The following is a 57,671-nucleotide window of genomic DNA, read 5'->3' on the forward strand; positions in this document are numbered from 1 at the left end:
TCCTTGTTGACCTGCACGCCCATGCTGTCGATCGACACGCGCCAGCCCTGCGCCTGTTCGGCCTCGGCGCGGGTGTCGAAATGGGAATTGGTGAACTCCATGATGTGGCGCAGCGGGCCTTCCAGCGCCAGTTCGTTCTGGCCCGACAGGCCGCTGGCGGTCAGCGCCACGCCGCCGATGTAGAAGGCGAAGGCCGACACATAGATCGCGCCCAGCAGGCTGGCGTAGACCAGCGCCGGAATCACCATGAACAGGTTGAAGATCGCCAGGCCGACGAAGGACACCAGCGCCCGCGCCAGGTTGAACGGCGTCTTTTTCTGCTCGAACGCGTTCAGATGGGCGTTGGCGCGCAAGGTCATGGCGATCTTGCGCGGCTCGTCCAGCCCCTGGTAGACCTCGGCCTCGCTCTGCCCGGCGACCAGGCCGTCGATGAAGCGCTGCTCGTAGTAAGCCAGGGTCTTGGCCACCGTTTCCGGCGGCAATCCCGTCATGGCTTGCCGGAGCGCGTCGAGGTATTGCTGTTTAGTCATGGTGTGTAAGCTTTTTTGCCGATGTTGCCACTGTACGCAGGCGGACGTCCACCCGCCAGCGGCATGTGACAGGCTGCAAAAATGGCGGACAGGCGACCAAAATCGGCTACTGGACGGTGCCGCGTTGTAACAGCTTGGCGGCCGCGACGCCGCTGCGCACCGCCGCCTCCAGCGTGGCTGGATAGTCGCCGGCGGTGTAGTCGCCTGCCAGCGCCAGGCCCGGCAGGCCGGTGGCGTTGCCCGGACGAAGCAGTCCCGGCGTGCAGGCGTAGGTGGCGCGTTTTTCCGTGATGACCTTGAACCATTCCGGCCGGCCCAGCTCGGGACGCTGGAAGTCGACCGCCAGCTGCACCGCCACCGCTTCCGCCAGCAGTTCCTGCGGCTGGGCGGCGACCGTGCCCGAGGCGCTGATGATGACCGCCAGCAAGCCGGCCTGGGTAGCGTCCAGCTGCCCGCGGTCGAAGACGAACTGGCCGTAGTGGTGGTCGAACGGTTCGTCGCGCAGCGCGTAGAACGGCAGGTCGAGTTGGACCGCGCGGTCGTATTGCAGGTAGACGGTGGTGATGGCTTCCGGCTCGAAGGCGGTCAGCTGGTCGCATACGGTCGTGGTGTCCTGCTCCGGGATGTCGTGCAGCAAGGTCGCCGCCTGGCTGGCGCCAGTGGCCAGCACCACGCCGCTGAAATAGGTGCTCCACGTGCCGCCGACGGCCGAGCCGCTGATATCGAGCTGCCACAGCCGGTTCTCGATCAGGCGCAGCGCCTGCACCTTGGCGCCGCTGCGCACGGCGCCGCCATGCGCCTCGACGTAGGCGGCTGCGGCCTGCGGGAACAGCGCGCTGAGGTCGGCACGCGGCAGCAGCATGTCGGAGGCGCGGCGGCGCTTGGCGCCGAGGCTGTCGCGCAGCACGTTGAGGAAAATCTGTGCCGAGGCGCGCTCCGGCGGCGTGTTCAGCGCTGCCAGGCACAGCGGACGCCACATCAGGCGGATCAGGCGCTCGGTCTGGCCGAAACGCTCCAGCAGTTCGCTGACGCTGCAATCGGTGTTCAGCTGCCAGCCCATCCAGCGGGCGGCGCTGGAGAAGCGGGCCAGGCTCAGTTTGTCCTCTTTCAGCAGGCCCTTGGCCTTGACCAGCGCCACCGCCAGATGCAGCGGCGCCGGCAGCGGCAACGAAGGCGCGACAAAATCCATGCCGTTGGTGTTGGCCGGGTAGCGCATTTGCAGCGGCAGGGTCAGCAGCGTTTTGTCGCGGTCCACGCCGGTCAGCGCCATCAGGCGCAGCGATTCGCTGTAGGCGCCCAGCATGATGTGCTGGCCATTGTCCAGGTGGGCGCGGTCGGTGTCGACCCGGCGCGCGCGGCCGCCCAATGTGCGTGCCGCCTCCAGCAGCGTTACCTTGTAGCCGGCGCGCGCCAGTTCGACGGCGGCGGCGCAGCCGGCCCAGCCGGCGCCGATGACGGCGATGGCGCGCGCGGTTGAGCCTGGTTCAGCGTGGCCACGCTTGTCGGCCGGCGTGCCGGCGAGGTCTTGCTCAGCCACGGATGTAGGTCTTCCATGCCAGCCACAGTTTGCGGATCGGCGTCAGCGAAATGCGGTGGGTCAGCACGTGGTAGCCGTCCGCCTCCACCTCGGTCAGCAGCGTGCGGTAGATGGCGGCCATCATCAGGCCGGGGCGCTGGGCGCGGCGGTCTTCCTTCGGCAGCAGGGCATAGGCCTCGTTGTAGGCCTGCTGGGCGCGGGCCACCTGGAAGGCCATCAGTTTTTCGAACTTGTCGGTGTGCTTGGCGTTCAGGATCTCGGCAGCGGTGACGTTGAACTGCTGCAATTCATTGATCGGCAGGTAGATGCGGCCTTTGCGCGCGTCCTCGCCCACGTCGCGGATAATGTTGGTCAGCTGGAAGGCGTGGCCGAGCTTTTCCGCGAATTGCAGGGTCTGCGGATTGCTCACGCCAAAGATGCTGGCCGACAGGATGCCGACCACGCTGGCAACGTGCCAGCAATATTTGCTCAACGCGGCGTAGTCGAGGTAACGGGTCTGGTTCAGGTCCATTTCCATGCCGTCGATGATGGCCTGCAAATGTTCTTCCTTCAGGTTGTAGGGCTGGATGTGCGGCGCCAGCGCCTGCGTCACCGGATGGGTCTGGGTGCCCGCATACATGTTGCTGATTTCCTTGCGCCACCAGGCCAGCTTGATGCGGGCGACCGATTCGTCGGTGCACTCATCGACGGTGTCGTCGACTTCGCGGCAAAAGGCATACAGGGCGGTGATGGCGCGGCGACGTTCCGGCGGCAGGAACAGAAAGCTGTAGTAAAAACTGGAGCCGCTTTGCGCGGTCTTTTGCTGGCAGTAGTCGTCGGGAGACATGTATAAATAGCAATGGGCTGTTCGAAGCCGCTATTCTATAGGAAGGGGCGTAGCGTGGTCTGCAAACTGTATCAAATGCGGATACAATATGTTACCCCCGACCGGACTCGCATGCATATGAATGTTCAGATTGTTGCCGCCATGATCTTCCTCCCTGTGCTTGCCGGGTGTGAAGGCTCGTCTGCGGGCGATACGGCGCCGATGAAAACTGCCACGTATTACACCCAGCATCTGGATGAGGCGAAGCTGGTTGCCGGTCGCTGCAAGGCGATGACCGAGCAGAAATTGCGCACGCTGAGCATGGGGGATTACCAGGAATGGCAGATTTCCAATGAGGGCGTGAATTGCCAGACGGCGCAGTCGGTAGCCGAGGCGGCGCTGGTGCGCGAGCTGGTGTTGAAGCAGTCCAAGCCGCCGGCGCCGATGGCCACGCCGAAAGTGCCGTCGCCGCCGTCATCGGCCGCGCCAGCCATGCGCGAGCGTAACGACAGCCAGAAGCTTAACACCGCCCAGACGCTCGCTCCTGTTTGATTTCTTCCATCATTTGGCGGTTTTCAGCCAGCATTTTCTGATTTTCCGCCAGCATTTTGCGATTCGCTTCATTTTGCACCGCCATATCGCGTCGCCACTCGCCGGCTTCCTTGCCTGAGTCGTAGGAGGCGCGCATATTGCTCAGCAGGGCGGCATTGAACGCGGCCACGCCCAGCCCGGTCGCCAGCGTGGCACTGATGCAGGTGATAATGACGGTTTTCTTCAGGTCGGCGATCATGATGCCGACGTCGTGTTTGAACTCGCGCATATCCTGATGGATGCGCGCCTCGAAGCGGTCCATGCGCGCGATCAGGGCGTTGACCGTTGCGCGAAATGCCTCCAGCTGCGCGGCGTTTGGCGCCTCGACGGTGGCAATCTTTGCGTCAACTAGCTCTGTGCTGATGTCGGCCATGGCGCGGCTCCTTGCTGGTTTCCCAGTATGGGCTTCCCGCCAGTGGCGTCAATTGAGATCGCTCAAGCGGTGCGGAGCGCGGCTTTCAGACGGCTTTTCATGCGGATCGACGACCAGACAATGCCGATCCAGTCGCGCTTGGCCAGCTTGGGGCGATGCAGGAAAATGTCGTACTCGACCGCCTCGATCGCATCCAGAATGCGCAGGCCGCCTTGCACCACCATGCGCAGCTCGAAGCCGATGCGGCCCGGCAGGCGCAGGGCCAGCGGCGCGCCGCTCAGCATCAGCTGGCGCGCGCGGTCTACTTCAAAGCGCATCAGTGCGCGCCAGCGCGGACGCGCGCTCGGATTGTCCAGCGCGGCAGGCGATACCGCGAAACGGTTCAAATCTTCCAGCGGAATATAAATACGTTCCTTGTGCAGGTCGATCGCCACATCCTGCAGGAAATTAATCAGTTGCAGCGCGGAGCAGATCGCATCGGAATCGCGCACATTTTCCTCGCTGGCCTCGCCGTACAGGTGCAACATCATGAAGCCGACCGGGTTGGCCGAACGCGCACAATAGTCCAGCAGCGCGTCGAAAGTCTGGTAGCGCGACACCACCACATCCTGCTTGAACGCCGACAAAAGGTCGTACAGCGGCCTGGCTGGCATATCATATTCGCGCATCACCTGGGCCAGCCGTTCGAACATCGGCGCATGGTCGGTGGCGCCTTGCTCGATGCGCGCCAGCGCCGCCTCGTAGGCGTTCAGCGCGGCCAGGCGCTCTTCCGGCGTCGCCTCGCCCTCATCGGCCAGGTCGTCGGCGCTACGGGCGAAGGCGTAGATGGCTTCGACCGCCGGGCGCAGGCGCTTGGGCAGCAGGATGGAGGCGACAGGGAAGTTTTCGTAATGATCTACCGGCATGGGCGCAGAGACGGCAATTGCCGGTTTGAGGTTTTTCCAGCGCGTAATAGTAGTGGCATCTTGAAACAAGAGCAAGGCTAAATAAATTAATGACGCAAAGGTCATTTGCAAAGATGGTTGTTCGGCTTATAATCAATAAATAACCCTTCAGTCATTAAAAGGATGCCGTCGTGTCTACTTTGAAGAACGTGCTGGTCGCCGCCTCGGCGCTGGCTCTGCTGGGCGCCTGTTCCAAGCAGGTCGAGAAAACCGAAGATATCCGCCCGGTGCGAGCGATCCAGCTTGCCGCCAGCGATGTCGATATCCATGCCGAGTTCTCCGGCGAAGTCCGGGCGCGCGTCGAGTCGCAGCTCGGCTTCCGCGTCGGCGGCAAGATTGTCAGCCGCAAGGTTGACGTGGGCACGCTGGTTAAAAAGGACAGCTGCTGATGCAGCTCGATCCGCAGGATTTGCAACTGTCGCAGGCGCAGGCGCTGGCCAGCTTGCGCGCGGCCGAAACCAACCGCGACCTAGCCAAGGCCGAACTGGCGCGCTATCAGGAATTGCGCAGCAAGAGCTTCGTCAGCCAGGCCGTGCTGGACTCCAAGGAATCGACCTACAAATCGGCGCAGGCGCAGGTGGACGCTGCGCAGGCCGCCTATCGCGGCCAGTCCAACCAGGCTGCTTACTCGTCGCTGGTGGCGGATGTGGACGGCGTGGTGACGGCGGTGAGCGCTGAAATCGGCCAGGTGGTGGCGGCCGGTACACCGGTGGTCACAGTGGCCAAGTCGGGCGAAAAAGAAATCGTCATCGGCATACCGGAAGACAAGGTGGATACGCTGCGCAAGGTCGAGGACGTGCAGGTGCGCCTGTGGGCCGACCCGAAGCGCAGCGCGCCCGGCAAGATCCGCGAAATGTCGCCGGTGGCCGATCCATCGACCCGCACTTACACCGCCAAGGTGTCGATTCCCGATTCGCTGTCCGAGGCCAAGCTGGGCATGACGGCCGTGGTGCAGTTTGCCTCGAAGACGCCGGCACCGCAGATCAAGGTGCCGCTGACGGCGCTGTTCTATGAGAAGAAAGCCAGCTCGGTGTGGCTGGTGGAGCAGGGCGCCGTCAAGCTGGTGCCGGTGACCATCGGCGGCGTGGCCGGCAACGAGATTGTGTTGTCCAGCGGCGTGAAGGCCGGCCAGACCGTGGTGACGGCCGGCGTCAACCTGCTGAAGCCGGGCCAGAAGGTCAAGATTCTCGGTAACGACCTGCCGGCGACCGCGCCAGCGCCGGTCGCCGCCGCCGGGGCCGCCAAATGAAGGAAGGATTCAACCTCTCGCGCTGGGCGCTGGAACATATTCCGCTGACGCGCTACCTGATCGCCGTGCTGCTGATCGGCGGCGCGCTTAGCTACATCAACCTGGGGCAGGACGAAGATCCGCCGTTTACGTTCCGCGCCATGGTGGTGCAGGCGCAATGGCCGGGCGCGACCGCGCTGCAAATGGCCGAGCAGGTCACCGACAAGCTGGAGAAAAACTCCAGGAAACGCCGGGCATCGACGAGATTTCCAGCTATTCCAAGCCGGGCGAGACGCTCATCATCCTCAAGCTGCGTGAATCGACGTCGCCGAAAAGCGTGCCGGACGCCTGGTACCAGGTGCGCAAGAAGATCGGCGACATCAAGCTGACGCTGCCCGCCGGCGTGCAGGGGCCGTTCTTCAACGATGAATTCGGCGACACCTACGGCTCGATCTTCGCGCTGTCCGGCGACGGCTTTACCTATGCCGAAATGAAGGACTACGCCGATTTCGCGCGCCAGCAACTGCTGGCCGTGCCGCTGGTGTCCAAGGTCGAACTGTTCGGCGTGCAGGACGAGAAGATCAATATCGAGTTCTCGCACAAGAAATTCGCCCAGCTCGGCATTCCGTTCGACGCGATCGTCAACCAGATCGCCACGCAGAACGCGGTCGAGTCGACCGGCGTGCTGGTGACGCCGACCGATAACCTGCAAGTGCGCGTGACCGGCGCGCTGAAGACCGTCAAGGACCTCGAGGAGCTGGAGCTGCGCGCCAACGGCACCACCTTCCGCCTCGGCGACTTCGCCACCGTCAAGCGCGAATACCAGGACCCGCCGGGCAACAAGATGCGTTTCAATGGCAAGGAAGTCATCGGCCTCGGCGTGTCGATGGAGAAGGGCGGCAACATCATCCAGCTTGGCCAGAACATGGAAAAGACCGTGGCCGCGATGAAGGCCAAGCTACCGGTCGGCATTGAACTGGAGCGCGTGTCCGACCAGCCGCAGGCGGTGAAAGCATCGGTGGGCGAGTTCGTGCACACGCTGATCGAGGCGGTGCTGATCGTGCTGGGCGTGAGCTTTGTCGCGCTGGGCCTGCACAGCAAGCCCCGGCTGCGGCTGGATGTGCGTCCGGGCCTGGTGGTGGCGCTGAGTATTCCGCTGGTGCTGTCGGTCACCTTCCTGTTCATGCGCATGCTGGACATCGACCTGCACAAGATTTCGCTGGGCGCGCTGATCATCGCGCTGGGCCTGCTGGTGGACGACGCCATCATCGCAGTTGAAATGATGGTGCGCAAGATGGAGGAGGGCATGTCGCGCTTTGACGCCGCCACCTTCGCCTACAAATCCACGGCGATTCCAATGCTGACCGGCACGCTGATCACGGTGGCCGGCTTCCTGCCGATCGGCCTGGCCAAGTCGACCGCCGGCGAGTACACCTTCTCGCTGTTCTCGGTCAACGCGCTGGCGCTGGTGATTTCGTGGGTGGTGGCGGTGACGTTCACGCCTTACCTCGGCTACGTGCTGCTGAAAGTGAAGCCGCACGCCGACGGCGGCAGCGAACATGAGCTGTTCGACACGCCCGGCTTCCGCCGCTTCCGCGCGCTGGTCAACTGGTGCGTCGAGTACCGCTGGATCACCATCGGCGCCACGCTGGCGGTGTTCGCGCTGGGCGTGTACGGTTTTAAATTCATCGAGAAGCAGTTCTTCCCGGATTCCAGCCGGCCCGAGCTGATGGTCGAGATGTGGACGCCGGAAGGCACGACCTTTGCGGCCAACGAGGCGCAGGTGAAGAAGTTCGAAGCCTTCATCCGCCAGCAGGAGGGCGTGCTGAGCGTGACCAGCTATGTCGGCACCGGCTCGCCGCGCTTCTACCTGCCGCTGGACCAGATTTTCCCGCAGACCAATGTGTCGCAAATTGTCGTGCTGCCGAAAGACTTGAAGGCGCGCGCGGCGCTGCGCGACAAGATCGTCGATGTCTTCAAGCATGACTTCCCGGAAGTGCGCGGCCGCGTCAAGCTGCTGCCGAACGGGCCGCCGGTGCCATATCCGGTGCAGTTCCGCGTCACCGGCACCGAGGTCGACAAGGTGCGCGCCATCGCCGACCAGGTCAAGGACATCATGCGCGCCAACCCGAACACCATCGGCGTCAACGACAACTGGAACGAGTCGATCAAGGTGCTGCGGCTGGACCTGGACCAGGACAAGATGCGCGCACTGGGCGTGACCTCGCAAACGGTGATGCGCACGGCCAATACCATTTTGTCCGGCACCACGGTCGGCCAGTTCCGCGAGGGCATCAAGCTGATCGATATCCGCATCCGCCAGCCGTTCGATGAGCGCGCCACGATCTCGGTGCTGAACAATACCAGCGTGCCGACCGCCAGCGGCAAGTACGTGCCGATCAGCCAGCTGGCGCGCGCGCACTTCGTCTGGGAGCCGGGCGTGGTGTGGCGCGAAGGGCGCGACTGGGCGATCACCGTGCAGTCCGACGTGGGCGACCACATCCAGGGACCGACGGTCTCCAGCCAGATCGAGCCGCAGTTGAAGGCGCTGCGCGACGCGCTGCCGGCCGGCTACGCCATCACGGTCAAGGGCGCGGCCTCGGACAGCGGCGCGGCGGAGGCCTCGATCGCGGCCAACCTGCCGCTGGCGATCTTCCTGATCTTCACGCTGCTGATGCTGCAGCTGCATGGCTTCTCGCGCGCGCTGCTGGTGTTCCTGACCGGGCCGCTGGGCGTGGCTGGCGCGGCGATGGCGCTGCTGTTGCTGGGCCGGCCGCTGGGCTTTGTCGCCAACCTCGGCATCATCGCGCTGTTCGGCATGATCATCCGTAACTCGGTGATCCTGGTCGACCAGATCGAGCAGGACATCCAGGCCGGCCACGATCCATGGACCGCCATCGTCGAATCGGCGGTGCGGCGCTGCCGGCCGATCATCCTGACCGCGGCCGCCGCCGCGCTGGCGATGATTCCGCTGTCGCGCTCGGTATTCTGGGGGCCGATGGCGGTGGCGATTATGGGTGGGCTTATCCTGGCGACGGCGCTGACTTTATTGTTCCTGCCGGCCCTGTATGCGGCGTGGTTCCGGGTGAAAAAGCCTACTAATTAAGCAAAATATTAGTTTTTTTAGCGGAATGTTGGCGACATAGTAAAAATCGTCACCATTCCGCGAAAAACCCGTTAGAATATCGCGTTGAAGTTGAAAGCTCCTGCATAAGAGCAGGAATAGGGCGACCGTTTTCACTTACGGGTCGCCCTTTGCTTTTGTGCAAACAAGCCGCGAGGATGGCGAAATTGGTAGACGCACCAGGTTTAGGTCCTGACGCCAGCAATGGTGTGGGGGTTCGAGTCCCCCTCCTCGCACCAACTGTACTTTTTATTTTTTGGACGATTTTTACATGGCAACTGCAGTCGAAACCTTGGGCAAACTCGAACGTCGTATCACGATCTCCTTCCCGCTGACCGAAGTCCGCGCTGAAGTTGAGAAGCGCCTGAAAGTGCAAGCCAAAACGGCTAAGGCACCAGGCTTCCGTCCGGGCAAAGTTCCTCTGAAAATGGTCGCAGCACAATACGGTTATCAGATCGAAACCGAAGTGCTGAATGATAAAGTTGGCCGCGCTTTCAACGACGCCGCAAACGAAAACCAGCTGCGCGTGGCTGGTTTCCCGAACATCGAACCTAAGCAAGAATCGCCAGCCGGCGTGCTGACCTTCGACGCCACCTTCGAAGTCTACCCGGAAGTCGAAATCGGCGACCTGACCAAGGTGGAAATCGAAACCGTCAAGGCCGAAGTCAGCGACGCTGAAATCGACAAGACCATCGAAATCCTGCGCAAGCAGCGCGTGCACTTCCACACCAAGGGCGAAGCCGGTGAACACGGCGACGGCGGCGCAGCCATCGCCGCCAACGGCGACCGCGTGACCGTCGACTTCGTCGGCTCGATCGACGGCGTGGAATTCCCGGGCGGTAAAGCCGAAGACTACCCGTTCGTGCTGGGCGAAGGCCGCATGCTGCCGGAATTCGAAGCCGCCACCGTCGGCCTGAAAGTGGGCGAGTCGAAGACCTTCCCGCTGGCCTTCCCGGAAGACTACCATGGCAAAGACGTGGCCGGCAAAACCGCCTCGTTCACCATCACCCTGAAAAAACTGGAATGGGCGCACCTGCCGGAAGTGGACGCCGAGTTCGCCAAATCGCTGGGCGTGGCCGACGGCGACGTCGCCAAAATGCGCGAAGACATCAAGGTCAACCTGGAGCGTGAAGTCGCCGGTCGCGTGAAAGCACGCAACAAGGAAGCCGTGATGGAAACCCTGGTCAAGACCGCGACCCTGGACGTGCCGAAATCGCTGATCGCCCAGGACACCGAGCGCCTGGCCGAAATGACCCGCCAGGACATGGCGCAGCGCGGCATGAACGTCAAGGACGTGCCATTCCCGCCAGAACTGTTCGCTGAAAAAGCCGAGCGCCGCGTGCGCCTGGGCCTGATCCTGTCGCAGCTGGTCGGCGAGAACAACCTGCAAGCGCAACCGGAACAAGTCAAGGCCCAGATCGAAGACTTCGCACAAAGCTACGAAGATCCGCGCGAAGTGCTGAAGTACTACTACAGCGATCGCCGCCGCCTGGCCGAAGTCGAAGCCCTTGTATTGGAAGAAAACGTCGTCAACTACGTGCTGGGCCTGTCGAAAACCTCGTCCAAGGTTATCGCCTTTGACGAACTGATGGGAAGCAACGCACAAGCGTAATTCAGTTAGGTTAGAATAAAGACAGCGCTGCCGCCGTCGTCCCCGTCCAGGCGGGGACCCATGCTGAGCAAGCGCTCCATGGATTCCCGCCTGCGCGGGAATGACGGTCGTAGTAATTTCTAACCTGACTGCTTCACAAGGAAATAGAATGACTGGTATGAACCGTAATCCGGCACTGGACACGCAAATGTTGGGTCTGGTCCCGATGGTGGTGGAACAAAGCGGTCGCGGCGAGCGCTCTTACGACATCTACTCGCGCCTGCTCAAGGAACGCATTATCTTCATGGTCGGTCCGGTCAACGACCAGATGGCCAACCTGGTGGTCGCCCAGCTGCTGTTCCTGGAAAGCGAAAACCCGGACAAGGACATCTCGCTGTACATCAACTCGCCTGGCGGTTCGGTCTCGGCCGGCCTGGCGATCTTCGATACGATGCAGTTCATCAAGCCTGACGTATCGACGCTGTGCACCGGCATCGCCGCCTCGATGGGCGCCTTCCTGCTGGCGGCCGGCGCCAAGGGCAAGCGCTTCTCGCTGCCGAACTCGCGCGTGATGATCCACCAGCCTTCGGGCGGCTCGCAGGGCATGGCGTCGGACATCGAGATCCAGGCCAAGGAAATCCTCTACCTGCGCCACCGCCTGAATTCGATCATGGCGGAACGCACCGGCCAAAGCATCGAGCAGGTCGCCAAAGACACCGACCGCGACCGCTTCATGTCGGCGGAAGAAGCGGTGGAGTACGGTCTGATCGACAAAGTGTTGACCAACCGGGCTTGATGCTTCCCCGCAGCATTGCTAAAAAGACGCCCGGACGATTAATCGTTCGGGCGTTTCGTTTTATTTCGGGTAGCATGTGATTGTAGGCGGATTTTTCCGGACTGCATTTCATGAATCACTTGCTTCCCGGCAACGGCTAAGCCATTCTGTAACCAAAGAAAACTGCCCATGTCAGACAAAAAATCCTCCAGCGGCGAAAAACTTCTGTACTGCTCGTTCTGCGGCAAAAGCCAGCACGAGGTGAAGAAACTCATCGCCGGCCCGTCGGTCTTCATTTGCGACGAATGCATCGATCTGTGCAATGACATCATCCGCGACGAGACCTCGGCCATCGAGTCGGTCTCGGGCGCCAAGTCGGACCTGCCGACCCCGCACGAAATCAAGGACTTGCTGGACCAGTACGTGATCGGCCAGCAAACGGCCAAACGCATCCTGTCGGTGGCGGTGTACAACCACTACAAGCGCCTCAAGCATCTGGGCAAGAAGGACGACATCGAGCTGGCCAAGTCCAACATCCTGCTGGTCGGCCCGACCGGCTCCGGTAAAACCCTGCTGGCGCAGACGCTGGCGCGCATGCTGAACGTGCCGTTCGTGATCGCCGACGCCACCACGCTGACCGAAGCCGGCTACGTCGGCGAGGATGTCGAGAACATCATTCAGAAGCTGTTGCAAAGCTGCAACTATGACGTGGACAAGGCGCAACGCGGCATCGTCTACATCGACGAGATCGACAAGATTTCGCGCAAGTCCGACAACCCGTCGATCACCCGCGACGTCTCGGGCGAGGGCGTGCAGCAGGCGCTGCTGAAGCTGATCGAGGGCACCATGGCCTCGGTGCCGCCACAAGGCGGCCGCAAGCACCCGAACCAGGACTTCGTGCAGATCGACACCACCAACATCATGTTCATCTGCGGCGGCGCTTTCGACGGCCTGGCCAAGGTGATCGAAAACCGTTCGGAGAAATCCGGCATCGGCTTCGGCGCCTCGGTCAAGAGCAAGTCCGAGCGCGCGGTCAGCGAAGTGCTGATGGAAGCGGAACCGGAAGACCTGATCAAGTTCGGCTTGATCCCCGAGCTGGTCGGCCGTCTGCCGGTGGTGGCCACGCTGAACGAACTGACCGAAGAGGCGTTGATCCAGATCCTGGTCGAGCCGAAGAACGCCCTGATCAAGCAGTACTCGAAGCTGCTGGAAATGGAGGGTGCCGAGCTGGAGATCCGTCCGGCCGCGCTGCACGCGATCGCCAAGAAGGCGCTGGCGCGCAAGACCGGCGCCCGCGGCCTGCGCTCGATCCTGGAACACGCGCTGCTCGATACCATGTACGAGCTGCCGAATGAATCCAATGTTACTAAGGTGGTTATTGATGAGAATACCATTACCAGTGGCGCAAAACCTTTGTTGATTTATCAGGAGCAGGCCAAGGCTTCTGGTGAGAATTAAATAACTTGTGCACACTTGCCCCACTCAGCAGCAAAATTCATTTCGCATCCGTGGGGCAAGGCGGTACAATAAAAATCAATAAAAGAATACAGGCTTCAGTCGGAAAGCCACTCGTGACGGCGGTCGCGCGTGGCTTTTTTATTTAGCTGTTCTTTTGGAGTCAAGAAAACATTCTTTAATATCAGAATTATTTCTTGCAGGTCGGTCTTGTGATTTGGCGAAACAGCGCCCACATCATAATCACGCTTTCACATAAGGTACGCCATGACAACTTCCAAATTAACTGAGCAAACTCAACTGCCGTTATTGCCGCTGCGGGACGTCGTCGTATTTCCGCATATGGTGATACCGCTGTTCGTAGGGCGCCCAAAATCGATCAAGGCGCTGGAAGCCGCTATGGAGCAGGGCAAGAGCATCATGCTTGCCGCGCAAAAAGCCGCTGCCAAGGACGAACCTTCTGCTTCCGATATCTATGAGATCGGCTGCGTGGCCAATATTCTGCAAATGCTGAAGCTGCCCGACGGCACGGTCAAGGTGCTGGTCGAAGGCGCGCAGCGCGCCCGCATCAATAAAATCACCGACGCGCCATCGCACTTCGTGGCCGATCTGACGCCGCTCGATTCCGAGCTGGGCGACGATTCGGAAATCGAGGCGATGCGCCGCGCCATCGTTCAGCAGTTCGACCAGTACGTCAAGCTGAACAAGAAAATTCCGCCGGAGATCCTGGCCTCGCTGTCGGGCATCGACGACGCCGGCCGCCTGGCCGACACCGTGGCAGCCCATCTGCCGCTGAAGCTGGAGCAGAAACAGGTGATCCTGGAAATCTTCAGCGTCGCCAAGCGCCTGGAGCATCTGCTGGGCCAGCTCGAAGGCGAGCTGGACATCCTGCAAGTCGAGAAGCGCATCCGTGGCCGCGTCAAGCGCCAGATGGAGAAGTCGCAGCGCGAGTACTACCTGAACGAACAGGTCAAGGCCATCCAGAAAGAACTGGGCGAGGGCGAGGACGGCGCCGACCTGGACGAGCTGGAGAAGAAAGTCGCGCTGGCCAAGATGCCGAAAGAGGCGCTGGACAAGGCCACCGCCGAGCTGAAAAACTCAAGCTGATGTCGCCGATGTCGGCCGAAGCCACCGTGGTGCGCAACTACATCGACACCCTGGTCAGCCTGCCATGGAAGAAGAAATCCAAGGTCAACAACGACCTGTCCAACGCTGAAAAAGTGCTGGAAGGCGAGCACTATGGCCTGGAAAAAGTCAAAGAACGCATTCTGGAATACCTCGCGGTGCAACAGCGCGTCGACAAGCTGAAGGCGCCGATCCTGTGCTTCGTCGGTCCGCCGGGCGTCGGTAAAACCTCGCTGGGCCAGTCGATCGCCCGCGCCACCAACCGCAAGTTCGTGCGCATGGCGCTGGGCGGCGTGCGCGACGAGGCCGAGATCCGCGGCCATCGTCGTACCTACATCGGCTCGATGCCGGGCAAGGTGCTGCAATCGCTGGCGAAAGTCGGCGTGCGCAACCCGCTGTTCCTGCTGGACGAGATCGACAAGATGGGCGCGGACTTCCGCGGCGATCCATCGTCGGCGCTGCTGGAGGTGCTCGATCCTGAACAGAACCACACTTTCGCCGACCACTACATCGAAGTCGACTTCGACCTGTCGGACGTGATGTTCGTGGCGACCTCGAACTCGTTCAACATTCCGCCGGCGCTGCTGGACCGGATGGAAGTGATCCGCCTGTCGGGCTACACCGAGGACGAGAAAACCAGCATCGCCCAGCGTTACCTGCTGCAAAAGCAGATCAAGAACAACGGCCTCAAAGAGGACGAGATCTCGGTCAGTGAAGCGGCCCTGCGCGACATCATCCGCTACTACACCCGCGAAGCCGGCGTGCGTTCGCTGGAACGCGAAGTGTCGAAGATCTGCCGCAAGGTAGTGAAGATGCTGCTGCTGAAAAAGTCGGAGAAGAAGGTGGTGGTTACGCCGAAAAACCTGGACAAGTTCCTGGGCGTGCGCCGCTACGACTTCGGCGTGGCCGAGAAAGAGAATCAGATCGGCCAGGTGGTCGGCCTGGCGTGGACCGAAGTGGGCGGCGACCTGCTGACCATCGAGTCGGTGTCGATGCCGGGCAAGGGCAATGTCATCCGCACCGGTACGCTGGGCGACGTGATGAAGGAATCGATCGAAGCCGCCCGCACCGTGGTGCGCAGCCGCGCGCAGCGCCTGGGCATCAAGAATGAGGTGTTCGAGAAGTCCGATATCCACATTCACGTGCCGGAAGGCGCGACGCCGAAGGACGGTCCGTCCGCCGGCATCGCCATGACCACCGCCATGGTGTCGGTCTTCACCGGCATCCCGGTCCGTGCGGACGTGGCCATGACGGGCGAGATCACGCTGCGCGGCGAGGTGCTGCCGATCGGCGGCCTGAAGGAAAAACTGCTGGCGGCGCAGCGCGGCGGCATCAAGACCGTGCTGATTCCTGAGCAGAACGTCAAGGATCTGGCCGAGATTCCGGACAATGTCAAAAACAAGCTGGAGATCGTGCCGGTGCGTTGGATCGACAAGGTGCTGGAAATTGCGCTGGAACGCCAGCCGCAGCCGCTGGTGGAAACCGCGCCGGTGGAGGCGGTGGCAGCAGCCGCCGCCAAGCCGGACGGCCAGGGCGAGGTGGTCAAGCACTAAGGTCGGGTAGTATCGACAGGACAGGTGTTGTATAGGTGTAATGTCGTTCAGTTAAGCTTCCCGTCATTCCCGCGTAGGCGGGAATCCATGCAGAGTTGCCCATCGGGCGCCCCATGGATTCCCGCCTGCGCGGGAATGACGGCTTAAATGAGCGGCATTGCGCTTATATAGCGCCTGTTTTTTTATTTTTACCTATTTTTCTATTGTGCAGCCTTGACACGGCGGTAGGCTGGCTTGTTTAATACGGCCTGAAATTTTATGCGTTGCCGTATTTTAAGCGGGAACAGATATAACCTTTGTGACGGGGAATTGCTTTGAATAAGACTGAATTGATCGACCATATCGCCACCACCGCTGATATTTCGAAAGCGGCTGCTGCGCGCGCTCTGGACGCAGTGATCGACGGTGTAACCACCAGCCTGCAAAAAAATGACAGCGTGACCCTGGTCGGCTTTGGTACCTTCTCCGTGAGCGAACGCGCTGCCCGCACCGGCCGCAACCCGCGCACCAAAGAAGAGATCACCATCGACGCAGCGAAAGTTCCTAAATTTAAAGCTGGTAAAGCTTTGAAAGATGCTGTAAACTAACGGACTTCAGTGAGCAGTAGCGGTAACAAAGCTGCTCGCTGCCGGCAAATGGGCGGTTAGCTCAGTTGGTAGAGCGGAGCCCTTACAAGGCTTAGGTCGGGAGTTCGAGCCTCTCACCGCCCACCAAAAACATTTGCCAGAAAATAAGTTTTACTGTAGTATGTAGCACCTTGATATTCAGCTGGAGCGGTAGTTCAGTTGGTTAGAATACCGGCCTGTCACGCCGGGGGTCGCGGGTTCGAGCCCCGTCCGCTCCGCCAACAAATATCGAGACATGTAGCACCCAACCAGGAGCGGTAGTTCAGTTGGTTAGAATACCGGCCTGTCACGCCGGGGGTCGCGGGTTCGAGCCCCGTCCGCTCCGCCAGAACAAGATACCCCGCAGCTTATATGAGCTGCGGGGTTTTTCTTTTTCGGAACCGTTAATTCAACATTGAATATCCGATATATTCCTTGTAAAATCCGGCAACCGGAATAGGCGAACGTGGGTTCGCCTTTTTTGTATGTGTCCTACTTAATCCGAATTGGCAGACCATGTTTGAATTTATTCGTACCCATCAACGCTTGATGCAAATCCTGCTGGCGATCGTGATCGTGCCGTCGTTCGCATTCGTCGGCATCGGCAGTTACCAGAGCTTTGGCGACGACGCCAACACCATCGCCAAGATCGACGGCAAGCCGCTGACGCAGCAGGAATTCGACACCGCCGTGCGCAATAAGCTCGATACTTATCGCCAGCGCCTGGGCGCGCAGTTCGACCAGAAACTGTTCGACACGCCGGAGTTCAAGCAGAGCGTGCTTGACGAACTGATCGCGCAGCGCGCCGTCGCAGCCGAAGTCATCCACAACAACCTGAGCGTGCCTGACGCCCAGCTGCAGCAGGTCATCATGGACCAGTTCGGCGGCGCAGCCAATTTCGACATGGACCGCTACAAGGCCATCCTGGCCCAGCAAGGCCTGCGCCCTGAAGAATACGACGCCCGCATGCGCCGCGACCTGGCGCTGCAACAGCTGGCCACGTCCGTGGAAGGCACCGGCTTCGCGCCGCGCAGCGTTGCCAAGAACCTGTCGGACATCATCTCGCAGGAGCGCGAAGTGCAGGAGCTGCTGCTGCCGGTGGCCGATTTCGTGCCGCAGGTTAAAGTGACCGACGAGATGGTCAAGGCCTTCTACGACAAGAACAGCAAGTTCTTTGAAGTGCCCGAGCAAGCCAAAATCGAATACGTGGTGCTGAGCAGCGACGCTGTCGCCAGCCAGGTCAATATCAGCGACGCCGAAGTGGCCGACTACTACGCCAAAAATTCGGCGCAGTTCACCACGGCGGAAGTGCGCCGCGCGGCCCACATCCTGATCGAAGTGAAGTCGGGCGCCAGCGCCGCCGATGTCGCTGCCGCTAAAGCCAAGGCCGACGCCATCGTTGCCGAGCTGCGCAAGAACCCCGGCGAGTTCGTCAAGGTTGCCGCCGCCAAGTCGGAAGACGCCGGTTCGAAAGACCAGGGCGGCGATCTGGGCGTGGTCGAGAAGGACTCGCTGCCGGCGCCGCTGTACGCTGTCGTTACCAAGCTGAAGCAGGGCGAGATCAGCGACGCGGTGAAGACCGACGCCGGTTTCCACATTGCCACCGTGACCGAGCTGAAGCCAGCCGTGGTCAAGCCGCTGGAGGTGGTAAAAGCCGACGTGGCCGAGCTGCTGAAGAAACAGCAAGCGGCCAAGAAATACTCGGAAATGGCTGAAACCTTCAATAACACGGTGTACGAGCAGGCTGACAGCCTGAAGCCGGTGGCCGACAAGCTCGGTCTGAAGATCGAAACCGCCGCCAATGTCTCGCGCACGCCGTCGCCGCTGGCCGGTCCGGCGCCATACAACAACGCCAAGTTCCTGACCGCGCTGTTCTCGAACGACTCGATCAGCAGCAAGCGCAACACCGAAGCGGTTGAAACCGCGCCAAACACGCTGGTATCGGGCCGTATCGTTGAGTTCAAGCCAGCCAGCAAGCGTCCGCTGGCCGAAGTCGATGCGCAGATCCGTCAGCGCGTGACGATTGAGGAAGCGGCCAAGCTGGCCGCCAAGGCCGGTGAAGAGAAGCTGGCCGCGTTCAAGAAATCGGGCGAAGCCACCGGCTTCGGCGCCGCCAAGCTGGTGTCGCGCGGCAAGCCTGAAGGCGTCAATGGCCTGGCGCTGCAAGCGGTGATGAAAGCCGACACCAGCAAGCTGCCAGCCTACGTTGGCGTTGACGTGCCGGGCACCGGTTACGGCCTGTACCGCATCAGCAAGGTGCAGCAGCCAGCTGCGCAGGATGAGGCGCGGCGTGCGCAGGAAGCCGAGCAGATCGGCAGCATGATTGCGCAGCAGGAAATGGCGCAGTATGTGGAACTGCTGAAAGCCAAGGCCAAGGTGAAAATCCTGAAGCCGATCGCTTCGTCCACTACCGTTACCGAAGTCAAGTAATCCACCCCGTCATTCCCGCGCAGGCGGGAATCCATGCCGAGCTGGCCTTTGAGGCGTTCCATGGATTCCCGCCTGCGCGGGAATGACGTATGGGGCTTAGATCAGGCTGCGCGCGGCAGCCGCAAAGGCGGCCTCGCCGATATCGGCCAGTTCCAGCGGCTGCGCGCCGGCGTAGCGGCTAAAGTTGCGGTCGATCGAGCGCAAATAAGCCGGATCATAATGCTGGGCCAGCAATTCATCGACCAGCTCAGCCATCTGGCCAGCCTGCGACATCGCCTGCCACTGGGCGATTTTTTCCTTGCCGTGCAACTGCGTCAGATGTTCCAGCTGTGCGTTCAGCGATTCCGGGCTGTGCAGGAAATGCGCGTAATCCGCCATCAGCAGCTTGACGCGCTCGGCGCGCGGCAGCGTCAGCGCGATGCAGTCCGAAGCACGCATGGTGTCCATCAGCGCCGCCGGCACGCGCAGATTGCCGACCTTTTTACTCTCCGCCTCCACGAACACCGTGCGCGTCCGGTCGAAGCGGCGCAGCACATCCCAGGTGCGCGTCTCAAACGCCTTCTGGCTTGGCTGCGCCTGGCTGGGCAGATGCCCCAGCACCGAGCCGCGATGCGCTGCCAGCTGTTCCAGGTCCAAGACCTGCGCGCCTTGCGCGGCCAGCGTCTCCAGCAAGCGGCTCTTGCCGGAGCCGGTGGTGCCGCACACCACCCTGAACGTCAACGCCGGCGCCTGTTCCAGCGCAGCGTTCACTTCCTGTCGAAACGCCTTGTAGCCGCCTTCCAGTTGCACCACCGGCCAGCCGATCTTGGCCAGGATATGCGCCATGGCGCCGCTGCGGTTGCCGCCACGCCAGCAATACACCAACGGCCGCCACTCGCGCGGCTTGGCGATCCACAATTCCTCAATATGACGGGCGATATTTTTGGCGACCAGCGCCGCGCCCAGCTTCTTGGCCTCGAACGCGCCCACCTGCTTGTACATGGTGCCGACGCGGATGCGCTGCTCGTCGTCGAGCACCGGCGCGTTGATCGCGCCCGGCAGGTGATCCTGCGCGAACTCCGCAGGGCTGCGGGCGTCGATGATGGCGTCGAAGGTGTCAAGCTGGGCCAGCACCTGATCGATGCCTAAAACTTCCGGATACTTCATTTTGCTTTAATTGCTTTCTGCAGGGTAGGCCAGATATTGGCGAGGATAATCGGATGCGCGTCGGCCAGCGGGTGCAGGCGGTCCGGCTGGAACAGTTGCGGCTTCTCGGCGACGCCGTCGAGCATGAACGGCACCAGCGGCGCCTTGATCTCCTTGCTCAATGCGCCATACATGGCGAAGAACTTGTCGGCGTAGTCGCGGCCGTAGTTGGGCGGCATGCGCATGCCGATCAACATCACCCTGGCATTGGCCTTGGTGGCGGCCTCGTTCATTGCCAGCAGATTGGCCTTGGCGGCGGCCACCGGCAGCCCGCGCAAGCCATCATTGGCGCCGAGTTCGATCACCACCAGGTCGGGCTTGTGCTTGGCCAGCAGCGCCGGCAGGCGCGAACGGCCGCCGCTGGTGGTCTCGCCGGACACGCTGGCGTTGACCACCAGCGCGTCGATGTTATTCTGCTTGAGTTTTTGCTCGGCTAGCGCGACCCAGCCGGTGCCGCGCGACAAGCCATATTCCGCAGACAAACTATCTCCGAGCACAAGCACGGTTTTTGGTGCAGAATAGGCGCTCGTCGCCGCTGCCATGCAGAGCAGGGCGGCAACGGTGCGCAGTATTTTTCCAGATAAACAATTAACCATATTCAGCATGCCCGATTTCCCTAAAGCGTCTACCCAATTCATGCCGGACGGCCCGGCGCTGGCGCCGTCACCGGTGACGGCGGCTGGTGTGCAGCCGGCCATTGCCGTCCAAGGCCTGGCCAAGCGCGTCGCCGATGCCGCCGGCGAACTGACGATACTGCACGAGGTGGATTTTACAGTGCAAAAGGCCGAGACGCTGGCGATCGTGGGCGCGTCGGGTTCGGGCAAATCGACGCTGCTGGGATTGCTGGCTGGCCTGGACACGCCGAGCGCCGGCAAAGTGGTGCTGGACGGCGTTGACATCTACGCGCTGGATGAGGATGGCCGCGCCGCGCTGCGCAAGGAAAAGCTTGGCTTCGTGTTTCAATCGTTCCAGCTGCTGGCGCACCTGACGGCGGTGGAAAATGTCATGCTGCCGCTGGAGCTGGCCGGCATTGCCGGGGCCCGTGAAAAGGCTGAAGCGATGCTGGCGCGGGTTGGCCTGTCGAGCCGCCTGAAGCACTATCCGAAATACCTGTCCGGCGGCGAACAACAGCGCGTCGCGCTGGCGCGCGCCTTCGTCACTGAACCGCCGCTGCTGTTTGCCGATGAACCAACCGGCAGCCTGGATGCCGCCACCGGCGAGGCCGTGATTCAGCTTATGTTCGAGCTTAACCGCCAACACGGCTCGACGCTGGTGCTGGTCACGCATGACCAGGCGATGGCGGCCCGCTGTGGCCGTACCATTACTATTGCCGCCGGCCGCTTGATCTAGCCTCTCGTCGTCCCCGCGAAGGCGGGGACCCATAGGGCGCGTGTCTGACCACTCAGCATGGGTCCCCGCCTTCGCGGGGACGACGGAATGGGTTAGCGGGCTTGGTGTTGCACCAGCCGGTTGAGGGCGGTGCGGATGGCGGGGATCAACTCGCCGGCGGTGAGGCCGATCGGGCCGCAGCCTTCGGTGACCAGCACGTCGGCTGCCATGCCGTGCAGCCAGACCGCCCCCAGGACGGCTTCCCAGTGCGGCCAGTTTTGCGCCAATAGCGCGCCGCACAGCCCTGCCAGCACATCGCCGGTGCCGGCGGTGGCCAGCGCAGGGTTGCCGGTGGTGTTGATAACGGCGGCGCCGTCCGGCGCGGCGATCACGGTGCCGGAGCCCTTCAATGCCACTACCGATTGCAGGCGCGCGGCCAGCGTACGCGCTGCGGCCAGCCTGTCGGCTTGCACCGCGCCGATATCGGTGCCGAGCAGGCGCGCGGCTTCCAGTGGATGCGGCGTGAGCACCGTCGGCGCGGCGCGCTGTGCCAGTGCGGTTTGCAGCCCGGCATCATCGGCCAGCAGGTTGAGCGCATCCGCGTCAGCCAGCAGGGGACTGCCGCTGGCGATGGCCTTTAACAGCAATTCCTTTGCCGCCGCCGAGGCGCCCAGGCCGGGGCCGATCACCAGCGTGGCCTGGCCCAGGTCGAAATCCTGCGCTGCGCGGCACATCAGCTCGGGCTGGCCCGGATCGGCTGCCAGCGGTTCTTCCACAAACAGCGTGTAGACGCGGCCGGCGCCGCTGTTGATGGCCGTCCGCGCCGCCAGGATCGGTGCGCCGCTCATGCCCCGCGCGCCGCCGATGACGGCGACATTGCCGTAACTGCCCTTGTGCGAGTTGTGCCGGCGCGCGCGCAACTGCCGGGCGAAAAATTTAACGTCGTTCAGGTGCAGCGCTGCCGGCGCGAAGTGGGCGGCGTCGATTTCCAGCCGCGCGATGTCGACCAGCCCCGCGTAATCGCGGCCGTCGCAGGTGTGCAGCCCCGGCTTGTTGCCGATGAAGGTGATGGTGTGCGTGGCGTGGATGGCTACGCCGTCCGGCCCGACCACGCGGCCGGTGTCCGCATCCAGCCCGCTCGGCACGTCCAGCGCCAGCACGCTGCAACGCAGCCGGTTGACGGCGTCCACCAGTCCACGCAGCGCGCCGGAGATTGGCCGCTTCAGGCCGATGCCGAACAGGCCGTCCACCACGAGATTCCAGTCGGTGCCAGCGAGGTTGGCGTCGTCCGCCTCGCGGAAGCGGGCGTCGCTGCTTCGCGCGCGCTGTAGCGCCGCCTGCCGCTCAGGCGAGGTTGCGGCGGCGCCGTCCGGCGCAATGTGGATCAGCGTGACCTGCGCGCCGGTGAACGACAGGTGCGCCGCCGCTTCGAGCGCGTCGCCGCCGTTGTCGCCCGGTCCGGCCAGCACCAGTACCCTGGCGTGCGCGGTGGAGAACGGGAGCAGGTCGAGCGCGGCGTTGGCGCCGGCCTGGCCGGCCCGTTGCATCAGCGCGCCGGGCGGCAGCGTGGCGGCGGCCGCGCTTTCGATGGTGCGGATTTCGGCGACGGTGTAGAGAGGGTTCATCGTGTCATTCTAGCATCGTTATTTGTGTGTGCGTCCTTGCGGCGGCGGCACTACAATAGACGCTTCATAGCTTAGCGAGGCATGCATGGATTGGCAATTCTGGATAGACCGGGGCGGCACGTTCACCGATATCGTGGCGCGCGCGCCCGACGGCCGGCTGCGCACGCTCAAGCTGCTGTCCGAGAATCCCGAGCATTATGCCGATGCCGCCATCGCCGGCATCCGTCAGCTGATGGGCGTGGCCAAGGGGCGGCCGGTCCCGGTGGCGCAGATCGGCGCCGTCAAGATGGGCACCACGGTGGCCACCAACGCGCTGCTGGAGCGCAAGGGCGAGCCGACCGCGCTGGCCATCACGCGGGGTTTCCGCGACGCGCTGCGCATCGCTTACCAGAACCGTCCCCGCCTGTTCGACCGCCGCATCCTGCTGCCAGAGCTGCTGTACCAGCATGTGATCGAGATCGATGAGCGCATGGGCGCCCATGGCGAGGTGGTGACCGAACTGGATCTGGAGGCCGCGCGCGCCGGCCTGCAACAGGCTTACGACCAGGGCCTGCGCTCGCTGGCGGTGGTGTTCATGCATGGCTACCGCTACCATGTGCACGAGACCCGCGTGGCCGATCTGGCGCTGGAAATCGGTTTTACGCAGGTGTCCGTCTCGCACGAGATCAGCCCGATGATGAAGCTGGTGGCGCGTGGCGATACCACCGTGGTCGACGCCTACCTGTCGCCGATCCTGCGCCGCTATGTCGACCAGGTGGCTGGCGAGCTGCCGGGCGTGAACCTGCAATTCATGCAGTCGAACGGCGGCCTGACCGACGCCCGCGCGTTCCAGGGCAAGGACTCGATCCTGAGCGGCCCGGCCGGCGGCATCGTCGGCATGGTGCGCGCTTCCAAACTGGCCGGTTTCGACAAGGTGATCGGCTTCGACATGGGCGGCACGTCGACCGATGTGTCGCATTACTCGGGCGAATTCGAGCGCGTGTTCGAGACGCAGGTGGCCGGCGTGCGCATGCGCGCGCCGATGATGAGCATTCACACCGTGGCCGCCGGCGGCGGTTCGATCCTGCATTTCGACGGCAGCCGTTATCGCGTCGGCCCGGACAGCGCCGGCGCCAATCCCGGCCCGGCCAGCTATCGTCGCGGCGGACCGCTGGCGGTGACCGACTGTAACGTCATGCTGGGTAAAATTCAGCCGCAGCATTTCCCGCAGCTGTTCGGCGTGGACGGCAAACAGCCGCTCGACGCCGCCGCCGTGCGCGAGCGCTTTACCGCGATGGCGGCCGATATCGCCGCTGCCACCGGCGCGGAAACCACGCCGGAGCAGGTGGCGGAGGGCTTCCTCGATATCGCCGTCGGCAATATGGCCAACGCCATCAAGCAGATTTCCGTGCAGCGCGGCCATGATGTGACCGAGTACGCGCTGACCAGTTTCGGCGGCGCCGGCGGCCAGCACGCCTGCCTGGTGGCCGATGCGCTGGGCATGAAGACGGTATTCGTGCATTCGCTCGCTGGCGTGATGTCAGCCTACGGCATGGGGCTGGCCGATCAGACGGCGATGCGCGAAGCGGCCGTCGAAGCGCGCCTTGATGACGACAGCCATGGCGAGCTGGAAGCGCGCCTGCACGCGCTGGGCCAGCAGGCGCGCGCCGACCTGCACGATCAGCAGGTGGAGGACGCGCGCATTGCGCTGATCCGCCGCGTGCACCTGCGCTATGAGGGCACGGATACCGCCCTGATCGTGCTGTTCGATACGGTCGAGTCGATGCGGCTGCAGTTCGAGGCGGCGTACCGCAAGCGCTATTCCTTCCTGATGCAGCGCGCGCGCTGATTGTGGAAGCGGTGTCGGTGGAGGCGGTCGGCAAGTCCGATGCGCCGGCCGAGACGGTGGAGCCGGCGCCGCGTCGCGTCTCCGGGCTGATGCCGCACGCGGTGGTGCCCATGTACAGCGGCGGCAAATGGCGCCAGACCAGTCTCTATCAGCGCGCCGACACGCGCATTGGCGACATTATCAAAGGCCCTGCCATCATCGCCGAGTCCAACGCCACCACAATCGTGGAAGCGGGCTGGCAGGCGGAAGTGTCGCTGCACGACCACCTTGTGCTGAAGCGGGTGGCGGCCTTGCCGGAGCGCCGCGCGATTGGCACCACCGCCGATCCGGTGATGCTGGAAATTTTCAACAACCTGTTCATGTCGATCGCCGAGCAAATGGGGCTGCGGCTGCAAAACACCGCGTACTCGGTCAACATCAAGGAACGGCTGGACTTCAGCTGCGCCATCTTCGATACGGACGGCAATTTGATCGCCAACGCGCCGCACATGCCGGTCCATCTCGGCTCCATGGGCGAAAGCATCAAGACGGTGATGCGCGAGAACGCCGGCCGCATGCGCGCCGGCGACGTGTTCATGCTTAACGATCCGTACAACGGCGGCACGCACCTGCCGGATGTCACGGTGATTACGCCGGTGTTCGACGAGGCGGGCACGCAGATCCTGTTCTACGTCGGCTCGCGCGGCCACCATGCGGACATCGGCGGCACCACGCCGGGCTCGATGCCGCCGGATTCGCGCGTCATCGAAGAGGAGGGCGTGTTAATCAATAACTTCAAGCTGGTGGATGGCGGCCAGTTGCGCGAGGCCGAAACGCGCGCCTTGCTGGCTGGCGCGCAGTACCCGGCGCGCAATCCCGACCAGAATCTGGCCGACCTGCGCGCGCAAATCGCTGCAAATCAGAAAGGCGTGGACGAGTTGCACAAGATGGTGGCGCATTTCGGCCTCGATGTGGTGCGCGCTTACATGGGCCATGTGCAGGATAACGCCGAGGAGGCAGTGCGCCGCGTCATCAGCGCGTTGAAGGATGGCGCGTTCACGCTGCCGCTCGATAACGGCGCGCAGATTCAGGTGGCGGTGCGGGTCGACCGGGCTGCGCGCAGCGCGGAGATCGATTTCACCGGCACTTCCGCGCAGCTCGATAACAACTTCAACGCGCCATCGGCGGTGTGCATGGCGGCGGTTTTGTACGTGTTCCGCACGCTGGTGGATGATGAGATTCCGCTGAACGCGGGCTGTCTCAAGCCGCTGAAGGTGCTGATTCCGCCAGGTTCGATGCTCAATCCGCGCTATCCGGCGTCGGTTGTCTCGGGCAATGTGGAGACGTCGACCTGCATCACCAATGCGCTGTACGGCGCGCTGGGCGTGATGGCGGCGGCGCAGGGGACGATGAATAACTTCACCTTCGGCAACGCGAAGTATCAGTATTACGAAACCATCAGCGGCGGCTCCGGCGCGGGCGAGGGTTTCGATGGCGCCTCGGTGGTGCAGACCAATATGACCAATTCGCGCCTGACCGATCCCGAAATCCTTGAGTTCCGCTTCCCGGTACGGCTGGAGAGCTACGAAATCCGCGCCGGCAGCGGCGGGGCGGGGCGCTGGCACGGCGGCAATGGCGGCGTGCGCAAGGTGCGCTTCCTGGAGCCGATGACGGCGGCGATCCTGTCCAACAACCGTATTCACGCGCCGTTCGGCATGGCCGGCGGCGCGCCGGGGGCGCTGGGCCGCAACAGCGTGCTGCGGGCGGATGGCGCGGTCGAGCTGTTGGGTCACATCGGCAAGACGGCGATGCAGCCGGGCGATGTGTTCATCATTGAGACGCCGGGCGGCGGCGGCTTCGGCTCGTCAACTTAGGTTGACATGCGCTGGTGCGTCAACTAAAGTTGACGCATGAGCGCTCTCCATCCCATCAGGATTCCCGACGAACCCGGCGACGCCATGGCGGCGGCGCTGGCCTTGCGCGAGCTGGCCGACCAGGTCGAGCGCAATGCTGTCCGGAAGGCGCTGGACGACGGCTGGACCTGGGCGCAGATCGCCGAGGCGCTTGGCGTGACCAGGCAGGCTGCCCACAAAAAGCATGCGGCCAGCATGGCGCGCAACTAAGCGGAGGATCTCGATGTTTGCAAAGCTCAGGCAGCGCTGGAAAGACGCGCGCACGATCATGGCCCTGTCGCTGGACGCCGAGCGGCGCGCATTGGCGGAGGGGCAGCGCCATCCGGGCGCGGAGCATTACATGCTGGCGGCGCGCGATCTGCCGGACGGCAGCGCGCGCCGCGCGTTCGCGCGTGTCGGCGTCGATCCCGAAGCCTACCGCGCGGCGCTGGCCAATCGCCACACTGTTGCCCTCAACGCCATGGGGATCGCTGCTGCCGTGGACGGTATGCCGGGTGCACCAGTCGCCGACACAGGCCGCCCGTCGGCCGAGGGCAGCGGTCAAGGGGATGTCCCCGCAGCCGCATTGCATGCCGCCCGCGCATCGGACACAGACCGCGCACCGGACGCGGCTGGTGTGTCGGCCGCAGCGGCGGGGACCGGGCTGGCGCCATCGGTTCTGTTCGATGCCCAGCCGTCCGGCCAGGCGTTGCTGCAAAGCCTGCCGGAGTTGCAGCGCCGGCTGCCGGCCCCGCTGTGTGGCGCGCACGTGTTGCTGGCCGCCGCGACCATGGCCCACAGCACAGCCGGCCGTGCCTTCAGGGCCATCGGCATCGATCCGCAAGCGTTGGGCCGTGCGGCCGAAGTCGAGCTGCGCGCCGCCATGCCCGCCTGACGAGCCCGCCAGGCGATACCCCTGGTACTGGAATCCGCCACCTCCCATTCGGGGCTTGTCCCATGCTCGTCGGGCAACGTACAGTTGAATTTTAGACAGGCAAGAGGAGTATCACCATGCGCACATTACTGAGGATGATCCAGTCCCGCAGCTCGCCGCGCGCCGCCATCTTGTCCGCTTTCCTGCTTTGCGGTTTGTATTTCGTCTCCTGGTACGTCATCAGCCGCTGCTTTGCCAGCGGCGCCATCACTTTCTAAACAAGGCCCCCGATGCTGAAACGCTTGCTGCCCACGCTGTGCCTGGTATTGCCATTGACCGCCGCAATCGCACAGGAGGAGCAGCCAGCACCGGCTGCGGAAACGGAAACCGTGCTGCTGGTCGGGCAGCGCCCCGGTCCCGGCCTGTGGAAAGTCAGCAAGGGCGACCATGTGCTGTGGGTGTTCGGCACCTATTCGCCGCTGCCGGAGAAGATGGAATGGCGCTCGCAGCAGGTGGAGGCCATCCTGGCCCAGTCGCAGCAGTATCTGACGCAGCCGCGCGCGCACTTCAGCGTTGGCTTCTTCAGAGGCTTGACGATGTTGCCGTCGCTGATCGGCGTGGAGAAGAATCCCGACGGCGCCACGCTGCACGACGTGCTGCCAGCCGACCTGTACGCCCGTTGGGCGCCGCTGAAAGCCAAATACCTGGGCAAGAACAACGGCATCGAACGCGAGCGGCCGCTGTTCGCCGCGCAGAAGCTGTATGACGCCGGCCTCAAGCAATCCGGCCTGACCGGCGCTTCCGACATCTATAAAAAATCGGCGGCCTGGTCAAGCAGCATCAAATCGCGGTGGTGGAAACCGGCATCCAGCTCGATACCAGCAATGCCCGCCAGGCACTGGGCGAATTCAAGAAGGCGCAAATCGCCGATACCGCCTGCTTCAGCCAGACGCTGGACCGGCTTGAGGCCGATCTCGACGCCATGCGCGTGCGCGCCAACGCCTGGGCCAAAGGCGATATCGAGGCGATCCAGAAACTCAGCTATCCGGACCAGAAGGGCGCTTGCGACGACGCCATGCTCAACGCCGAATTCGTCAAGAAGCATCCGGAGCTGCAAAACGTCAAGGAGCGCGTCCGCAGCGCCTGGCTGAATGCGGCCGAAAAAGCCATCGACGGCAACACCACCAGCTTTGCGATGCTCAACCTGGCCAACATCGTTGGCGAGGACAACTACCTCAACCTTCTGAAAGCCAGGGGTTACGAGGTGACCAGCCCGGATTAAGCGGTGGCGGAAATACCGTACTTGCGCTGGGTGTGATGATACTGCGCCGTCAGCGCCTCCAGCGACGGGTGCGCCGGATCGAGGCGGCGCATGCGTTCCAGCAGGAACAGGCATTGCTCCGCCAGCGGCGCCTCCCAGCCCAGATCGTCCAGCTGCTTGAGGATGGCCGACGTGGCCGCCGGCAGCAGCGCCATATTGCCCGGCGCCTTGCGCAGGCCGGCGTTGAGCGTATCGACCGCCGCCCGCAGGTCGCCGTGCAGGCGCTGGTCGCTGGCATGGGCCAGTAGCTCGTCGACCTGAATCTTGATCTGCTCGCCCATGCCTTGCGCCAGGTCGTGGCGGCCGGCTTTTTCAAACACGTCCACCGCGTCGTCCATCGAGACGCCGCTGTCGGTGTCGTTCATCAGGTTCAGCATCAAATCCGACGCCTGTTGATCCATTTTGACGTTGAGACAACTTTGCACCAGCCCCAGCTTCAGGCTGGTCGACAGGCCCCGGCTGCTGGCAACCGCGTTGACGGCGTTATTCAGTTCGGTGGCGGCGGCCGTCATATTGCCGGCCATCTCCTGCACCAGGCCGGCGGCGAAAGCGCGGCACACGTCCACGTTCGGGCCGCTGCGCAGCGAGCGTTCCATGTCGCGGATGACGCCGCTGGCCTGGTTGGCGTCGCCTTTCTTCACCAGCGTCTTGACCAGCTTGACGTGGTCTTCCGGATCGCGGAATTCGGAATACTTGGCCTTGGCGACGACTTGCTTGAAGGCCTTTTCGGCAACGCCGACGTCGCCCGTCTCAAACGCCACCTCGCCCAGATGGCGCAGCCGGCGCACCATGTGCGGCGAAATCTGCACTGCGTCTTCCAGTATCTTCTTGGCGGACTCCTGCCGGCCCAGCGCCTCGTGGGTGCGCGCCAGCAAGTCGTATGCGGCCATGTAGCGCGGACTCTGTTCCAGCAAATGTTGCAGCGTTTCCTGCGCCTCGTCGAATTTGCGCAGGCCGTAGCGGCAGCGCGCCAGCCCGAGGTGGGCCCAGGCGATGGGCCGCGTCATCAGTATCCACAGGTAGACCTGCTCGGCCTCGACCAAATCGTCGATCGAGAACAGCAGCTCGGCGCGCAGCCGGGCGAAGTCGACGGCATAGCGCGGATTCTTGTCCTGCGCCACCTGGCATTCAGCGATCGCCTTGCGCACATTGCCCATTTCGATGATTTGATAGACCGGCATGAACAGCGCGCGGCGGTCCACCGCGCGGTGGATGCGCTGGAGCAGGGCGTCGACGGTGAACGGCTTCAGCACGTAATCGGTCGGCGTCAGCTCGGCCGCGCCGATTACCTTGCCGTACTCGCCTTCCGAGGTCAGCATGATGAAGATGGTCCACGGCGAGATCAGCTTGTGGTGGCGCAGGTCTTCCAGCAGTTGCTGGCCGTCCTGGCCGTTGGCGTCGCCGCTGCCGTTGCCCAGGTCGTATTCGCACAAAATCAGGTCGAACGGCTTCTTGGCGAGCTGGCGGATCGCCGTGCCGGAACTGACCGCGTACTCGATCCGGGTGATCGATGACTGGCTCAGCATATTGTGCAGGTTGCCGCGCATGCCCGGATTCGGGTCGACGATCAGCACCGACAAGTCGCTATATTCTGCCATTGTTCACCATCCAAGCTAAGATTCGCACAGCATACTCCAAGGCAAATGAAAATACCTTACTTTCAGTGCTAAATGTTGCTTCCGTGCCAGCTTTTACGCGGCGGAAGCACTATATAGCAACGCTGATAGCGGGTATAATGTCGGCAAAGGAAAATCTGCAAGACCAGTATCTCGTGCCTCATTCCCTTTAAACCGCAGCCTAGCTGCATCAACTATCTTCCAACCATGCTGATTCTGCCGGGCTCCAATGCCCTGTCCGCATTCCGTAGCCAACGCCTGTTGAACCAACTGCAAGCTGTGCTGCCGTCCGTCGCCGCCGTCCAGGCGCGTTATGTCCACTTCGTCGATGCCGGCGCGCCGCTGTCGGCCGGCGACACCAGGAACTTGCAAGGCCTGCTGACCTATGGCGAGCCGGCCCACGCCGACAACACCGAAGGCCATGCCGAGGAATTCGTCGTGATCCCGCGCTTCGGCACGATTTCGCCGTGGGCCTCCAAGGCCACCGACATCGTCCACAACTGCGGCATGGTGCACATCAAGCGCGTCGAGCGCGGCGTGGCGTATCGCATCAATCTGAAGACCGGCATCCTGGGCAGCACGATCGGCGCGCCGAAGAAGCTGAGCGACGAGGAAGTGCAGGCGGTGTTGGCGCTGCTGCACGACCGCATGACCGAATCGGTGCTGCGCTCGGCGGAAGACGCCGCCGGCCTGTTCCGCGAACTGCAAGCCCGTCCGCTGGAATCGGTGGACGTGATCGGCAGCGGCAAGGCCGCGCTGGACAAGGCCAATGTCGACCTCGGCCTAGCGATGTCGGAAGATGAGGTGGAGTACCTGGACGCCGCCTTCACCAAGGCCGGCCGCAACCCGACCGACGTCGAACTGATGATGTTCGCGCAGGCCAACTCCGAGCATTGCCGCCACAAGATCTTCAACGCCGACTGGACCATCGACGGCGTCGCCCAGCCGAAATCGCTGTTCGGCATGATCAAGAACACCCACCAGTTGCAGCCGAAGGGCACCGTGGTCGCCTACAGCGACAACTCGTCGATCATGGAAGGCGCCGAAGTGATGCGCTTCTTCCCGCAGGCAGGCAGCAACGAATACGCGCCCGTCACCGAGCTGACCCACACGCTGATGAAGGTGGAAACCCACAACCACCCGACCGCGATTTCGCCGTTCCCGGGCGCCTCGACCGGCGCCGGCGGTGAAATCCGCGACGAGGGCGCGACCGGCCGCGGCGCCAAGCCGAAGGCGGGCCTGACCGGCTTCACCGTCTCCAACCTGCTGCTGCCGGGCGCCGTGCGTCCATGGGAAAGCGACGCCGTGGTGACGGCGCCGGTGAATGGCGCCGATTACCGCGACAGCGGCAAGCCATATGGCAAGCCGGAGCGCATCGCCTCGCCGCTGCAGATCATGATCGACGGCCCGCTGGGCGGCGCCGCCTTCAGCAATGAATTCGGCCGCCCGGTGCTGGGCGGTTACTTCCGTACCTACGAGCAGAACATCGGCAAGCAGTTCGCCGGCGCGCACGACACCGTGTTCGGCTACCACAAGCCGATCATGATCGCCGGCGGTATCGGCAACATCTCGTCGCAGCACACGCACAAGAACGACATCCCGGTCGGCAGCCTGCTGGTGCAGCTGGGCGGTCCCGGCATGCGCATCGGCATGGGCGGCTCGGCCGCCTCGTCGATGGCGACCGGCACCAATACCGCCGACCTCGACTTCGACTCGGTCCAGCGCGGCAACCCGGAAATGGAACGCCGCGCGCAGGAAGTCATCAACGCCTGCTGGCAGCTGGGTGCGGACAACCCGATCATTTCGATCCACGACGTTGGCGCCGGCGGCCTGTCGAACGCCTTCCCGGAAATCACCAACGACGCCAAGCGCGGCGCGATCTTCGATCTGCGCAAGATTCCGCTGGAAGAGAGCGGCATGGCGCCGAAAGAAATCTGGTCCAACGAGTCGCAGGAACGCTATGTGCTGGCGATTTCGCCGGCGGACCTGCCGTTGTTCCAGTCGATCTGCGAGCGCGAGCGCAGCCTGTTCGCCGTGGTCGGCACCGCCACCGAAGAGCGCCAGCTGAAGCTGATCGACCCTGAACTGGGCAATAACCCGGTCGACATGCCGATGGAAGTCCTGCTCGGCAAACCGCCGAAAATGCAGCGCGACGTGCACCATGTGCAGAACGATTTCCCGGCCATCGACCTGACCGGCATGGACCTGGAGGAAGCCGCCAAGCGCGTGCTGCTGCTGCCGACCGTCGGCGACAAATCGTTCCTGATCACCATCGGCGACCGTACCGTGGGCGGCATGTCCGTGCGCGACCAGATGGTCGGTCCATGGCAGGTGCCTGTCGCGGACTGCGCCGTGACGGCCATGAGTTTCGAGGGCTACCAGGGCGAGGCGATGGCCATGGGCGAGCGCACGCCGCTGGCCGTCATCAACGCCGCCGCCTCGGGCCGCATGGCGGTGGCCGAAGCGGTGCTGAACATCGCCGCCGCGCCGATCCGCTCGATCGAAGACATCAAGCTGTCGGCCAACTGGATGGCGGCCTGCGGCCAGCCTGGCCAGGACGCCGCGCTGTACCACACCGTCAAGGCGGTCGGCATGGAACTGTGCCCGGCGCTGGGCATCTCGATCCCGGTCGGCAAGGATTCGCTGTCGATGCGCACCACGTGGAAGGACGGCGACGAGTCCAAGGCCGTGCTGTCGCCGGTGTCGCTGATCGTGTCCTCGTTCGCGCCGGTGTACGACGTGCGCAAGTCGCTGACGCCGCAGCTGCGCACCGACGTTGGCGACACCGCCATCATCCTGATCGACCTCGGCCGCGGCAAGAACCGCCTGGGCGCCTCGGCGCTGGCGCAAGTCATGGGCCAGCTGGGCAACTCGGTGCCGGACGTCGATAATCCGGAAGACATCAAAGCCTTCTTCGCTGCCATCCAGCAACTGAATGCCGACGGCAAGCTGCTTGCCTACCACGACCGTTCGGATGGCGGCCTGTACGGTACGCTGACCGAAATGGCCTTCGCCGGCCGCGCCGGCCTGTCGATCAACCTCGACATCCTGACCTTGGAAGAAGGCCATGGCGCCGACCAGGGCGACGCCAAGAACTGGGCGACGCAAATCGCCGAGCGCCGCAACGAGCAGACGCTGCGCGCGCTGTTCTCGGAGGAGCTGGGCGCCGTGATCCAGGTGCGCGCCGACGAGAAATCGGTGGTCATGGACGTGCTGCGCTCGTTCAACCTGGGCGCTTGCAGCCACATCATCGGCAAGACCAATGACCGTGGCGTCATCGAATTCACCCGCGACGCCAAGGTCATCTACAACAAGCCGCGCGTCGAACTGCACCGCCTGTGGAGCGAAACCAGCTGGCGCATCGCCCGCCTGCGCGACAATCCCGCCTGCGCCGACGCCGAGTACGACCGCCTGCTGGACGAACAGGACCCAGGCATCACGCCGACGCTCACCTTCGATCCGAGCGAGAACGTCGCCGCGCCGTTCCTGGCCACCGGCGTGCGTCCACGCGTCGCCATCCTGCGCGAGCAGGGCGTCAATTCGCATATCGAAACCGCCTACGTCATGCACCAGGCCGGCTTTGCGGCGATCGATGTCCACATGAGCGACCTGATCTCGGGCCGCGCCAGGCTGGACGACTTCCAGGGCATCATCGCCGTCGGCGGCTTCTCCTACGGCGACGTGCTGGGCGCCGGCGAAGGCTGGGCCAAGACGATTCTGTTCAACAGCGCGTTGTCGGACCAGTTCGCCAAGTTCTTCGCCCGTGGCGACACCTTCGGCCTGGGCGTCTGCAACGGCTGCCAGATGATGAGCAACCTGAAACCGCTGATCCCGGGTGCGCATGCGTGGCCGAAATTCACCACCAACAAGTCGGAGAAATTCGAAGCCCGCTTCGCCATGGTGGAAGTGCTGGATTCGCCGTCGATCTTCTTCAGCGGCATGGCCGGCACCCAAACGCCGATCGCCATCGCCCATGGCGAAGGCTATGCCGACTTCTCGCAGACCGGCAATATCAGCGAAGCCGTGCACGCGATGCGTTTCGTCGACAACCAGGGTGCGGCGACCGAAGCCTACCCGTACAACCCGAACGGCTCGCCGCAAGGCCTGACGTCGGTGACGACGCCGGACGGCCGCTTCACCGTCATGATGCCGCACGCCGAGCGCGTGTTCCGCACCGTCCAGCACTCGTGGGCGCCGGCAGCCTGGGGCGAGGAATCGCCGTGGATGCGGATGTTCCGCAATGCCCGCAAGTTTGTAGGGTAAATAAGAAAAAAGGCCGACTGATTAGTCGGCCTTTTTTTATCAGGCTACCGCAACGCGGTTTTTCTTTCTTGCCTGCTTGGGCAGCAGCAGCGCCGCCAGGAAATCGACGCGCTTGCAAATTTCCCATGCGATGATGGCGAAGGCGATAGGCACGACCATTGCGAGAATAATGATGACCGCATCCGAATTAATATAGCGGGGCAGGGTGTGCACAATTTTATATTGCACCGGCGGATGGAAAATCAGAATAAATAAACTCGCACGGCCTAAATAAGAAAATACCTTCACGGCCAATGGCCATAAACTCAGCAATTTGCAGAAGCACAGCATCAGATAAATGCCGCAAAATGCCTGGGCGGTGGACAGCACCATATGGTCATATTGGCGCATATTGAAATCCAGGCCGACATCGAAAAACATCTGGAAGAACCACATGCCGACCAGACTCAGCGCGAGCAGCAGCCAGTTCACTTGCAGCGCTTTGACCATATTCGAGAAGAAATAGCCGGCCAGGAAATATGCCGCCGTCAGCGGCAGCAAATCGGCGCTGAAGGGCAAGCCGCACTCGAGGAGCAGTGGACTGACCGTCTGGATCATGCTGCAGGCGCGGTTCACTTCGCCATCTTCAAACTGGTGCACCAGCAGGGCGCCGCCGACGATCATGACGCTGAACAGGATGATGCGCTTCCATGGGCGGTCTTGCACCTGCGGCGCATGCAGGATCAGGGCGGTGCAGAAGACATACAGCAGCCATAAATGCGGCAGGAACCACAGTGGCGGCCACATCATCGTGAAGCCGGCCTCGTAGACCAGCGACAGCAGCATGGCTTCGACCGTACTCATGCCGGCGAAAATCTTCAGCATGCCGACGACGATGATCATCACCATGGTCGGCTTGAGCCAGGCGTCCGCGCGCTCGTAGGCCACGCGCCCCAGGCTCTTCTTGCCGACCGAGAAAATGGCGCCGGAAACGAAAAAGAAAAAGGGCAGGCGGAACGACATCAGCATGTCGGAGAAGTCCGGAAAGGTCTTCACCAGCGTGCCGTTGTGCCCCATAACAATGAGGAAGATGCCCAGGCCCTTGGCGATGTCGACCAGCGCCAGGCGTTGCTTGGGCGCGGGCGGCAGAAGCGGCCCAATACTGTCTTGAGGAATGTTAGTTGCCATGAGAAATTAAAGTACCAGTGAAATCAAGGAATTACGGCGCAGTGCTAACGCAACTTGCCAATTTTATGAAAATTTTAATACTTGCAGTTGCGAATCGACGTAATTCCATCCCTGCTTGCAAAAATACAACAATGTACCTTATGCGCGGCTGGCCTGGCGCGCGATAGCGGTGCGAAATAAGCTGGATGCTGGCGCATTTAAGCCAACTTCAAGCGCATGCTGGTGGCGAAAAAAGCGCCTGCTAGCAGGCGCTTGTAGGTCCGCGGCGCGGATTACTGAATCTTGGCTTTCTTCAGCAGTTCTTCGCGGTAGGCTGCGATCTGACGCTGTTGCAGCGCCTCAGCGACCTGGCCTTTCACTTCAGCCAGCGCCGGCAGCTGGGTCGGGCGCGATTCTTCCAGTTTGATCACGTGGTAGCCGAACTCGGTTTTTACCGGGGTCTGGGTGATCTCGCCTTTTTTCAGGGCAACCATGGCATCCGCGAATGGCTTGACCAGTTTGCCCGGAGTCATCCAGCCGAGGTCGCCGCCGTTGTTGGCGGAGCCGTCTTTCGATACCTTGGCCAGTTCCTCGAATTTGCCGCCGGCTTTCAGCTTGGCGATAATGTCCTTGGCTTCCTGTTCGGTGGCCACCAGGATATGACGCGAGTGATATTCGGTAGGGCCGATGGCCGCTTTATATTTATCGTATTCCGCCTGAATCTCGGCATCTTTTACCGGATTTTTCTTGACGTAATCAGCCAGCATCGCATTGATAATAATGCTCTGGCGGGCGTTATCAATGGCGGAAGTTACTTCGGCCTTTTTGCCATAACCTTGTTTATCGGCTTCCTGCAACAGCACTTCACGGCTGATCAGTTCTTTTTAACCGCTTCGCGCAATTGCGGCGAATCCGGCTGCTGGCCCTGGGCGACGACTTGTTTGACCATTTGATCAACCTTGGCAGCTGGAATCGCTTTACCGTTGACGGTGGCGGCATTCTGAGCGAAAGCTGGTGCTGCCACGACAGCGATCAGGGCTAACATCAGGCGGGCTGGCTTCAACATCATTATTTAAATCCTTTAAAAATTACACTCTGAAGGTGCATCATACCTACGCAGAATCAAAAACGGCGCCCCGCAGGGCGCCGCCTTTCATAACATTACTGCACTTTTGCTTTCTTTACCAGTTCTTCCTGGTACGCTTGCACTTTCTTCTGCACCAGCGACTCGGCCACTTGCGGCTTCACTTCTTCCAGGGTCGGCAGTTTGGCCTGGCGGATATCGTCCACCTTGATGACGTGGAAGCCGTTCGGGGTTTGCACTGGCTTCTCGGTCACCTGACCTTTTTGCAGGGCTACGAAGGCTTGCGAGAACACTGGCGGGAACGACGAAGGCGAGGCCCAGTCCAGGTCGCCGCCGTTGGCTGCCGAGCCGGTGTCTTTCGACTGCTTGGCCAGATCTTCGAACTTGGCGCCGCCCTTGATCTTGGCGATCACGTCGTTGGCTTCCGCTTCGGTCGCCAGCAGGATGTGGCGCACGTGGTATTCCTTGTCGCCGGCCTGGGCCACGAACTTGTCGTACTCAGCCTTGATGTCGGCGTCCGACACCGGGTTTTTCTTCACATAGTCGCCCAGCAGCGCGTTGACCATGATGGCCTGGCGGGCGTTCTCGATCGCCGCCTTGACGTCGGCGTTCTTGGCGTAACCCTGTTTATCCGCTTCCTGCACCAGCACTTCGCGGCTGATCAGGTCTTTCTTGATCAGTTCACGCAGTTGCGGCGAGTCGGCTTGCTGGCCCTGGGCCACGACTTGCTTGACGACGGCGTCGACGCGCGAGGTTGGGATCGCCTTGCCATTAACAACGGCAACGTTTTGCGCAAAAGCTGGTACAGCGACAACGAGAAGTGCAATCAGCAACTTGGCTGGCTTGAAAGTCATTATTAATTCCTGTAAGGGGAAAGATTTAGCGAATTTAGCTTGGACGGCTATGTCTTCAATTATTTTTAATAAAAGCCGATAGCGGCCACGGCTGCATCATACTTCCGACGGCGCCAATGCAGTAATGGCCAGTGCATGAATTTCTTTATGCATCATATCGTGCACAGAATCATACACGAGTCGATGTCTTGTGACGAGTTTAAGGCCTTCGAATTGTAACGAAACAATTCTGACGTTGTAGTGGCCGCCGCCAGAGGCCGCGCCGGCATGGCCGGCGTGGGCGGCGGAGTCGTCCTCCAGCACCAGTTCGGTCGGCGCCAGTTTGGCTTCGAAGGCGGCGCGCATGCGGGCCAGGCGGGTATCTTGAATCTGGTTCATGCCTGGTCCTTGATATGACGCGACAAATAAACGGTCTGGGCGACGATAAATACAAACATGATGCCGGTCACGCCGAAGGTTTTGAAATTGACCCAGGCGTCGGTATCGCCTTTGAACACGACAAACGCCAGATACCAGTTCAGCGCACCCATAAAGGTGAAGAACAGCGCCCAGGCGAGGTTCAGCCGGGTCCAGATCAGGTCCGGCAATTCGATGATTTCCTGCATCGACTGGCGCATCAGGTTTTTCTTGAACAGCAGGTCGCTGGCCAGCAGCCCGACCGCGAACAGCCAGTACAGGATGCTGAGCTTCCACTTGATGAACACCTCATCGTGCAGGTAGATGGTCAGGCCGCCGAACACCGTGAACAGCGCCAGCGTCACCCACAGCGTGCCGGTGACCTTCTGGCCGCGCAGCTTGAGCCAGCCGATCTGCGCCACCGTGGCCAGGATGCCGATCAGCGTCGCCAGCACGATGGGCGACTGGTCCGGCGTGACCGAGCCGCCGGAGACCACGCCGCTCATATAAGTGTTGATGAAGTGCTGGGCCGATTCCTCGTTCATGCCGGCGAACTTGTAGGCGACGAAGAAGCAGATGACGGGAAGCCAATCGAACAGGAATTTCATGATGTCTTTATTAGTCTTTTTTGTGGGTCAGTCTTCAGGATCGAAGCGCAGTGACGCCGAGTTGATGCAATAACGCAGGCCGGTCGGCGGCGGGCCGTCCGGGAATACATGGCCCAGGTGGGCGTCGCACACGCCGCAAATCGTTTCGGTGCGCAGCATACCATGGGAACGGTCGACTTTTTCCACTACATTGGCCGGATCGATCGGTTCAAAATAGCTCGGCCAGCCGCAGCCGGAATCAAACTTGGTGTCGGAACGGAACAGCGGCGTGTTGCAGCATACGCAGGTGTAGATCCCGTGCTCATGGTGATCCCAGAACTTGCCGGTGAAAGCGCGTTCGGTGGCGGCGTGGCGCGTAACCTGATATTCCATCGGATCGAGTTGGGCGCGCCATTCGGCGTCGGATTTGACAACTTTATTGCTCATGGCTTATTTCTCGCTTAAGAAGAACAGCTTACCTCTAAGTGGCTTGCCCAGTCCGGCGGCAAGGCGGCGTAGTGCTCGTGCTCGGGCTGTTCGTCGTAGGGGCGCTGCAACACCGCCAGCAGGCGCTCCACCTCGGAAAAGTCCTTATTTTGCGCTTTTTCAATGGCCACCTGGGCCAGATAATTGCGCAGCACATATTTGGGGTTGACCCGGTTCATCGCAAGCGCGCGGGCGCCATCGTCGCTGTTTTCGGCGCGCAGGCGCGCACGGTAGCTCTCAGCCCAGGCGTCGAAGGCGGCGCGTTCGATGAACAGGTCGCGCAGCGGCTCGTCGCCGCTGGCGTCGGCCGCGCGCACGCCGCTCAGGCGGCGGAAGAACTGCGTGAAATCGACGCCCGGCAAAATGGCGAACAACTGGTCGCACAGCGCGCGGTCGTCGTCGGCATGCGCTTCCAGCAGGCTCAGGCCCAGCTTGGCGTGCAGCAGTTCGTCGATCTTGCGGGCGAATTCGGGCTGGTAGACGTCCAGCGCGGCCTGCGTGGCGTCCACCTCGCCGATCACCGGCAGCAGCGCCTGTGCCAGCGCGTAGCAGTTCCAGTGGCCGATCTGCGGCTGGTTGGCGTAGGAGTAGCGGCCCTGCTGGTCGGTGTGGTTGCAGATGTGGTTGGCGTCGAAGGCTTCCATGAAGCCATATGGACCGTAGTCCAGCGTCAGGCCGAGAATGGACATATTGTCGGTGTTCATCACGCCATGCATGAAGCCGACCGCCTGCCAGTGCGCGATCATGTGCGCCGTGCGGCGCGTGACTTCCTCCAGCAGCGCGGCGTAGGGATTCGCGGCCGCCCGCAGCGACGGGTAGAAGCGGTCGATGACGTAATCGGCCAGCACTTTCAGTTCGTCGTTTTTCTTGCGGTAGTACCAGTGCTCGAACGAGCCGAAACGCACGAAGCTGGGCGCCATGCGCACCACGACCGCCGAGGTTTCGACGGTTTCGCGCACCACGCCCTGGTCCGAACCGGCCACCGACAGCGCGCGCGAGGTCGGGATGCCGAGCGCGTGCATGGCTTCGGAGCACAGGAATTCGCGGATTGACGAGCGCAGCACGGCACGGCCGTCGCCCATGCGCGAGTACGGCGTCAGGCCGGCGCCTTTCCATTGCAGCTCGATCGGGCCGTCCGCCGTGGCAACGTCGCCGAACAGGATGGCGCGGCCGTCGCCCAGCTGGCCGGCCCACACGCCGAACTGGTGGCCGGAATACACGGCCGCCAACGGCTGCGCGCGTTCGGGCACGGCGTTACCGATGAGGATGTCGAGGCTGGCGGCAAGGTCGTCCGGCGTCAGGCCGATCAGTTGCGCCGCCGGCGCGCTGACACCGACCAGGTAGGGCGAGGGCAGCGGCGTCGGCATCAAGCGGGTGTAAAAGGCAGGCGGCAGGGACGCGAAGGAATTGTCCAGCGGCAGTTTAGCGGCAGTAATGATGAACTCCAGGTTAGCTAAGTTCCGGATTTTACCGCAGCCTGCGAATGCGGCGGTGCAGCATCGAAAAGCATTGACGCTGCGCGCGGCGAGCCACCACACTCGGACCACAACAAGACTACCAATGGAGACTCGCATGCGCATGGGCCAGATGATGAATCAGCCGCTGCTGATTTCCAGCATCCTTGAATTTGCCGCGCGCCATTATGCCAGCAGCGAGATCGTGTCGCAGCGCGTCGAAGGCGATCTGCACCGCTACACCTTCCACGACTGCCACCACCGCGCCAAACAGCTGGCGCAGGCGCTGCGGGCACTGGGCGTGCTGCCGGGCGAGCGGGTCGGCACGCTGGCGTGGAATGGCTATCGCCACCTGGAAGCCTATTACGCGGTGTCCGGCAGCGGCGCGGTGCTGCACACGATTAATCCTCGGCTGCATGCCGAGCAGCTGGCCTATATCTGCAACCACGCGGAGGACCAGTACCTGCTGTTTGACTTCTGCTTCCTGCCGCTGGTCGAAGCCATCGCGCCGCACTGCCGCACCGTCAAGGGCTGGATATTGCTGGGCGGCCCCGACCGCATGCCGACCGCCAGCAAAATCCCCAACCTGCTGTGCTACGAGGATTTGCTGGACGCCCAGTCCGGCGACTACGCGTGGCCGGATTTCGACGAGAACGCGGCCGCCACGCTGTGTTACACGTCCGGCACCACCGGCAATCCGAAAGGCGTGCTGTATTCGCACCGATCGACGGTGCTGCACGCCTACGCCTCGGCCTTGCCCAATGTGCTCAATGTCTCGTCGCGCGACGCCGTGATGCCGGTGGTGCCGATGTTCCACGTCAATGCCTGGGGCTTGCCCTATTCGGTGCCGCTGTCGGGCGCGAAGATGGTGTTCCCCGGCGCGGCGCTGGACGGCAAATCCGTGTACGAGCTGATGGAGAAGGAACAAGTGACCTTCTCGGCCGGTGTGCCGACCGTCTGGCTGGGCCTGATTAATTACTGCGTGCGGAACCAGCTGAAGTTTTCCACCTTCCGCCGCACGGTGATCGGCGGCTCGGCCTGTCCGCCGGCGATGATGAATACGCTGATCGACGACTTCGGCGTCGAGGTCATCCACGGCTGGGGCATGACGGAAATGTCGCCGCTGGGCACCACCGGCGGCCTGCTCAGCAAGCATCTCGGTCTGCCCAAGGACGAGCAGCGCAAGATCCTGCAAAAGCAGGGTCACGCCATCTATGGCGTCGACATGAAAATCGTCGACGAGCTGGGCGCGGAACTGCCGTGGGACGGCGTCACCTCGGGCAGCCTGCTGGTCAAGGGGCCGTGGATTGTCGCCAGCTACTTCAAGAACGAGGGCGGCGACGTGCTCGAGGACGGCTGGTTCCCGACCGGCGATGTCGCCACCATCGACGCCGACGGCTTCATGCAGATCACCGACCGCGCCAAGGACGTGATCAAGTCCGGCGGCGAGTGGATCGGCACCATCGACCTGGAAAACATCGCCATGTCGCACCCGGCGGTGATGCAGGCCGCCTGCATCGGCGTGTTCCACCCGAAATGGGACGAACGGCCGCTGCTGGTGGTGGTGCGCAAGCCGGGGCAGGACGTGACGCGCGAACAGTTGCTGGCCCACTTCGACGGCAAGGTCGCCAAATGGTGGCTGCCCGACGACGTGGTATTTGCCGACGCCTTGCCGGTCGGCGGCACCGGCAAGATCCAGAAAAACAAGCTGCGCGAGCAGTACCGGGACTATGTCTTGCCCGGCATTTGAATAAACGTTTTCTCCCGTTTTACCCGCCCGGCCACGCGCCGGGCTTTTTATTGCCATGGCGCATTAAACAAGTTTCATTTCAGAAATAAATGGTTTGACCGCGAACCAATTTGCCCTTACATTATTGCCCTACGGCACTTCTGGCCATTCCGGCCAACCCAGGCGCGCACCCCGGTAAAACCCTGTTCTATACGCTCCCGGTCCATCCTACAGAATGAGAAAACGATATGTTTAATAGCATAACCATTCGCACGCGGCTGATCCTCACCATGAGCGTGCTTGGCCTCATGATGCTGGCCCTCGGCGGCCTGAGCATCTTCGGCATGAACACGGTTAACTTCGCGCTGAAGGACGTGTATTCCAACCAGATGGCGTCCACCGTGGCGCTAGGCAATGCCAAGAACTTCCTCAACCGCGCGCGTTTCGTGATCGACCGCGGCGTGTTCCATCCGGAAGCACCGGACCTGGAAAAGACCCTGGGCCGCGCCGAAGGCTTCATGCAGGATGGCGAAAAAGCCTGGAAAGCCTACCTGGCGCTGCCGCTGGAAGGCGACGAGAAGGCGCTGGCCGCCGATCTGGACGCCAAACGCACCGTCTACGTCGCCGAGTTGCGCGGCCTGATGACCGCGCTGCGCAACCACGACGAAGCCAAAATCGAAGAAATGTCGATGAAAACCCTGTCGGCGCAATTCGGCATCTTTGATGCCGCTTCGAACAAGCTGGAGCAGTACCAGCTGACATCGGCCAAGGACCACTACGATGAAAGCCAGAGCTTCTTTTCGCGCTTCACCACCGGCTTTACCATTGCGCTGGTGTTTGCGGCCGGCCTGATCATCTTCTCGGCGGTGCGCCTGCTGGGCGCCATCCTGCGTCCGCTGGAACATGCGCTGGGCCACTTCGACGAAATCGCCACCGGCAACCTGGCCAACCAGATCCGCGTCCAGCGCGACGACGAGATGGGCAAGCTGATGCAGGGCCTGATCAAGATGCAGGACCAGATGTCCAGCACCGTCAGCAGCATCCGCACCGGCAGCAGCGCCATCGCCACCGCCAGCGCTGAAATCGCCTCGGGCAACCTCGACCTGTCGCGCCGCACCGAGAACCAGGCGGCCGCGCTGGAAGAAACCGCGTCGTCGCTGGAAGAGCTGACCTCGACCGTGCGCCAGAACGCCGACAACGCCCGCCAGGCCAACCAGCTGGCGCTGAGCGCGCAGGACGTCGCTGGCAAGGGCGGCATGCTGGTGTCGCAGGTGGTGGATACGATGGGCAACATTAACAATTCGTCGCGCAAGATCGCCGACATCATTGGCGTGATCGATGGCATCGCTTTCCAGACCAATATCCTGGCGCTGAACGCTGCTGTGGAAGCGGCCCGCGCTGGCGAGCAGGGTCGCGGCTTCGCCGTGGTGGCCACCGAGGTGCGCAACCTGGCGCAGCGCTCGGCCGCGGCCGCCAAGGAAATCAAGGAACTGATCACGGAATCGGTCGAGCAGGTGGACGCTGGCAATCAGCTGGTCGACAAGGCCGGTGCTACGATGGACGAGATCGTCAGCAGCGTCGAGCGCGTTACCAGCATCATGACCGAGATCATGGTGGCTGGCGAAGAGCAGAGCGAGGGCATCAACCAGATCAACCAGGCCATCGTGTCGATGGACGAGGTGACGCAGCAGAACGCCGCGCTGGTGGAAGAGGCCGCGGCGGCCGCCAACGCCATGCAAGAACAGGCAGCGCAGCTGGAAGAGATGGTCAGCACCTTCAAGCTGGACGCCACCGTCACGCACCGCCTGGGCGACAGCCGTCCGGCGCCGCGCCACACCACTCTAGCCCTCAGCCAATAACCCCCCGCCCGTCATTCCCGCGAAGGCGGGAATCCATGGACAGCATAGCCAACAATCCCCCTCAGCATGGCCCGCAGCGGCGGGCCGTCCCGCCTCCGTGGTAACGACGCAGCCCGCATGGACCACCGCAGCGAACGGTCCCGTCTGCGGGGTAACGACGCAACCGCACAGCCCGCAGCGGCGAACCGTCCCGCCTTCCCGCGAATAACGCCGCCGCTGTAGCTGGCCACTTCTCAAGCAGCCATACTGGCGGCCACGCGGTGAACCAACGGCCCGCACAGCATCACTATCGTGAATGCCGCCGGCCGGCGGCCATGAACGCGGTCTGCCAATGTGGCAGGAAATTCGGGCCGAGGCCCAGATTCAGCCACGTCACCCATCCGCTCATCAGCGACGACATCAGCAGGGACATCAACAAGGCGAACATGGTGCGCATGCGCAGGGCTGGATTCATTGCTTTCTCTCCGAAGTAAAACCCACAGCGTAGACACTTGCATCCATCTATACTAGAGCCATATTTTTAATTTCAAATTCCAGAAACGAAATTATGCTCGACGATTTAGCCTTGTTCGTATCTATCGTGGAGGCCGGCAGCCTGAATGCCGCCGCCGCCAGGGAAGACCTGCCGCCAGCCACTGTCACGCGCCGGCTGCAAAAGCTCGAAAGCGAACTAGGCTATCGCCTGCTGAACCGCAGCGCGCGCCGCATGCAGCCGACCGCCGAGGGCATGCAGTACTACGAGCAGTGCCGGCCGCTGGTGCACGCGCTGCGCCAGGCAACGCGGCGGCTGGACGCCAGCCTGTCTGCCGTGTCCGGCAATATCCGCGTGCTGGCGCCGGTCAATTTCGCCAGCGGCTTGCTGACGCCGGCCTGGACCAGCTTCATGCTGAAATATCCGGACATTAATCTGGAACTCGAATGCTCGAACCGCATGCAGGATCTGGTCGGCAGCGGCGCCGATATGGCGATCCGCATCGGCACGCTGGGCGACTCGGCACTGATGCAGCGCCGGCTAGGCAGCGCCGGGCTGGTGATGGTGGCGGCGCCATCCTACCGGCGCGCGCCGGCACGCCGCGCGAGCCGGCGCAACTGGAACAGCACGAGCTGATCGTGGCTGAGCCGCTGCGCACGTGGCGGCTGCGCCGGCCGGGGCCGGGCGGCGGCGCCGAGATGGCGATCCAGCCGCAGGCGCGCTTCCGCGTCAACGAGATGCGGCTGGCGGTGGAGATGGCGGCAGCCGGTGTCGGCATCCTGCTATGTCCGCTGCTGCAATCGCGCGACCTGCTCGACAGTGGGGAACTGGTGCGGGTGCTGCCGGACTGGATGCCTGAGCCGCGCCACGTCTACGCTGTGTGGCCGCAGCGGCGCTACCTGCCGGCGCGCGTGCGCGTGCTGCTGGAGCATCTGGCGGAGTTCGCCGCCAGCACGCCGTCGCTGCAGGACGCTACTTGAGGGCGCCGAATACTTTCCCGATCAGCTTGCTGCCGGTGCCGACCGGGTCGGCGCGGATGGCTTTTTCCTCCTCGGCGATCATGGTGTACAAGCCGTCCAGCGCGCGTTGGGTGACATAGCCTTCCACCGTGGCCTGGTCCCTGGCCAGCACGCCCAGCTTGGGCGCCAGACTGATCGCGGTGTTGTATTGCGTTGCCAGGCCGGACTTGTCGGTGACTTTCTTGACCACCGGCTGGAACTGCGCGGCCAGCTTGTCCTGGGTCCTGGCGCGGAAGAAATCGGTGACCGAAGTATCGCCGCCGGTGAGGATGTTCTTGGCGTCGCTGATCGTCATCGATTTGACCGCGTCCAGCAGCAGCGGCTTGGCCATCGGCACGGCCGACTCGGCGGCGCGGTTCATCTGCACCACCAGGTCGTCAAGCTGCTGGCCCTTGCCGGTCATTTTCAGCAGTGGGCGCGCCTGTTCCAGGATCTTGGGTAGCGGAATGCGCACCTTGTCGTTGTTGAGGAAGCCGCCTTCGGCGCCGAGCTTGCCCACTGCGGCGTTGGCGCCGGTTTCCAGCGCGGCCTTCAAGCCGCCGGAGGCGTCTTTGTTGCTCAGTTCGGCCAGCGAGACGGCGTGGGCAGCGCCTGCAAGCAGGCTCACCGGAATCAACAGGCCGAGTGCGAAGGCGAGGGTACGGCGGGTATTGGACATGGCGGCGGGGCTCCAGAGTGGTCAACCGCGCTACTGTACTCCAGCGGCCGCTACGCCGCCAGCGCGGGAATTTCGTGCGTCAGTCGTTCCAGCAGGCGGTCGCACTGGAACACGCTCAGCGTGCGGCGCGCGTCGCCCTCGCCGATGTCGATCACCTCGTCCATCTCGCTGCGCGGGTCGCCTTGCGCATTGGGATTGCGCATCATCTTGGGCGCGCCGTAGCGCTTGCTGTCCTCGATGGTCATGATGTTTTCCACCGCGTCGACCATCAGGCCATAGCATTCGTCGCCGCGCTCGATCACCAGGATTTTGCAGGCGCCGCTGTCTTCCAGCGGCGTCATGCCATACAGGCCGCGCAGGTCGATCACGGTAATCATCTGCTGGCGCACATTGAGCATGCCGCGCATGAAGGCGGGCAAGCCGGGCGGACGGGTGATTTCGCCGACGCTGAAGTCGATGATCTCGCGCACCTGGCGGATTTCCACGGCGTAGCTGTTTTCCAGCGAGAAGGTGATATACACCTGGCGCTGGCTGCGGCGGGCGTCGCGCCGCTCGTTTTTCGCCACCAGTTCCTCGTTTTTCGGGTACAGCGCGGCGTGGCCGGTGCGCATTTCCTTGATCTCGTTGCTGGAGAAAATCTGCCGGTGGTCGAGCAGGAAGATGTCGCCCAGCGGCGGCTTGGACAGGCAGCCGCCGAACATGCCGGCGCGCGCCTTGCTCAACATCGGAATCGGCATCACTTCCTCGGCGTAGAAGTTGACGATGTTGTCGACCGAGTCGACCACGAAGCCGATGGTGGCGTCGTCGATGCGGGCGACGATCACGCGCTGGTCGGGCCCGAAGCTGCGCTCGCCGTCGGCCACGCGCGCCGGCGCCGCGTTCAGCAGCGTGGCGAAGTCGACCACCGCGACCGGGCTGCCGCGGAAGTTGATGCGGCCCAGGCACAGCGCGCTGTTGAGTACGGACGCCTGCAATTCCGGCACGCGGATGATTTCCTGGATCGCGCTCATCTCGAAGGCGAACGTGGAGGCGCCGACATGGAAGCTGACGCACTGGCGGCGTTCGCCGTGATGGCGGCGCGTCTGCCGGTCGACGCATTGCAGCGCCAGCACCTGCGGCACGTTTTCGATATGGATCAGCGCGTCCGGGTCGAGCACCTGCACCAGCCGCGCGCCGTGGTCAAGCAAGATCGTGCCGGCCACCACGCCGCGCGCCTCGCCGTCGGCGTACGACAGGCGGCTGCGCTGCTCGGGCCGCACGCGCAGGATTTCGCCGGTGGCGTCGAACAGGATGCCGACCAGCACGCCCTGGTAATCGAGTATGGCGATCTTGTCGGTGGGCAGCGCGCCGCGCGCGCCGGCGTCGAACACGCGGCCGAGGTTGACCACCGGGATGACGCTGCCGCGCAGCGTGAACACGCCTTCAAGAAACTTCGGCGACAGCGGCAGCGCCGTCACCTTGTCCGGGAAATTGACCACCTCGCGGAAGCAGTTGGCGGGCAGGGCGAATTCATCGGCGCCCAGCACGAAGGAGCCGAACAGCTCGGTGCAGGAGACGGCGGCCTCAGGCATGGACGCTCCCGGCGCAGGTGGACGCGATTTCATGCACGGCGTAGCTGCCCGTGGCGCAATCGATGGTCAGCGTGCGGCCGCACTTGCCGCCGACTCGGCAATAGGTGACGTTGAGGCCGAACTTGCGCAGGTACTTGCGGGCCGCGTCGGCATTCTGCTGGCCGATCTGCAGGCGGCTCGAACAGCCGTTGAGCATGGTCGCGCCGCCGGCGATCACCACCTCGATCCCGGCGCAGTCGGCCTCGGTGGCGCCGAGCAGGTGCAGCAGCGACGGCACGGCCTGGTTGACATAGCGCGCGCCGAACTCGCCCGCCATTTGCGGGCATTCCGGCAGCAGGCAATGGGCCAGCGCGCAGCGGCCGCGCTCTTTCCAGATCAGGCCGATGCCGACGCAGGAGCCGAGCAGGGCGCTCAACTGCTCGTCGCGGCTGCCGGCCAGCAACTGCCCCATGCCGACTTGCAGCGGCGCGCGCGGTCCATCGGCCGGCGGCGAGGTCCACGGCTGCGGCTGCGGAAAGTTGAAGAGGGTGTGCATGGTGAGCGCCTATTCCATTCGATAAATCATCGGCCGGTCGAACTGGTAGGCGGTGTTTCGGCCAGAGATCGATTCGGATTCCCCACTATCATGATGGCGTGGGGCGCCATGCTCAGGCGGGCCTGATTGAGTATCGTCTGCTGATGGTCCTGGTCGAAATAGATCAGCACGTTGCGCAGGAATACCAGATCGAACTGCCTGGCTGGCCGTAACGGAGTCAGCAGATTATGTTGGGCCAGCTCCACGTTTTTCTTCAATCCATCCACCACCCGCAGGCCGCCGGCGCTGGGACGGAAATATTTCTTCACCCAGTCCGGATGCGTGGACTGGATGCGTTCGACCGAACGGCCCGTGTACTGGCCGTCGCGCGCCAGCGCCAGGATCTGCTGCGAGATATCGGTCGCGTGGATCTGGTAGCTGAAACCCGGCTGCGCCGCCGCGAATTCCTCGCACAGCATGGCCATCGAATACAGTTCCTCGCCGCTGGACGAGGCTGCCGACCAGACCTTCAGCTTGTTGCCCTGATGGCTTTGCCACCATTGCGGCAGGAATTCCTTCTCGACGTAATCCCACACCTGCGGCGTGCGGAAGAACAGCGTATCGTTGGTGGTCACCAGGTCGATGAAGTGCGGCACCTCGGCGCGGTCCTGCTCCACCTTGTCCAGATACGCCTGGTAGCTGCCGAGCTGGAGCGCCTGCATGCGCGGGCGCAAGCGCCGTTCCAGCAGCACGCTCTTACGTTCCGTCATCGCGATGCCGGTGTGCTTGCGCACCAGCGCGATCAGCGCGGACAGCGTCGCGGGAGTAAAGCCGCCGGTGTCCATGCTTACACCGTGAAGCCGGAGACGGTTTTGTTCAGATCGCCTGCGCGCTGGTTCAAGCCTTCCGTCGAGCGGGCGATGCTGTCGCAGGCGGCGGCCGATTTCTCGGCCTCCTCGGCGATGTACTGCACCGCGGTGCTGACTTCGCGCGCGGTCAGCAGCTGCTCGTTGGTGGCCTTGGAAATGTCGGAAATCGCCTCGGTGGTGCGGACCACGCCGGCCAGGATCTTGTCGAAGGCGTCGCTGGCCTGGCGCGAAATCTCGCTGCCGGCGGACACGCGCTTGACCGACTCGTTAATCAGCTTGGAAATTTCCTTGGTGGCCTGCGACGAGCGCTCGGCCAGCTTGCGCACCTCGTCGGCCACCACCGAGAAGCCCAGCCCGTGCTCGCCGGCGCGCGCGGCCTCGATGGCGGCGTTGAAGGCCAGCATATTGGTCTGGTTGGCGATATCGCTGATCACCTTGACGATCTCGCCGATGTCCTCCGACGAGCGGTTGATCAGGTCCATCGCCTCGATCGACTTGGCCACGGCCTTGGCCCCCACTTCGGCCTCGTGCTGGGTGGACTTGGCCATGGCGTCGGCGTCCGAGGTGTTGCCGGCGATCGTGTTGATCGAGCTGGTCAGCCCGTCGATCGAGGCGTTCATCTGCTCGACGGTGGCGCCCAGCGCCTGCGTGCCGACCGCGACGCCGTTGCTGCGCTCGGCGATGGTGGTGGAGGCGTCCGCCAGGCCGCTGGCCGACATCACGACGTCGCTGATGACCTTGCGCAGGTCGGCGATCATCTTGCTGATGCCTCCGGCCAGCTGGTCGAGCGGCTCGTCGCCGTCGACGATGACCTTGCTGGTCAGGTCGCCGTTGGCGGCGTGCGCGACCGAGTCCAGCAGGCGGGCGATTTTCTCGCCGTCGGCCTTGGACTTGGCTGCCACGGATTCTTCCAGCTGCACCTGGCCGGTAATATCGCTGGCATATTTAACTATTTTGTACGGCTTGCCATTTAAATCGAGAATCGGATTATATGTCGCTTGTATCCATACCGTTTTCTTATTATTGCCGAGACGTTTATAACGGCCGCTATCGAATTCGCCACGATTCAATTTTTGCCAGAAACGTTTATAGTCGGCGCTGGCCGCATAATCCGGCTCGCAGAAAATGCGGTGGTGTTCGCCCTTAATATCATCGAGGTAGTAACCCATGACATCGAGGAAATTATCGTTGGCGGTCAGCACATGGCCCTGCATGTCGAACTCGACCACGGCCTGCGCCTTGCCGATGGCGTCGACCTTGCCTTGATACTCGGCATTGCGCATGCGGCTGTCGGTGATGTCGGTGGCGAACTTGATCACCTTGTACGGCCTGCCGTTGCCGTCCATGATCGGATTGTAGGAGGCGTTGATCCAGATTTCGCGGCCGCCCTTGGCCAGGCGCTTGTATTCGCCGTGGTCGTATTCGCCGGCCGCCAGGCGCCCCCAGAACTGCTTGTAGGCCGGCGATGCGGCGTACTCCGGTTCGCAGAACATGGCGTGGTGGCGGCCCTGGACTTCCTCCAGCGTGTAGCCAACCGCGTGCAGGAAATTCTCGTTTGCGTGCAAAATCTTGCCTTCCAGGTCAAACTCGATCACCGCTTGCACGCGGTTGAGGGCGGCATGGATGGCCTGGAGTTCGATATCTTGCGCTTGAATCACCTGGTTGGGAGCGTTCATGGGGGTTTCCCTATCAAATATAGCTGTGGGTATTAACTTGATATTCGGGGGCGGGGAATATGCGAGGCAGGATGGATTATTTCCCCTATTCAAAACCAAAGCAAGCTGGGTAATAAAGAAATCAGCTCCAGTGTACTCCGCAAGCGACAACGCGGCGCGCGTTTCGCTTGCTTGCAAAGCGCAACCGCCGCATTCAAAAGGACCAATACACAACAAAAAATAACACGATCGTTCTTTTTATGCGGTATAGTGAGTGGGCCTGGCATTCCAACCAAAAACACAAGGAAGAGACATGACTGCTGAATATCAAGTGCACGGCGTGGTGGCCGTCATCACGCTGAACAATCCGCCGGTCAACGGCATGGGCCTGGAAACCCGCACCGCGGCCGTGCAGGGCCTGCAGCGCGCGGCGGCCGACGATGCGGTCAAGGCCATCGTCATCACCGGCGCCGGCAAGGCGTTCTCGGGCGGCGCCGACATCAAGGAATTCAACACGCCGAAAGCGCTGACCGAACCGAGCCTGCATACCTTCATCGCCACGGCGGAAGGCTCGGCCAAGCCGGTGGTGGCGGCCATTCACACGGTCTGCATGGGCGGCGGGCTGGAACTGTCGCTGGGCTGCCACTACCGCGTGGCGCTGCCGGGCGCGCAGATCGCGCTGCCGGAAGTCAAACTCGGCCTGCTGCCGGGCGCCGGCGGCACGCAGCGGCTGCCGCGCGTGCTGGGCCTGGAGCCGGCGCTGAACATGATCGTCTCGGGCAACCCGGTGCCGTCGGAAAAGCTGCCGGCGCTGTTTGACGAAATCTTCGCTGCCGACGCCGACCTGCTGCAATCGGCGGTCGCCTTCGCCGAAAAAATCGCCGATGTGCGTCCGCTGCCGAAAGTGCGCGACCGCAAGGTCGACTATCCGAACCACGAAGCCTTCCTGCAATTCTCGCGCAACACCGTCAAGGCCATGGCCGGCCCGTTCCCGGCGCCGCTGGAATGCGTGGAAACCGTCGCCGCCTCGGTCACGATGAAATTCGACGACGGCATGAAATTCGAGCGCGAGCGTTTCCTGCACCTGATCCAGACCACCGAATCGAAGGCGCTGCGCCACGCCTTCTTCGCCGAGCGCGTTGCCAGCAAGGTGCCGGATGTGCCGGCCGACACGCCGGTGCGCCAGATCAAATCGGCTGCCATCATCGGCGCCGGCACCATGGGCGGCGGCATCGCCATGAACTTCCTCAACGCCGGCATTCCGGTCAAGCTACTGGAGCAGAAACAGGAAGCGCTGGACAAGGGCATCGCCACCATCCGCAAGAACTACGAAAACACGCTGAAAAAAGGCAAGCTGACGCAGGAAAAGCTGGATCAGCGCATGGGCCTGTTGAGCAGCACGCTCGCGTATGAAGAGATCGGCCAGGCCGACATTGTGGTCGAGGCGGTGTTTGAGGAACTGGGCGTCAAGGAAGCCGTATTCCGCAAGCTCGACGAAGTGATGAAGCCGGGCGCCATCCTGGCCACCAACACCTCGACGCTGGACGTCGACAAGATCGCCGCCTTCACCAAGCGGCCGCAGGACGTCATCGGCACGCACTTCTTCTCGCCGGCCAATGTGATGAAGCTGCTGGAAATCGTGCGCGGCAAGGACACCGGCAAGGACGTGCTGGCCACGGCGCTGGCGCTATCGAAAAAGCTGAAGAAAACCGGCGTGGTGTCGGGCGTGTGCGACGGCTTCATCGGCAACCGCATGATCGAGCAATACAGCCGCCAGGCCGGCTTCCTGCTGGAAGAGGGCGCGCTGCCGGAGCAGGTCGACAAGGCGGCCGAGAAGTTCGGCTTCGCCATGGGACCGTTCCGCATGGGCGACCTGGCCGGCAACGACATCGGCTGGGCCATCCGCAAGCGCCGCTACGTCGAAAAGCCAGAGATCAGCTACTCGAAAACGGCCGACCTGCTGTGCGAAATGGGGCGCTACGGCCAGAAAACCGGGGCCGGCTGGTACGACTACAAGGCCGGCGACCGCAAGGCCTACCCGAACGAGGAAGTCAACGCCATGATCGTCCAGCACTCGGCGGAGCTTGGCATTACGCGCCGCAAGATCAGCGACGAGGAAATCGTCGAGCGCCTGGTGTACGCACTGGTCAATGAAGGCGCGTTGATCCTGGAAGAAGGCATCGCCTTGCGCGCCTCGGACATCGACATGGTCTACCTGACCGGCTACGGCTTCCCGCTGTACCGTGGCGGCCCGATGTTCTATGCCGACACGGTCGGACTGCCGAATGTGCTGGCGGCGATCAACAAATACGCCCAGGGCCATCAGGGCGGGGCGTGGAAGCCGGCGCCGCTGCTGCAACGGCTGGCGGCCGAAGGAAAAACCTTCAACGGCTAAGCCCCGTTGCCAAATGCTCACATGCCATAAAGAAAATTTTATGGCATATGAGCATTATTTTAAAAACGCGGCTATAATTATCGCCAACGGTAACACCTTCCTTCGACGCCCTAAAAAACGGTTCGGAGCTGCACACCGGCATCCCTGATGATGCTGGCAGACACCTTCAACCAATTTAGAGGCTCACCATGAAACGCATCATTCTTGCCGGCGTCATCGCCGTTGCCGCCATCTCGTCGGCCCACGCGGCCAGCATCACCGGCCTGAACAACACTGGCCTGGGCGCGAGCGGCAGTGGCGACAGCAACTACAAGCTCAGCGCCGCCAGCAGCGACACCGGCATCACCAGCACTGTTCCGGTCATTACGTACGACAAGGACTGGCCGATCAACCCATGGATGGCCAACAACAGCACCTCGCGCTGGATCACGCCGACGGCCAGCCAGGGCCAAAGCCTGGACGCGTGGAGCGCCGGCACGTACACCTACACGCTATCGTTCAACCTGGCCGGCTACGACGCCAGCACCGCCTCGTTCGCGGGCCGGATGGCGGCGGACAACGCCGTCACGGTCAAGCTGAACAATCAAATCATCGGCGGCGGCGCCAGCTTCAGCGACTGGGCCAGCTTCAGCGCGAACAGCGGCTTTGTCGCCGGCGTCAACACGGTGGACTTCATCGTCACCAACTGGGCGCAGAACGGCGGCAACCCGACCGGTCTGCGGGTCGAATTCGGCAGCTCGAGCGTCACCGCCGTACCGGAGCCCGAAACCTACGCCATGCTGCTGGGTGGCCTCGGCCTGGTAGGCCTCCTTCCCCGCCGCCGCAAACTTCGGGGTCAGGTCTGACATTCGCACACGAGCTGGTCGCTAGACCGGCGCGATTGCTGATCTTCGTCATGGTGTAAGCTGGCGGCCGGAGTAGGGTGGTTTCATGAGCCGCCCTCTACGATTAGAATTTGCCGGTGCTGTTTACCACGTCACTTCGCGTGGCGACAGGCAGCAGACTATCTATCGCGACGATAGCGATCGCTACACGTGGCTGGCGATGCTCGGCGGTGTGTGCGAGCGCTTCAACTGCGTGGTTCACGGTTTTTGTCAGATGACCAACCACTATCATCTGCTGATCGAAACCGGCGACGCCAACCTCGCGCAGGGCATGCGACATCTTAACGGGCAATATTCGCAGTACTTCAATCGCCGCCACCATCTCGTCGGCCATCTTTTTCAGGGCCGATACACTGCAATCCTGGTGCAGAAAGAGAACTACCTGCGCGAACTGGCGCGGTACATCGTACTGAATCCGATCAGGGCGAATATGGTAGCCGCGCCGGAAGCCTGGCCCTGGAGCAGCTATGCGATGACCATACAGTCGGTTCCGCCGCCGGCGTGGCTGCGCACCGACTGGATACGCAGCCAGTTCGCCGCCTCGCGCGCCGAAGCTATCATGGCTTACCGGGCTTTTGTGGCGTCCGGATCGGGGGCAACCAGCCCCATCGCCAACGTCAGGCATCAGCTCATGCTGGGGGATGACGATTTTGTGGCGCGACACCGCAATGCGCAACCATCAGACCTATCAGACGAGGTCAAGCGACGTCAGCGCCGCGCTTTAGCCCTATCGCTGGCGGAGTACCAAACGCGGTTTCCGGACCGCGATCAGGCGATCGCCGCCGCATATTTCTCCACCGCATATACGATGAAGCAGATTGCGCAGCACTTCCGTGTGCATTACCGCACCGTCAGCCGTATCGTTGAGCGCACGGAATCCAACAGCCGTGCTCGTGTGCGAATGTCAGACCTGACCCCGAATGATGAGGTGGAATGAAAAAGCCGCCCGCAGGCGGCTTTTTGGGGCGGCGGCCGCTTAGTCGGCGGCGTAGATGTTGTTGTCCTTGGTTTCGCCGACGAACAGCGCGCCAATCACCAGCGTGATCAGGGCGATGATGATCGGGTACCACAGGCCGTAGTAGATGTCGCCCTTGAATGCTACCAGCGCGAACGAGATCGTCGGCAGCAGCCCGCCGAACCAGCCGTTGCCGATGTGGTAGGGCAGCGACATCGAGGTGTAGCGTATGCGCGTCGGGAACATTTCTACCAGCATCGCGGCAATCGGGCCATACACCATCGTGACGTATAGCACCAGGATGAACAGGATCAGCACCATCATCGGTTTGTTGATCTGCGATTCGTCCGCTTTGGCCGGGTAGCCGGCCGCCTTCACCGCGGCTGCGACTTCTTTTTCAGCGCGGCGTCGGCGTCTTTCGAGGCCTTGTCGAAGTTCAGGCCGTCCGGGGTCAGCACCGCGTTGAAGGCGGAAATCTCCTTGTCACCGACTTTGATTCTGGCCACGCTGCCAGCCGGCGCGTCCTGCTTGGTGTAGTTCACCGAGGCGTTCGACAGGATGCTGGTGGCAATGTCGCACGAGGAGGTGAATTTCTTCTGGCCCGTCGGGTTGAACTGGAAGTTGCACGAGGCCGGGTCGGCATACACCACCACCGGCGAGTTTTTCAGCGCCGCTTCCAGTTGCGGGTTGCCGTAGTGCGTCAGCGCGCCGAACAGCGGGAAGTAGGTGGCCGCCGCGATCAGGCAGCCGCCCAGGATGATCCATTTGCGGCCGATCTTGTCCGACAGGATGCCGAAGAAGATGAAGAACGGCGTCGCCAGCGCCAGCGACAGCGCGGTCATGATGTTGGCGCTGGCGCCGTCGATCTTCAGCACCTGCGTCATGAAGAACAGCGCGTAGAACTGGCCGGTGTACCACACCACCGCCTGGCCCATGGTCAGGCCGACCAGCGCCAGGATCACGACTTTCAGGTTTTTCCATTGGCCGAAGGCTTCGCTCAGCGGCGCCTTCGAGGTTTTGCCCTCGGCTTTCATCTTGGCGAAGGCCGGCGATTCATTCATCGACAGCCGTATCCATACCGAAATGCCGAGCAGCAGCACCGATACCAGGAACGGCACGCGCCAGCCCCAGGTGTTGAACGCTTCCTCGCCGATCGCGGTCCGCGTGCCTAGGATCACCAGCAGCGACAGGAACAGGCCCAGCGTCGCGGTGGTTTGAATCCAGGCGGTGAAGGAGCCGCGCTTGCCTTGCGGCGCGTGCTCGGCCACGTAGGTGGCCGCGCCGCCGTATTCGCCGCCCAGCGCCAGCCCTTGCAATATCCTCAGCCCGACCAGGATGATCGGCGCGGCGATGCCGATCGCCGCGTAGCCGGGCAGCAGGCCGACAATGAAGGTGGAGGCGCCCATGATCAGAATGGTCACCAGGAAAGTGTATTTGCGGCCGACCATGTCGCCCAGCCGGCCAAACACCACGGCGCCGAACGGACGCACGATGAAGCCGGCGGCAAACGCCAGCAGCGCAAAGATGAAGGTGGTGGTCGGTTCGCCGATGAAGAATTGCTTGGCGATGATGGGCGCCAGCGAGCCGTACAGGTAAAAGTCATACCACTCGAACACGGTGCCCAGCGAGGAAGCGAAAATCACCTTGCGCTCTTCGGCGGTGATCGGCGCTGCCGGCTTGGGCAGGTTGCGGGAATCCGCAGTACCGCTATTTGCCATGATGTGTCTCCTTTTAGGATTTTTTAGGATGTTATTTCCCCGGCTGAGATAGTTAGCACTTCGTCAGCTTGATCCGAGTGTGGGCGCGTAACCTTACGCGATGCTTTCACGAAACTTACGCGAAACTTACACAAATATTTGCGAACGACCGTACTAAAACTATGCTATTCTGGTTTGAATAACACTTCACTATAGGAGACTCTCATGATCGATGCCGTCATTGTTTCTACCGCCCGTACCGGTTTGGCGAAGTCCTGGAAGGGTGCGTTTAACATGACCCACGGCGCCACCCTCGGCGGCCATGTGTTGCAGGCAGCCATAACGCGCGCCAATCTGGAGGCCGGCGAGGTGGAGGATGTGCTGGTCGGCTGCGCCAATCCCGAAGGCGCCACCGGCGGCAACATCGCGCGCCAGATCGCCATTCGCGGCGGCTGCCCGGTGACCACCGCCGGCATGACGATCAACCGCTTCTGCTCGTCCGGCCTGCAGACGATAGCCACCGCCGCCCAGCGCATCATTGCCGGCGAGGGCGAGATCTACGCGGCCGGCGGCGTCGAGTCGATTTCCTGCGTGCAGCAGGAGATGAATATGCATATGTACAAGGAAGTCTGGCTGTCGAAGAACAAGCCGGAAATCTATTGGCCGATGCTGCAAACGGCGGAAACCGTCGCCAAGCGCTACAACATCAGCCGCGAGCGCCAGGACGAGTACGGCACGCAGAGCCAGCAGCGCGCCGCCGCCGCCCAGGCCGCAGGCCTGTTCGATGCCGAGATCGTGCCGATGACCAC

The 57,671-nt window shown here is 62.6% G+C and carries 40 protein-coding genes, 4 tRNA genes and 8 pseudogenes (2 of these 52 only partly in view); 29 read left to right on the forward strand and 23 right to left on the reverse strand.

The window, feature by feature from the left end:
- The 3 genes from ACRQ5J_RS14720 to hpnD all read right to left on the reverse strand — a co-directional run.
- Positions 1-530, reverse strand: the 5' portion of a protein-coding gene (locus ACRQ5J_RS14720; RefSeq protein ID WP_432377647.1) for a DUF1700 domain-containing protein. The gene continues 262 nt to the left of window position 1, outside the view; 530 of the gene's 792 nt are visible here — the first part of the coding sequence; the start codon lies at positions 528-530; its stop codon lies beyond the left edge, outside the window.
- Positions 531-636: 106 nt separating this feature from the next.
- Positions 637-2,067, reverse strand: a complete 1,431-nt coding sequence (gene hpnE / locus ACRQ5J_RS14725) for a hydroxysqualene dehydroxylase HpnE (RefSeq protein ID WP_432377648.1) — start codon at positions 2,065-2,067, stop codon at positions 637-639.
- On the reverse strand, positions 2,060-2,893 hold the full coding sequence (hpnD, locus tag ACRQ5J_RS14730) for a presqualene diphosphate synthase HpnD (RefSeq protein ID WP_432377649.1): 834 nt from the start codon (positions 2,891-2,893) through the stop codon (positions 2,060-2,062). Before hpnD ends, hpnE begins: the two co-directional genes overlap by 8 nt.
- Before the next feature lie 201 nt (positions 2,894-3,094).
- On the opposite strand from hpnD, the gene ACRQ5J_RS14735 reads away from it, so the two are divergent.
- Positions 3,095-3,424 (forward strand): hypothetical protein, encoded by a 330-nt coding sequence (locus ACRQ5J_RS14735; protein WP_432377650.1) that lies wholly within the window; start codon positions 3,095-3,097, stop codon positions 3,422-3,424.
- Here the strand turns inward: ACRQ5J_RS14735 and ACRQ5J_RS14740 are convergent.
- Together ACRQ5J_RS14740 and hpnC are read right to left on the reverse strand one after the other, a co-directional pair.
- A complete protein-coding gene (locus tag ACRQ5J_RS14740; RefSeq protein WP_432377651.1) occupies positions 3,393-3,836 on the reverse strand; it encodes a hypothetical protein in 444 nt (147 codons plus the stop codon). The genes ACRQ5J_RS14735 and ACRQ5J_RS14740 overlap by 32 nt on opposite strands.
- A gap of 62 nt (positions 3,837-3,898) precedes the next feature.
- Positions 3,899-4,741: a squalene synthase HpnC gene (hpnC, locus tag ACRQ5J_RS14745; protein WP_432377652.1), complete on the reverse strand. Its 843-nt coding sequence runs from the start codon at positions 4,739-4,741 to the stop codon at positions 3,899-3,901.
- A 170-nt stretch (positions 4,742-4,911) separates the two neighbouring features.
- On the opposite strand from hpnC, the gene ACRQ5J_RS14750 reads away from it, so the two are divergent.
- The 13 genes and pseudogenes from ACRQ5J_RS14750 (at position 4,912) to ACRQ5J_RS14810 (ending at position 18,666) form a co-directional block, all read left to right on the forward strand.
- On the forward strand, positions 4,912-5,169 hold the full coding sequence (locus tag ACRQ5J_RS14750; protein ID WP_432377653.1) for a hypothetical protein: 258 nt from the start codon (positions 4,912-4,914) through the stop codon (positions 5,167-5,169).
- Entirely contained in the window at positions 5,169-6,029 is an 861-nt protein-coding gene (locus tag ACRQ5J_RS14755) for an efflux RND transporter periplasmic adaptor subunit (RefSeq protein ID WP_432377654.1), read from the forward strand. Before ACRQ5J_RS14750 ends, ACRQ5J_RS14755 begins: the two co-directional genes overlap by 1 nt.
- Positions 6,026-9,114 (forward strand): annotated as a pseudogene (locus ACRQ5J_RS14760) (efflux RND transporter permease subunit). The gene ACRQ5J_RS14755 and the pseudogene ACRQ5J_RS14760 overlap by 4 nt, the downstream one beginning before the upstream one ends.
- Positions 9,115-9,284: 170 nt before the next feature.
- Positions 9,285-9,371: transfer RNA gene (locus ACRQ5J_RS14765), tRNA-Leu, on the forward strand.
- Between the two features lie 32 nt (positions 9,372-9,403).
- Positions 9,404-10,744 (forward strand): trigger factor, encoded by a 1,341-nt coding sequence (tig, locus tag ACRQ5J_RS14770; RefSeq protein ID WP_432377655.1) that lies wholly within the window; start codon positions 9,404-9,406, stop codon positions 10,742-10,744.
- A gap of 157 nt (positions 10,745-10,901) precedes the next feature.
- Complete coding sequence (gene clpP, locus ACRQ5J_RS14775; RefSeq protein WP_371867239.1) at positions 10,902-11,519, forward strand: ATP-dependent Clp endopeptidase proteolytic subunit ClpP; 618 nt, start codon at positions 10,902-10,904, stop codon at positions 11,517-11,519.
- 168 nt (positions 11,520-11,687) lie between these two features.
- Positions 11,688-12,956, forward strand: coding sequence for an ATP-dependent Clp protease ATP-binding subunit ClpX (gene clpX / locus ACRQ5J_RS14780; RefSeq protein WP_432377656.1), 1,269 nt, complete (start codon positions 11,688-11,690; stop codon positions 12,954-12,956).
- A 264-nt stretch (positions 12,957-13,220) separates the two neighbouring features.
- Positions 13,221-15,631: pseudogene (lon, locus tag ACRQ5J_RS14785) on the forward strand (endopeptidase La).
- A gap of 314 nt (positions 15,632-15,945) precedes the next feature.
- A complete protein-coding gene (locus ACRQ5J_RS14790) occupies positions 15,946-16,218 on the forward strand; it encodes an HU family DNA-binding protein (protein WP_179672348.1) in 273 nt (90 codons plus the stop codon).
- A 50-nt stretch (positions 16,219-16,268) separates the two neighbouring features.
- Positions 16,269-16,344, forward strand: a tRNA-Val gene (locus ACRQ5J_RS14795).
- A 57-nt stretch (positions 16,345-16,401) separates the two neighbouring features.
- A tRNA-Asp gene (locus ACRQ5J_RS14800) sits at positions 16,402-16,478 on the forward strand.
- 30 nt (positions 16,479-16,508) lie between these two features.
- Positions 16,509-16,585, forward strand: a tRNA-Asp gene (locus tag ACRQ5J_RS14805).
- 167 nt (positions 16,586-16,752) lie between these two features.
- Complete coding sequence (locus tag ACRQ5J_RS14810; protein ID WP_432377657.1) at positions 16,753-18,666, forward strand: SurA N-terminal domain-containing protein; 1,914 nt, start codon at positions 16,753-16,755, stop codon at positions 18,664-18,666.
- 96 nt (positions 18,667-18,762) lie between these two features.
- On the opposite strand, the gene mnmH is transcribed toward ACRQ5J_RS14810, so the two are convergent.
- Positions 18,763-19,812, reverse strand: a complete 1,050-nt coding sequence (gene mnmH / locus ACRQ5J_RS14815; RefSeq protein WP_432377658.1) for a tRNA 2-selenouridine(34) synthase MnmH — start codon at positions 19,810-19,812, stop codon at positions 18,763-18,765.
- Positions 19,809-20,393 carry an arylesterase gene (locus ACRQ5J_RS14820; RefSeq protein WP_432377659.1) on the reverse strand — a complete coding sequence of 195 codons (585 nt, stop codon included), beginning with the start codon at positions 20,391-20,393 and terminating at the stop codon, positions 19,809-19,811. The genes mnmH and ACRQ5J_RS14820 overlap by 4 nt, the downstream gene beginning before the upstream one ends.
- A gap of 94 nt (positions 20,394-20,487) precedes the next feature.
- Here ACRQ5J_RS14820 and ACRQ5J_RS14825 point away from each other — a divergent pair, with 94 nt between their 5' ends.
- Positions 20,488-21,201, forward strand: coding sequence for an ABC transporter ATP-binding protein (locus ACRQ5J_RS14825; protein WP_432383656.1), 714 nt, complete (start codon positions 20,488-20,490; stop codon positions 21,199-21,201).
- 92 nt (positions 21,202-21,293) lie between these two features.
- On the opposite strand, the gene ACRQ5J_RS14830 is transcribed toward ACRQ5J_RS14825, so the two are convergent.
- On the reverse strand, positions 21,294-22,805 hold the full coding sequence (locus tag ACRQ5J_RS14830; protein ID WP_432377660.1) for an NAD(P)H-hydrate dehydratase: 1,512 nt from the start codon (positions 22,803-22,805) through the stop codon (positions 21,294-21,296).
- An 85-nt stretch (positions 22,806-22,890) separates the two neighbouring features.
- On the opposite strand from ACRQ5J_RS14830, the pseudogene ACRQ5J_RS14835 reads away from it, so the two are divergent.
- The 6 genes and pseudogenes from ACRQ5J_RS14835 to ACRQ5J_RS14860 all read left to right on the forward strand — a co-directional run bounded on the left by ACRQ5J_RS14835 (position 22,891) and on the right by ACRQ5J_RS14860 (position 28,660).
- Positions 22,891-26,486, forward strand: a pseudogene (locus ACRQ5J_RS14835) (hydantoinase B/oxoprolinase family protein).
- Between the two features lie 36 nt (positions 26,487-26,522).
- The gene (locus ACRQ5J_RS14840; RefSeq protein ID WP_432377661.1) at positions 26,523-26,735 is read left to right on the forward strand and encodes a helix-turn-helix domain-containing protein; all 213 of its coding nucleotides are present in this window, start codon (positions 26,523-26,525) and stop codon (positions 26,733-26,735) included.
- A gap of 13 nt (positions 26,736-26,748) precedes the next feature.
- Positions 26,749-27,399: a Clp protease N-terminal domain-containing protein gene (locus ACRQ5J_RS14845; protein ID WP_432377662.1), complete on the forward strand. Its 651-nt coding sequence runs from the start codon at positions 26,749-26,751 to the stop codon at positions 27,397-27,399.
- Positions 27,400-27,515: 116 nt separating this feature from the next.
- Positions 27,516-27,656, forward strand: a complete 141-nt coding sequence (locus ACRQ5J_RS14850; protein WP_432377663.1) for a hypothetical protein — start codon at positions 27,516-27,518, stop codon at positions 27,654-27,656.
- 12 nt (positions 27,657-27,668) lie between these two features.
- Positions 27,669-28,124 (forward strand): annotated as a pseudogene (locus tag ACRQ5J_RS14855) (TraB/GumN family protein); the annotation flags it as partial.
- A gap of 107 nt (positions 28,125-28,231) precedes the next feature.
- On the forward strand, positions 28,232-28,660 hold the full coding sequence (locus ACRQ5J_RS14860; RefSeq protein ID WP_432377664.1) for a TraB/GumN family protein: 429 nt from the start codon (positions 28,232-28,234) through the stop codon (positions 28,658-28,660).
- Here the strand turns inward: ACRQ5J_RS14860 and ACRQ5J_RS14865 are convergent.
- A complete protein-coding gene (locus ACRQ5J_RS14865) occupies positions 28,657-30,297 on the reverse strand; it encodes a response regulator (protein WP_432377665.1) in 1,641 nt (546 codons plus the stop codon). The two genes, ACRQ5J_RS14860 and ACRQ5J_RS14865, sit on opposite strands and share 4 nt — an antisense overlap.
- 225 nt (positions 30,298-30,522) lie before the next feature.
- Between ACRQ5J_RS14865 and purL the strand changes: the two genes are divergently transcribed.
- Positions 30,523-34,578, forward strand: coding sequence for a phosphoribosylformylglycinamidine synthase (gene purL, locus ACRQ5J_RS14870; protein WP_432377666.1), 4,056 nt, complete (start codon positions 30,523-30,525; stop codon positions 34,576-34,578).
- A 39-nt stretch (positions 34,579-34,617) separates the two neighbouring features.
- On the opposite strand, the gene ACRQ5J_RS14875 is transcribed toward purL, so the two are convergent.
- From ACRQ5J_RS14875 to ACRQ5J_RS14905, 7 genes and pseudogenes are all read right to left on the reverse strand, one after another.
- A complete protein-coding gene (locus ACRQ5J_RS14875; protein WP_432377667.1) occupies positions 34,618-35,745 on the reverse strand; it encodes an acyltransferase family protein in 1,128 nt (375 codons plus the stop codon).
- Positions 35,746-36,017: 272 nt separating this feature from the next.
- Positions 36,018-36,793 (reverse strand): annotated as a pseudogene (locus tag ACRQ5J_RS14880) (peptidylprolyl isomerase).
- Positions 36,794-36,885: 92 nt separating this feature from the next.
- Positions 36,886-37,662, reverse strand: coding sequence for a peptidylprolyl isomerase (locus ACRQ5J_RS14885; RefSeq protein WP_432377668.1), 777 nt, complete (start codon positions 37,660-37,662; stop codon positions 36,886-36,888).
- 96 nt (positions 37,663-37,758) lie between these two features.
- Positions 37,759-38,040: a BolA family protein gene (locus ACRQ5J_RS14890; protein WP_432377669.1), complete on the reverse strand. Its 282-nt coding sequence runs from the start codon at positions 38,038-38,040 to the stop codon at positions 37,759-37,761.
- A complete protein-coding gene (locus ACRQ5J_RS14895) occupies positions 38,037-38,666 on the reverse strand; it encodes a septation protein A (RefSeq protein WP_432377670.1) in 630 nt (209 codons plus the stop codon). The genes ACRQ5J_RS14890 and ACRQ5J_RS14895 overlap by 4 nt, the downstream gene beginning before the upstream one ends.
- Positions 38,667-38,693: 27 nt before the next feature.
- Positions 38,694-39,092, reverse strand: a complete 399-nt coding sequence (gene msrB, locus ACRQ5J_RS14900; RefSeq protein ID WP_432377671.1) for a peptide-methionine (R)-S-oxide reductase MsrB — start codon at positions 39,090-39,092, stop codon at positions 38,694-38,696.
- A 14-nt stretch (positions 39,093-39,106) separates the two neighbouring features.
- Positions 39,107-40,498 (reverse strand): protein adenylyltransferase SelO, encoded by a 1,392-nt coding sequence (locus tag ACRQ5J_RS14905; protein WP_432383657.1) that lies wholly within the window; start codon positions 40,496-40,498, stop codon positions 39,107-39,109.
- A 193-nt stretch (positions 40,499-40,691) separates the two neighbouring features.
- Between ACRQ5J_RS14905 and ACRQ5J_RS14910 the strand changes: the two genes are divergently transcribed.
- Complete coding sequence (locus tag ACRQ5J_RS14910) at positions 40,692-42,335, forward strand: 3-(methylthio)propionyl-CoA ligase (protein ID WP_432377672.1); 1,644 nt, start codon at positions 40,692-40,694, stop codon at positions 42,333-42,335.
- Between the two features lie 227 nt (positions 42,336-42,562).
- The gene (locus tag ACRQ5J_RS14915; protein WP_432377673.1) at positions 42,563-44,173 is read left to right on the forward strand and encodes a methyl-accepting chemotaxis protein; all 1,611 of its coding nucleotides are present in this window, start codon (positions 42,563-42,565) and stop codon (positions 44,171-44,173) included.
- Between the two features lie 286 nt (positions 44,174-44,459).
- Here the strand turns inward: ACRQ5J_RS14915 and ACRQ5J_RS14920 are convergent, their stop codons facing one another.
- Positions 44,460-44,627, reverse strand: coding sequence for a DUF2798 domain-containing protein (locus ACRQ5J_RS14920; protein WP_432377674.1), 168 nt, complete (start codon positions 44,625-44,627; stop codon positions 44,460-44,462).
- Positions 44,628-44,720: 93 nt separating this feature from the next.
- Here ACRQ5J_RS14920 and ACRQ5J_RS14925 point away from each other — a divergent pair.
- Positions 44,721-45,625: pseudogene (locus tag ACRQ5J_RS14925) on the forward strand (LysR family transcriptional regulator).
- Here the strand turns inward: ACRQ5J_RS14925 and ACRQ5J_RS14930 are convergent.
- The 5 genes from ACRQ5J_RS14930 to ACRQ5J_RS14950 are packed head-to-tail and all read right to left on the reverse strand — an operon-like array spanning position 45,618 to position 50,952.
- Positions 45,618-46,322 carry a DUF4197 domain-containing protein gene (locus ACRQ5J_RS14930; RefSeq protein WP_432377675.1) on the reverse strand — a complete coding sequence of 235 codons (705 nt, stop codon included), beginning with the start codon at positions 46,320-46,322 and terminating at the stop codon, positions 45,618-45,620. The pseudogene ACRQ5J_RS14925 and the gene ACRQ5J_RS14930 overlap by 8 nt on opposite strands.
- A gap of 50 nt (positions 46,323-46,372) precedes the next feature.
- Positions 46,373-47,893 carry a chemotaxis protein CheW gene (locus ACRQ5J_RS14935; protein ID WP_432377676.1) on the reverse strand — a complete coding sequence of 507 codons (1,521 nt, stop codon included), beginning with the start codon at positions 47,891-47,893 and terminating at the stop codon, positions 46,373-46,375.
- Positions 47,886-48,428 (reverse strand): chemotaxis protein CheD, encoded by a 543-nt coding sequence (locus tag ACRQ5J_RS14940; RefSeq protein WP_432377677.1) that lies wholly within the window; start codon positions 48,426-48,428, stop codon positions 47,886-47,888. Before ACRQ5J_RS14940 ends, ACRQ5J_RS14935 begins: the two co-directional genes overlap by 8 nt.
- 26 nt (positions 48,429-48,454) lie before the next feature.
- On the reverse strand, positions 48,455-49,252 hold the full coding sequence (locus ACRQ5J_RS14945) for a CheR family methyltransferase (protein WP_432377678.1): 798 nt from the start codon (positions 49,250-49,252) through the stop codon (positions 48,455-48,457).
- A gap of 2 nt (positions 49,253-49,254) precedes the next feature.
- On the reverse strand, positions 49,255-50,952 hold the full coding sequence (locus tag ACRQ5J_RS14950; protein WP_432377679.1) for a methyl-accepting chemotaxis protein: 1,698 nt from the start codon (positions 50,950-50,952) through the stop codon (positions 49,255-49,257).
- A gap of 292 nt (positions 50,953-51,244) precedes the next feature.
- On the opposite strand from ACRQ5J_RS14950, the gene ACRQ5J_RS14955 reads away from it, so the two are divergent.
- From ACRQ5J_RS14955 to ACRQ5J_RS14965, 3 genes are all read left to right on the forward strand, one after another.
- A complete protein-coding gene (locus ACRQ5J_RS14955; protein WP_432377680.1) occupies positions 51,245-53,326 on the forward strand; it encodes a 3-hydroxyacyl-CoA dehydrogenase NAD-binding domain-containing protein in 2,082 nt (693 codons plus the stop codon).
- A 188-nt stretch (positions 53,327-53,514) separates the two neighbouring features.
- Positions 53,515-54,171 carry a PEP-CTERM sorting domain-containing protein gene (locus ACRQ5J_RS14960; protein ID WP_432377681.1) on the forward strand — a complete coding sequence of 219 codons (657 nt, stop codon included), beginning with the start codon at positions 53,515-53,517 and terminating at the stop codon, positions 54,169-54,171.
- 85 nt (positions 54,172-54,256) lie between these two features.
- Positions 54,257-55,147: a transposase gene (locus tag ACRQ5J_RS14965; RefSeq protein WP_432377682.1), complete on the forward strand. Its 891-nt coding sequence runs from the start codon at positions 54,257-54,259 to the stop codon at positions 55,145-55,147.
- Positions 55,148-55,186: 39 nt separating this feature from the next.
- On the opposite strand, the pseudogene ACRQ5J_RS14970 reads toward ACRQ5J_RS14965, so the two are convergent.
- Positions 55,187-56,883: pseudogene (locus ACRQ5J_RS14970) on the reverse strand (MFS transporter).
- Between the two features lie 204 nt (positions 56,884-57,087).
- On the opposite strand from ACRQ5J_RS14970, the pseudogene ACRQ5J_RS14975 reads away from it, so the two are divergent.
- Positions 57,088-57,671: pseudogene (locus ACRQ5J_RS14975) on the forward strand (acetyl-CoA C-acyltransferase) (it continues 594 nt past the right edge of the window).

This window comes from Duganella sp. P38 (genome assembly GCF_050859475.1).
In the GTDB taxonomy this organism is placed as follows: domain Bacteria; phylum Pseudomonadota; class Gammaproteobacteria; order Burkholderiales; family Burkholderiaceae_D; genus Rugamonas.

Bases quoted from the DNA above. Each gene is read 5' to 3' on its own strand.
- ACRQ5J_RS14890 (WP_432377669.1), bottom strand. From the start codon at position 38,040: ATGAACCAGATTCAAGATACCCGCCTGGCCCGCATGCGCGCCGCCTTC.
- ACRQ5J_RS14865 (WP_432377665.1), bottom strand. From the start codon at position 30,297: ATGGCAGAATATAGCGACTTGTCGGTGCTGATCGTCGACCCGAATCCG.
- ACRQ5J_RS14850 (WP_432377663.1), top strand. From the start codon at position 27,516: ATGCGCACATTACTGAGGATGATCCAGTCCCGCAGCTCGCCGCGCGCC.
- ACRQ5J_RS14915 (WP_432377673.1), top strand. From the start codon at position 42,563: ATGTTTAATAGCATAACCATTCGCACGCGGCTGATCCTCACCATGAGC.
- ACRQ5J_RS14935 (WP_432377676.1), bottom strand. From the start codon at position 47,893: ATGCCTGAGGCCGCCGTCTCCTGCACCGAGCTGTTCGGCTCCTTCGTG.
- hpnD (WP_432377649.1), bottom strand. From the start codon at position 2,893: ATGTCTCCCGACGACTACTGCCAGCAAAAGACCGCGCAAAGCGGCTCC.
- ACRQ5J_RS14965 (WP_432377682.1), top strand. From the start codon at position 54,257: ATGAGCCGCCCTCTACGATTAGAATTTGCCGGTGCTGTTTACCACGTC.
- ACRQ5J_RS14940 (WP_432377677.1), bottom strand. From the start codon at position 48,428: ATGCACACCCTCTTCAACTTTCCGCAGCCGCAGCCGTGGACCTCGCCG.
- clpP (WP_371867239.1), top strand. From the start codon at position 10,902: ATGAACCGTAATCCGGCACTGGACACGCAAATGTTGGGTCTGGTCCCG.
- ACRQ5J_RS14895 (WP_432377670.1), bottom strand. From the start codon at position 38,666: ATGAAATTCCTGTTCGATTGGCTTCCCGTCATCTGCTTCTTCGTCGCC.
- ACRQ5J_RS14755 (WP_432377654.1), top strand. From the start codon at position 5,169: ATGCAGCTCGATCCGCAGGATTTGCAACTGTCGCAGGCGCAGGCGCTG.
- purL (WP_432377666.1), top strand. From the start codon at position 30,523: ATGCTGATTCTGCCGGGCTCCAATGCCCTGTCCGCATTCCGTAGCCAA.
- ACRQ5J_RS14740 (WP_432377651.1), bottom strand. From the start codon at position 3,836: ATGGCCGACATCAGCACAGAGCTAGTTGACGCAAAGATTGCCACCGTC.
- ACRQ5J_RS14930 (WP_432377675.1), bottom strand. From the start codon at position 46,322: ATGTCCAATACCCGCCGTACCCTCGCCTTCGCACTCGGCCTGTTGATT.
- ACRQ5J_RS14945 (WP_432377678.1), bottom strand. From the start codon at position 49,252: ATGGACACCGGCGGCTTTACTCCCGCGACGCTGTCCGCGCTGATCGCG.
- ACRQ5J_RS14905 (WP_432383657.1), bottom strand. From the start codon at position 40,498: ATGCCGACGCCGCTGCCCTCGCCCTACCTGGTCGGTGTCAGCGCGCCG.
- ACRQ5J_RS14830 (WP_432377660.1), bottom strand. From the start codon at position 22,805: ATGAACCCTCTCTACACCGTCGCCGAAATCCGCACCATCGAAAGCGCG.
- ACRQ5J_RS14910 (WP_432377672.1), top strand. From the start codon at position 40,692: ATGGAGACTCGCATGCGCATGGGCCAGATGATGAATCAGCCGCTGCTG.
- ACRQ5J_RS14825 (WP_432383656.1), top strand. From the start codon at position 20,488: ATGCCGGACGGCCCGGCGCTGGCGCCGTCACCGGTGACGGCGGCTGGT.
- ACRQ5J_RS14955 (WP_432377680.1), top strand. From the start codon at position 51,245: ATGACTGCTGAATATCAAGTGCACGGCGTGGTGGCCGTCATCACGCTG.
- msrB (WP_432377671.1), bottom strand. From the start codon at position 39,092: ATGAGCAATAAAGTTGTCAAATCCGACGCCGAATGGCGCGCCCAACTC.
- ACRQ5J_RS14920 (WP_432377674.1), bottom strand. From the start codon at position 44,627: ATGAATCCAGCCCTGCGCATGCGCACCATGTTCGCCTTGTTGATGTCC.
- ACRQ5J_RS14810 (WP_432377657.1), top strand. From the start codon at position 16,753: ATGTTTGAATTTATTCGTACCCATCAACGCTTGATGCAAATCCTGCTG.
- clpX (WP_432377656.1), top strand. From the start codon at position 11,688: ATGTCAGACAAAAAATCCTCCAGCGGCGAAAAACTTCTGTACTGCTCG.
- ACRQ5J_RS14820 (WP_432377659.1), bottom strand. From the start codon at position 20,393: ATGGCAGCGGCGACGAGCGCCTATTCTGCACCAAAAACCGTGCTTGTG.
- ACRQ5J_RS14735 (WP_432377650.1), top strand. From the start codon at position 3,095: ATGAAAACTGCCACGTATTACACCCAGCATCTGGATGAGGCGAAGCTG.
- ACRQ5J_RS14960 (WP_432377681.1), top strand. From the start codon at position 53,515: ATGAAACGCATCATTCTTGCCGGCGTCATCGCCGTTGCCGCCATCTCG.
- ACRQ5J_RS14840 (WP_432377661.1), top strand. From the start codon at position 26,523: ATGAGCGCTCTCCATCCCATCAGGATTCCCGACGAACCCGGCGACGCC.
- mnmH (WP_432377658.1), bottom strand. From the start codon at position 19,812: ATGAAGTATCCGGAAGTTTTAGGCATCGATCAGGTGCTGGCCCAGCTT.
- tig (WP_432377655.1), top strand. From the start codon at position 9,404: ATGGCAACTGCAGTCGAAACCTTGGGCAAACTCGAACGTCGTATCACG.
- ACRQ5J_RS14845 (WP_432377662.1), top strand. From the start codon at position 26,749: ATGTTTGCAAAGCTCAGGCAGCGCTGGAAAGACGCGCGCACGATCATG.
- ACRQ5J_RS14885 (WP_432377668.1), bottom strand. From the start codon at position 37,662: ATGACTTTCAAGCCAGCCAAGTTGCTGATTGCACTTCTCGTTGTCGCT.
- hpnC (WP_432377652.1), bottom strand. From the start codon at position 4,741: ATGCCGGTAGATCATTACGAAAACTTCCCTGTCGCCTCCATCCTGCTG.
- ACRQ5J_RS14950 (WP_432377679.1), bottom strand. From the start codon at position 50,952: ATGAACGCTCCCAACCAGGTGATTCAAGCGCAAGATATCGAACTCCAG.
- ACRQ5J_RS14875 (WP_432377667.1), bottom strand. From the start codon at position 35,745: ATGGCAACTAACATTCCTCAAGACAGTATTGGGCCGCTTCTGCCGCCC.